Source organism: Caulobacter sp. AVps16, from assembly GCF_058681455.1.
This window is the reverse complement of record NZ_CM178739.1, coordinates 959,125-1,014,903: the sequence shown is the minus strand read 5'-3', so window position 1 is coordinate 1,014,903 and position 55,779 is coordinate 959,125. Positions and strand designations below refer to the sequence as shown.

51 protein-coding genes, 1 pseudogene and 1 riboswitch (1 of these 53 only partly in view) are annotated in these 55,779 nt (G+C 66.1%); of the genes and pseudogenes, 18 read left to right on the top strand and 34 right to left on the bottom strand.

Features of this window, described 5'->3' with window-relative positions:
- Positions 1-50: 50 nt before the first annotated feature.
- A complete protein-coding gene (locus ACW17U_RS04850; RefSeq protein ID WP_492055053.1) occupies positions 51-440 on the top strand; it encodes a VOC family protein in 390 nt (129 codons plus the stop codon).
- A 3-nt stretch (positions 441-443) separates the two neighbouring features.
- Here ACW17U_RS04850 and ACW17U_RS04845 read toward each other — a convergent pair whose 3' ends face one another.
- The 8 genes from ACW17U_RS04845 to ACW17U_RS04810 form a co-directional block, all read right to left on the bottom strand.
- Positions 444-1,001: a lipocalin family protein gene (locus ACW17U_RS04845; RefSeq protein WP_492055052.1), complete on the bottom strand. Its 558-nt coding sequence runs from the start codon at positions 999-1,001 to the stop codon at positions 444-446.
- A 70-nt stretch (positions 1,002-1,071) separates the two neighbouring features.
- Complete coding sequence (locus ACW17U_RS04840) at positions 1,072-1,638, bottom strand: DUF2239 family protein (protein WP_492055051.1); 567 nt, start codon at positions 1,636-1,638, stop codon at positions 1,072-1,074.
- Positions 1,635-1,973, bottom strand: coding sequence for a GIY-YIG nuclease family protein (locus ACW17U_RS04835; RefSeq protein WP_492055050.1), 339 nt, complete (start codon positions 1,971-1,973; stop codon positions 1,635-1,637). The genes ACW17U_RS04840 and ACW17U_RS04835 overlap by 4 nt, the downstream gene beginning before the upstream one ends.
- A gap of 75 nt (positions 1,974-2,048) precedes the next feature.
- The gene (locus ACW17U_RS04830) at positions 2,049-2,447 is read right to left on the bottom strand and encodes a hypothetical protein (protein ID WP_492055049.1); all 399 of its coding nucleotides are present in this window, start codon (positions 2,445-2,447) and stop codon (positions 2,049-2,051) included.
- A gap of 265 nt (positions 2,448-2,712) precedes the next feature.
- Positions 2,713-4,554: a phosphomethylpyrimidine synthase ThiC gene (gene thiC, locus ACW17U_RS04825; protein ID WP_492055048.1), complete on the bottom strand. Its 1,842-nt coding sequence runs from the start codon at positions 4,552-4,554 to the stop codon at positions 2,713-2,715.
- Positions 4,555-4,626: 72 nt separating this feature from the next.
- Positions 4,627-4,733, bottom strand: a riboswitch (TPP riboswitch).
- A gap of 76 nt (positions 4,734-4,809) precedes the next feature.
- Positions 4,810-5,658, bottom strand: coding sequence for a KPN_02809 family neutral zinc metallopeptidase (gene ypfJ / locus ACW17U_RS04820; protein WP_062147476.1), 849 nt, complete (start codon positions 5,656-5,658; stop codon positions 4,810-4,812).
- A 33-nt stretch (positions 5,659-5,691) separates the two neighbouring features.
- Positions 5,692-6,084, bottom strand: a complete 393-nt coding sequence (locus tag ACW17U_RS04815; RefSeq protein WP_492055047.1) for a hypothetical protein — start codon at positions 6,082-6,084, stop codon at positions 5,692-5,694.
- Between the two features lie 57 nt (positions 6,085-6,141).
- Positions 6,142-6,702: a tetratricopeptide repeat protein gene (locus ACW17U_RS04810; RefSeq protein ID WP_492055046.1), complete on the bottom strand. Its 561-nt coding sequence runs from the start codon at positions 6,700-6,702 to the stop codon at positions 6,142-6,144.
- Between the two features lie 234 nt (positions 6,703-6,936).
- On the opposite strand from ACW17U_RS04810, the gene ACW17U_RS04805 reads away from it, so the two are divergent.
- From ACW17U_RS04805 to cuyB, 3 genes are all read left to right on the top strand, one after another.
- Positions 6,937-7,368 carry a hypothetical protein gene (locus tag ACW17U_RS04805; protein ID WP_492055045.1) on the top strand — a complete coding sequence of 144 codons (432 nt, stop codon included), beginning with the start codon at positions 6,937-6,939 and terminating at the stop codon, positions 7,366-7,368.
- A 90-nt stretch (positions 7,369-7,458) separates the two neighbouring features.
- Positions 7,459-8,466 (top strand): D-cysteate sulfo-lyase, encoded by a 1,008-nt coding sequence (gene cuyA / locus ACW17U_RS04800; RefSeq protein ID WP_492055044.1) that lies wholly within the window; start codon positions 7,459-7,461, stop codon positions 8,464-8,466.
- Complete coding sequence (gene cuyB, locus ACW17U_RS04795; protein ID WP_492055043.1) at positions 8,463-9,131, top strand: cysteate racemase; 669 nt, start codon at positions 8,463-8,465, stop codon at positions 9,129-9,131. The genes cuyA and cuyB overlap by 4 nt, the downstream gene beginning before the upstream one ends.
- Before the next feature lie 46 nt (positions 9,132-9,177).
- Here the strand turns inward: cuyB and ACW17U_RS04790 are convergent, their stop codons facing one another.
- Positions 9,178-9,357 (bottom strand): hypothetical protein, encoded by a 180-nt coding sequence (locus tag ACW17U_RS04790; protein WP_492055042.1) that lies wholly within the window; start codon positions 9,355-9,357, stop codon positions 9,178-9,180.
- Between the two features lie 292 nt (positions 9,358-9,649).
- Here ACW17U_RS04790 and ACW17U_RS04785 point away from each other — a divergent pair, with 292 nt between their 5' ends.
- Positions 9,650-11,290, top strand: coding sequence for a pectate lyase (locus tag ACW17U_RS04785; protein WP_492055041.1), 1,641 nt, complete (start codon positions 9,650-9,652; stop codon positions 11,288-11,290).
- On the opposite strand, the gene ACW17U_RS04780 is transcribed toward ACW17U_RS04785, so the two are convergent.
- Positions 11,287-11,877, bottom strand: a complete 591-nt coding sequence (locus ACW17U_RS04780; RefSeq protein ID WP_492055040.1) for an SRPBCC family protein — start codon at positions 11,875-11,877, stop codon at positions 11,287-11,289. The two genes, ACW17U_RS04785 and ACW17U_RS04780, sit on opposite strands and share 4 nt — an antisense overlap.
- Positions 11,878-12,050: 173 nt before the next feature.
- On the opposite strand from ACW17U_RS04780, the pseudogene ACW17U_RS04775 reads away from it, so the two are divergent.
- Positions 12,051-12,425, top strand: a pseudogene (locus ACW17U_RS04775) (VOC family protein).
- A gap of 1 nt (position 12,426) precedes the next feature.
- Here ACW17U_RS04775 and ACW17U_RS04770 read toward each other — a convergent pair.
- The 3 genes from ACW17U_RS04770 to ACW17U_RS04760 all read right to left on the bottom strand — a co-directional run bounded on the left by ACW17U_RS04770 (position 12,427) and on the right by ACW17U_RS04760 (position 16,778).
- Positions 12,427-12,861: a hypothetical protein gene (locus ACW17U_RS04770; protein ID WP_062147505.1), complete on the bottom strand. Its 435-nt coding sequence runs from the start codon at positions 12,859-12,861 to the stop codon at positions 12,427-12,429.
- A 61-nt stretch (positions 12,862-12,922) separates the two neighbouring features.
- Complete coding sequence (locus ACW17U_RS04765) at positions 12,923-15,742, bottom strand: ATP-dependent DNA helicase (RefSeq protein ID WP_492055039.1); 2,820 nt, start codon at positions 15,740-15,742, stop codon at positions 12,923-12,925.
- 46 nt (positions 15,743-15,788) lie between these two features.
- Positions 15,789-16,778 carry an SEL1-like repeat protein gene (locus ACW17U_RS04760; protein WP_492055038.1) on the bottom strand — a complete coding sequence of 330 codons (990 nt, stop codon included), beginning with the start codon at positions 16,776-16,778 and terminating at the stop codon, positions 15,789-15,791.
- Positions 16,779-16,912: 134 nt separating this feature from the next.
- Here ACW17U_RS04760 and ACW17U_RS04755 point away from each other — a divergent pair, with 134 nt between their 5' ends.
- Complete coding sequence (locus ACW17U_RS04755; protein WP_492055037.1) at positions 16,913-19,363, top strand: ligase-associated DNA damage response DEXH box helicase; 2,451 nt, start codon at positions 16,913-16,915, stop codon at positions 19,361-19,363.
- Positions 19,360-20,067: a ligase-associated DNA damage response endonuclease PdeM gene (gene pdeM / locus ACW17U_RS04750; RefSeq protein ID WP_492055036.1), complete on the top strand. Its 708-nt coding sequence runs from the start codon at positions 19,360-19,362 to the stop codon at positions 20,065-20,067. The genes ACW17U_RS04755 and pdeM overlap by 4 nt, the downstream gene beginning before the upstream one ends.
- A gap of 2 nt (positions 20,068-20,069) precedes the next feature.
- Here pdeM and ACW17U_RS04745 read toward each other — a convergent pair whose 3' ends face one another.
- Both ACW17U_RS04745 and ACW17U_RS04740 read right to left on the bottom strand, forming a co-directional pair.
- Positions 20,070-20,531 carry a DUF3429 domain-containing protein gene (locus tag ACW17U_RS04745; RefSeq protein WP_062147519.1) on the bottom strand — a complete coding sequence of 154 codons (462 nt, stop codon included), beginning with the start codon at positions 20,529-20,531 and terminating at the stop codon, positions 20,070-20,072.
- A gap of 121 nt (positions 20,532-20,652) precedes the next feature.
- Positions 20,653-23,655, bottom strand: a complete 3,003-nt coding sequence (locus tag ACW17U_RS04740; protein WP_492055035.1) for a peptidoglycan-binding protein — start codon at positions 23,653-23,655, stop codon at positions 20,653-20,655.
- A 210-nt stretch (positions 23,656-23,865) separates the two neighbouring features.
- Between ACW17U_RS04740 and ACW17U_RS04735 the strand changes: the two genes are divergently transcribed.
- A complete protein-coding gene (locus ACW17U_RS04735; RefSeq protein ID WP_492055034.1) occupies positions 23,866-24,081 on the top strand; it encodes a hypothetical protein in 216 nt (71 codons plus the stop codon).
- Here the strand turns inward: ACW17U_RS04735 and ACW17U_RS04730 are convergent.
- Positions 24,078-25,718 carry a phosphatidylglycerol lysyltransferase domain-containing protein gene (locus tag ACW17U_RS04730; protein ID WP_492055033.1) on the bottom strand — a complete coding sequence of 547 codons (1,641 nt, stop codon included), beginning with the start codon at positions 25,716-25,718 and terminating at the stop codon, positions 24,078-24,080. The genes ACW17U_RS04735 and ACW17U_RS04730 overlap by 4 nt on opposite strands.
- 193 nt (positions 25,719-25,911) lie before the next feature.
- On the opposite strand from ACW17U_RS04730, the gene ACW17U_RS04725 reads away from it, so the two are divergent.
- Entirely contained in the window at positions 25,912-27,117 is a 1,206-nt protein-coding gene (locus ACW17U_RS04725) for an acyl-CoA dehydrogenase family protein (RefSeq protein ID WP_492055032.1), read from the top strand.
- Positions 27,118-27,186: 69 nt separating this feature from the next.
- On the top strand, positions 27,187-28,320 hold the full coding sequence (locus ACW17U_RS04720; RefSeq protein ID WP_492055031.1) for an acyl-CoA dehydrogenase family protein: 1,134 nt from the start codon (positions 27,187-27,189) through the stop codon (positions 28,318-28,320).
- A 56-nt stretch (positions 28,321-28,376) separates the two neighbouring features.
- On the opposite strand, the gene pyk is transcribed toward ACW17U_RS04720, so the two are convergent.
- The 12 genes from pyk to fliL form a co-directional block, all read right to left on the bottom strand.
- Entirely contained in the window at positions 28,377-29,807 is a 1,431-nt protein-coding gene (pyk, locus tag ACW17U_RS04715) for a pyruvate kinase (protein ID WP_062147537.1), read from the bottom strand.
- 37 nt (positions 29,808-29,844) lie between these two features.
- On the bottom strand, positions 29,845-32,307 hold the full coding sequence (locus tag ACW17U_RS04710; protein WP_062147539.1) for a glycoside hydrolase family 3 protein: 2,463 nt from the start codon (positions 32,305-32,307) through the stop codon (positions 29,845-29,847).
- A 272-nt stretch (positions 32,308-32,579) separates the two neighbouring features.
- The gene (locus ACW17U_RS04705) at positions 32,580-33,602 is read right to left on the bottom strand and encodes a LacI family DNA-binding transcriptional regulator (protein ID WP_492055030.1); all 1,023 of its coding nucleotides are present in this window, start codon (positions 33,600-33,602) and stop codon (positions 32,580-32,582) included.
- A gap of 100 nt (positions 33,603-33,702) precedes the next feature.
- Complete coding sequence (glk, locus tag ACW17U_RS04700; RefSeq protein WP_492055029.1) at positions 33,703-34,692, bottom strand: glucokinase; 990 nt, start codon at positions 34,690-34,692, stop codon at positions 33,703-33,705.
- A 13-nt stretch (positions 34,693-34,705) separates the two neighbouring features.
- Entirely contained in the window at positions 34,706-36,517 is a 1,812-nt protein-coding gene (gene edd / locus ACW17U_RS04695) for a phosphogluconate dehydratase (RefSeq protein WP_492055028.1), read from the bottom strand.
- A gap of 5 nt (positions 36,518-36,522) precedes the next feature.
- Positions 36,523-37,215, bottom strand: coding sequence for a 6-phosphogluconolactonase (pgl, locus tag ACW17U_RS04690; RefSeq protein WP_492055027.1), 693 nt, complete (start codon positions 37,213-37,215; stop codon positions 36,523-36,525).
- Between the two features lie 2 nt (positions 37,216-37,217).
- Entirely contained in the window at positions 37,218-38,672 is a 1,455-nt protein-coding gene (gene zwf / locus ACW17U_RS04685) for a glucose-6-phosphate dehydrogenase (RefSeq protein ID WP_062147551.1), read from the bottom strand.
- 242 nt (positions 38,673-38,914) lie between these two features.
- Positions 38,915-41,785 carry a tetratricopeptide repeat protein gene (locus ACW17U_RS04680; protein ID WP_492055026.1) on the bottom strand — a complete coding sequence of 957 codons (2,871 nt, stop codon included), beginning with the start codon at positions 41,783-41,785 and terminating at the stop codon, positions 38,915-38,917.
- Positions 41,786-41,792: 7 nt separating this feature from the next.
- Positions 41,793-42,596, bottom strand: coding sequence for a MotE family protein (locus ACW17U_RS04675; RefSeq protein WP_492055025.1), 804 nt, complete (start codon positions 42,594-42,596; stop codon positions 41,793-41,795).
- On the bottom strand, positions 42,596-43,150 hold the full coding sequence (locus ACW17U_RS04670) for a DUF6468 domain-containing protein (RefSeq protein ID WP_492055024.1): 555 nt from the start codon (positions 43,148-43,150) through the stop codon (positions 42,596-42,598). The genes ACW17U_RS04675 and ACW17U_RS04670 overlap by 1 nt, the downstream gene beginning before the upstream one ends.
- On the bottom strand, positions 43,147-44,286 hold the full coding sequence (fliM, locus tag ACW17U_RS04665; RefSeq protein ID WP_062147565.1) for a flagellar motor switch protein FliM: 1,140 nt from the start codon (positions 44,284-44,286) through the stop codon (positions 43,147-43,149). Before fliM ends, ACW17U_RS04670 begins: the two co-directional genes overlap by 4 nt.
- A 30-nt stretch (positions 44,287-44,316) precedes the next feature.
- Positions 44,317-44,940 (bottom strand): flagellar basal body-associated protein FliL, encoded by a 624-nt coding sequence (gene fliL, locus ACW17U_RS04660; protein WP_062147568.1) that lies wholly within the window; start codon positions 44,938-44,940, stop codon positions 44,317-44,319.
- Positions 44,941-45,165: 225 nt separating this feature from the next.
- On the opposite strand from fliL, the gene flgF reads away from it, so the two are divergent.
- Genes flgF through flgH form a run of 4 tightly spaced genes read left to right on the top strand, consistent with a single transcriptional unit; the run spans position 45,166 to position 48,205 of the window.
- On the top strand, positions 45,166-45,903 hold the full coding sequence (flgF, locus tag ACW17U_RS04655) for a flagellar basal-body rod protein FlgF (RefSeq protein WP_492055023.1): 738 nt from the start codon (positions 45,166-45,168) through the stop codon (positions 45,901-45,903).
- Between the two features lie 13 nt (positions 45,904-45,916).
- Positions 45,917-46,705: a flagellar basal-body rod protein FlgG gene (gene flgG / locus ACW17U_RS04650; protein ID WP_062147574.1), complete on the top strand. Its 789-nt coding sequence runs from the start codon at positions 45,917-45,919 to the stop codon at positions 46,703-46,705.
- A gap of 4 nt (positions 46,706-46,709) precedes the next feature.
- Positions 46,710-47,459, top strand: a complete 750-nt coding sequence (gene flgA / locus ACW17U_RS04645; RefSeq protein WP_492055022.1) for a flagellar basal body P-ring formation chaperone FlgA — start codon at positions 46,710-46,712, stop codon at positions 47,457-47,459.
- Positions 47,460-47,470: 11 nt separating this feature from the next.
- A complete protein-coding gene (flgH, locus tag ACW17U_RS04640) occupies positions 47,471-48,205 on the top strand; it encodes a flagellar basal body L-ring protein FlgH (protein ID WP_062147580.1) in 735 nt (244 codons plus the stop codon).
- An 83-nt stretch (positions 48,206-48,288) separates the two neighbouring features.
- On the opposite strand, the gene dxs is transcribed toward flgH, so the two are convergent.
- The 6 genes from dxs to ACW17U_RS04610 all read right to left on the bottom strand — a co-directional run bounded on the left by dxs (position 48,289) and on the right by ACW17U_RS04610 (position 53,393).
- The gene (gene dxs, locus ACW17U_RS04635) at positions 48,289-50,208 is read right to left on the bottom strand and encodes a 1-deoxy-D-xylulose-5-phosphate synthase (RefSeq protein ID WP_492055021.1); all 1,920 of its coding nucleotides are present in this window, start codon (positions 50,206-50,208) and stop codon (positions 48,289-48,291) included.
- 17 nt (positions 50,209-50,225) lie between these two features.
- The gene (locus ACW17U_RS04630) at positions 50,226-51,110 is read right to left on the bottom strand and encodes a polyprenyl synthetase family protein (protein WP_062147587.1); all 885 of its coding nucleotides are present in this window, start codon (positions 51,108-51,110) and stop codon (positions 50,226-50,228) included.
- Positions 51,107-51,451 carry a tRNA-binding protein gene (locus tag ACW17U_RS04625; RefSeq protein WP_062147590.1) on the bottom strand — a complete coding sequence of 115 codons (345 nt, stop codon included), beginning with the start codon at positions 51,449-51,451 and terminating at the stop codon, positions 51,107-51,109. The genes ACW17U_RS04630 and ACW17U_RS04625 overlap by 4 nt, the downstream gene beginning before the upstream one ends.
- Positions 51,451-51,708 (bottom strand): exodeoxyribonuclease VII small subunit, encoded by a 258-nt coding sequence (locus ACW17U_RS04620; protein ID WP_062147594.1) that lies wholly within the window; start codon positions 51,706-51,708, stop codon positions 51,451-51,453. The genes ACW17U_RS04625 and ACW17U_RS04620 overlap by 1 nt, the downstream gene beginning before the upstream one ends.
- A 105-nt stretch (positions 51,709-51,813) precedes the next feature.
- The gene (locus ACW17U_RS04615; RefSeq protein WP_492055020.1) at positions 51,814-52,437 is read right to left on the bottom strand and encodes a histidine phosphatase family protein; all 624 of its coding nucleotides are present in this window, start codon (positions 52,435-52,437) and stop codon (positions 51,814-51,816) included.
- A gap of 35 nt (positions 52,438-52,472) precedes the next feature.
- On the bottom strand, positions 52,473-53,393 hold the full coding sequence (locus ACW17U_RS04610) for a histone deacetylase family protein (RefSeq protein WP_492055019.1): 921 nt from the start codon (positions 53,391-53,393) through the stop codon (positions 52,473-52,475).
- 63 nt (positions 53,394-53,456) lie between these two features.
- On the opposite strand from ACW17U_RS04610, the gene ACW17U_RS04605 reads away from it, so the two are divergent.
- The 3 genes from ACW17U_RS04605 to ACW17U_RS04595 all read left to right on the top strand — a co-directional run.
- Complete coding sequence (locus ACW17U_RS04605) at positions 53,457-53,969, top strand: GNAT family N-acetyltransferase (protein WP_062147603.1); 513 nt, start codon at positions 53,457-53,459, stop codon at positions 53,967-53,969.
- A gap of 115 nt (positions 53,970-54,084) precedes the next feature.
- Positions 54,085-55,263 (top strand): vWA domain-containing protein, encoded by a 1,179-nt coding sequence (locus ACW17U_RS04600; RefSeq protein WP_062147605.1) that lies wholly within the window; start codon positions 54,085-54,087, stop codon positions 55,261-55,263.
- A gap of 234 nt (positions 55,264-55,497) precedes the next feature.
- On the top strand, positions 55,498-55,779 hold the start of the coding sequence (locus ACW17U_RS04595; protein ID WP_062147607.1) for a TetR/AcrR family transcriptional regulator. It continues 402 nt past the right edge of the window; only the first 282 of its 684 coding nucleotides appear in the window; its start codon is at positions 55,498-55,500; its stop codon lies beyond the right edge, outside the window.

The window sequence follows — 55,779 nt, the reverse complement described above, 5'->3', positions numbered from 1 at the left end:
CGGGGATTGCCCCGCCGGTGCTAGCAAGGTGACGCGCAAAGGAATCGCCCATGGCCCGCCATCTCGCCCAGATCTCGCTGCTGGTCTCCGACTATGCCGAGGCCATCGACTTCTATGTCGGCCGATTGGGCTTTGAGCTGCTGGAGGACACCGACCTGGGCGGCGGCAAGCGCTGGGTCGTGATCTCACCTGGCCCCGGCGGCAGCCGGATCCTGCTGGCCCGAGCGACAAGCGAGGCGCAGGCCGCTCGAGTCGGCGATCAGGGCGGCGGCCGGGTCTGGCTGTTTCTGAACACGGACGACTTTGCCGCCGATCATGCCCGGATGAGCGCCGCCGGCGTGCGGTTTCTCGAAGCCCCCCGCCATGAATCCTATGGCAGGGTTGCCGTCTTCGAAGATCTCTATGGCAACCGCTGGGACCTGATTGAACCCAAGGCCTGAGCCTCAGGGCCTGAGGCTGGGCGGCGCGGCCGCCCTGACCGGGGGCTGCTGCGGAAACTCGATCCGGGACATGTCATAGCCGAGGGCCCGGACGCGCCTGACCAGGTCTTCGCGCAGGACCGGCGACGGCACCTCTCGCGTGAAGATGAAGATGCGCTTCAGCCGGGGTTCGCCGGCGATGAACCACGTGTAGTCATCGTCATGGTCGAAGATCCAGTAGTCCCAGGTGATCAGGAACGGATAGCGCACCCGTAGCTTGGCATTGACGCCCGGATCGAGGATCTGTCCCCGCCCCTGGATCACCTTCTCCTTGCCGCCCGGCGCGCCGGTCTCGCACGTATCGCGCACCAGAACCTTATCGCCGCCGGCAAACAGATAGTTGGTGGCCCCGGCCACACAGCCGTCGGTAATGCCCATTGGCGTGCGGGCGATTTCCAGCCAGCGCCCCGAATAGAGCCGCTCAACCTCCACGGGCCTGGCCGGTTGCGGGGACTGGGCCCAAGCACCGGTGGCTCCGGCCAGGCCGGCGATGGCGGCGATCATCAGGGTTCTCAGGGTCATGCCAGGGTCTCTTGCGCGGCGGGTCACCGGAAGAAACGTTTGCGGACCCCGGCCGGATGCAACGCCCCCGCTAGCCCGGCGGTGCCGTCTCGAAGGCCTCGGCTGCAAACTGCCGCACTTGACGCAGAATGTCGTCCGGCCAGGCTGAAATCCGGGCCTCGAACCCCGTGGGATCACCGGCAAACAGGGCGCGCATCGCCGCTTCGAAACCCTCTCGGTCACCGGCCATGACCGTGGCGAAGCGATAGGTCGCCTCGCGCGCCTGTCGCATCCGGTCCGGTCCGGCACTATCGCGGCTCGCCGCCTCGACCAGCTTGCGCAGGGTCACCGAGGCACCGCCCGGCTGGGTGGCTAACCAGGCCCAGTGGCGCGGCAGAAGAGTCACCTCACGCGCCGCGACGCCGAGTTTCGGACGTCCCCGCCCGCGCGCGACCACCGGTTCTTCCACCGTGGCGAAGCGAGCGGCGAGATCGCCGGGCCCTCCCCGCAGATCGAAGTCCACCTGCCGGCCCTCGGCATCAAAGATCAGCACCGGCGGACCGGAATCCTCTCCAGACAGGCGCTGGGCGGCCAGGGCGGCCTCAAGCGCCGTACCGGCGGCGATCTGCTCGTCACCGCGGAAAACAACATGGCTCATCGGTTCAGTCCCCGGGCACCCAGGCGCTCGATCCAGACAGCCTTGCGATCCTGCAGCCAGGACGAGCGGCCAAGCACCCCCAGGGTTTCGTCTGACAGGACATCCAGCGGCTCATAGGCAAAGGCCGCCTCGCCATGGGCTGTCCAGGCCGCCTGCAGGGCCTGATCCCTATGGGTGCCATGTCGCAAGGTGAACCAGAGGCCGCCCTGGCGGGTCGACAGATCCGGCGTGGCCCCGACCCAGGCCTGACCGCTGGCGATGCAGCGTACGGCATAGATTCCGGCCTCGACCTTGCGGTCGCGATAGTCGCGCAGCAGCGCCTTGCGTCCGTTCATGGGACCCTCCTGAGGCACCTTTATACCCGGATAAAATCAGGAGTCTATATTATCCGGGCGAAAATTCCGAGACCTCTAGCTTGAGGCGGGTGCAGCCTTGAAACTCACATAGCCTCGCTCGACCATCCGGCGCATGGCCTCATAGGCTTCAGCCAGTTCCTCATAGGCCGTTCGCATCTGGGCCAGCTTGTGAATCTGGTCCGGTGGGGGGGTGTGCGACGTCTCGGTCATGGCGACAGCGGCCGCCACCCATTGGGCACGGGCCTGGGCGGCGGCGACGGCCATATGCTGGAAATGGGAGGCGTCGATGTGGCCGAGGGCCTGGCCGATCAGGGCCTTGTTCGAAGCAAAGGCCGTGTAGTCGATCTGCTCCAGTGTGCCGCGCAGGCGGCGCTGAACATGGGGATCGACATCCTCGGGCTCGAAATGGTCAAGGCCGCGGCGGCGGAAACTCGAAGTTACGGTCGACGACATGGCGTCCTCCCGCCCGGCGATGATGTCCCATGAAAGCCGAGCCTGTGGACAAGTTTGCGCCCGAGTCCTTAAGAGGTCCTTGCACCTGTTCCGCCTGCCCGCTGGGTCCCCGCAGGGTTCAGACGGCGATCACCGCAACTGGCGACGCCGACCAGGGGAAGCGCGGACAGCAGGGTACGGCGCGTTGTCATCACAGGTCTCCTTCAGAGGTCCTGTAATGACAACGCTTCAGATCGGCATGGCGATCGCCCGGCCAAATCGCAGCCTATTCGGTCTTCAGATAGATCTCCGAGCCCTGCTGGCGGAACTTCTCGCTCATTTCCGCCATCCCAAGCGCCGCCGCTTCGTTCGGGGCCTGAGCGGCGGCGAATTCCCGCACCTCGTGGCTGATCTTCATCGAGCAGAACTTGGGCCCGCACATCGAGCAGAAGTGCGCGGTCTTGTGCGCCTCCTTGGGCAGGGTCTCGTCGTGGAACTTGCGGGCGGTTTCGGGGTCCAGCGCCAGGTTGAACTGGTCTTCCCAGCGGAACTCGAACCGCGCCCGGCTGATGGCATCGTCCCACATGGCTGCGCCGGGGTGACCCTTGGCTAGATCGGCGGCGTGGGCGGCCAGCTTGTAGGTGATGACGCCAGTCTTGACGTCGTCGCGGTCGGGCAGACCCAGGTGCTCCTTGGGCGTGACGTAGCAGAGCATGGCCGTGCCGAACCAGCCGATCATCGCCGCCCCGATCGCCGAGGTGATGTGGTCGTAGCCAGGCGCAATATCCGTGGTCAACGGGCCCAAGGTATAGAAGGGGGCCTCGTGGCAGTGCTTCAGCTGCTCATCCATGTTGGCCTTGATCTTGTGCATGGCCACGTGGCCCGGCCCTTCGATCATCACTTGCACGCCCTTGCTCCAGGCCACCTTGGTCAGCTCGCCCAGGGTACGCAGTTCGGAGAACTGGGCCTCGTCATTAGCGTCGGCGGTGGAGCCGGGACGCAGGCCGTCGCCCAGCGAGAACGACACGTCATAGGCGCGCATGATCTCGCAGATCTCGTCGAAGCGCTCGTAGAGGAAGTTCTCCTTGTGGTGCGCCAGGCACCACTTGGCCATGATCGAGCCGCCGCGTGAGACGATGCCGGTGACGCGCTTGGCGGTCATCGGAATGAACGGCAGGCGCACGCCGGCGTGGATGGTGAAATAGTCCACCCCCTGCTCGGCCTGCTCGATCAGGGTATCGCGGAAGACCTCCCAGTTCAGGTCCTCGGCCACGCCGTTGACCTTCTCCAGCGCCTGGTAGATCGGCACGGTGCCGATCGGGACGCTCGAGTTACGGATGATCCAGTCGCGGATGTTGTGGATGTTGCGGCCGGTCGACAGGTCCATGACCGTGTCGGCACCCCAGCGGGTGGCCCAGACCAGCTTGTCGACCTCGTCGGCGACGGTGGAGAGCACCGCCGAATTGCCGATATTGGCGTTGATCTTGACCAGGAAGTTGCGGCCGATCGCCATCGGCTCCAGCTCGCCGTGATTGATGTTGGCCGGGATGATGGCGCGGCCGCGGGCCACTTCCTGGCGCACGAATTCGGGGGTCACGAAGTCGGGGATCGAGGCGCCGAAATCGTCGCCGTCGCGCACGCACGGGCGGTCCTGCTCGCGGCGCAGGTTCTCGCGGATGGCGACATATTCCATCTCGGCGGTGATCTTGCCGGCATTGGCGTATTCGTACTGCGTGATCAGGTGGCCCGGCTTGCCGCGATAGATGGTGCGGCCCACGGCGGGGAACTGCGGAGCCAGATGCTTGCCCTGGGCAAAACCGTTGTCCTCGGGCTTCACGGCGCGGGGCTCGGCCACCACCTCGACATCGCCACGCGCCAGCACGAAGGCCTCGCGCGAGCGCTCCAGGCCCTTCTCGATGTCGATGGAAGCGGTCGGATCGCTATAGGGGCCCGACGGATCATAGACCGTCACCGGCGGCTCATTGGCCGAGGGGTGGACGGCGACCTCGCGGAACGGCACGCGGATGTCTGGGAACAGCTCGCCGGCCTTATAGACCTTGCGCGAGCCGGGAATGGGGCCGGTCGAGATGGTCTCGGCGACGGACTTGATGGTGGTCTGGACGTTCATTTTCGGGCGCTCCTCAAGCATCAAGGAGACCCGGACAAGCGCGCTAAGTCGGTTCTAACGGCCGGACAGTAAGCCCCGACCGCGTTCCCTCCCTTCGCCGGCATGACCCGGATCAGGTTCGACGGGTCAGGGCAGACGCCCAATCTCAGCCGCGCGAAGCGGCCCCCCGGTGAACAGGCGGACACTAGGCCGACTGACGTGTGGGTCAAGAGTCGTTGTCCCCTTCCTTCTCCCCTTGCGGGGAAGGAAGGGGGGTTACAGCCGCGACGCTGCAAACGTGTCGCACACCGCCGGGTCGCCGCGCTCATAGCCCCGGGTAAACCACCGCACGCGCTGGGCGCTGGTGCCGTGGGTGAAACTGTCGGGCACGACCTGTCCCTGGCTGCGAGACTGGATGGTGTCGTCGCCGACCGCCGCCGCAGCGCCCAGGCCGTCCTCGATGTCGGCCCTGTTGATCACGATCTGGCCGTTCGAGGTCTCAGCGGCCCGCGCGGCCCAGACGCCGGCATAGCAGTCGGCCTGCAGTTCCAGTCGCACCGAACCGCTTTCAGCGCCCTTCGCGCCCAGTCTGCGGGCAGCCTCCGAGGTCCCCAGCAGGGTCTGAACATGGTGGCCGATCTCATGGCTGATCACATAGGCCCGGGCAAACTCGCCCTTCGCACCGAAGCGGGACTCAAGTTCGTTCCAGAAGGTCAGGTCCAGATAAACCCGACGGTCCGCAGGGCAATAGAACGGCCCCATGGCCGACTGGCCGGTGCCGCAGCCGGTGGGGGTCGCATTGTCATAGAGGACCACCGACTCCGGCGGCCTGTAGACCGCGCCCTGGGCGGCAAAGATCGGGCCCCAGACCTCGGCATTGGAGGTCTCGATAGCGTCCACGAACTGGCCGTCCGCGTCACCGACCTGGCCCTTGGCGACCTGTTGCTGGGTCGGCCCCTGCAGATCCTGCGCGACCTGCATCGTGGTCTGCGGATCGATACCGAACACGAAATAGCCGATCGCCGCCAGCACCAGGGCCCCGATCCCGCCCCCGGCGACACCGACCCCGCCCAGACCACGCCGATCCTCGATATTGCCCGAGCGGCGCGCGCCTCTCCATTCCATGTCCCGGTCCTGTCTCTGTCAGTGATCCCGGCGTCAGGGACGATTGTCCGGACGCACACCCCGGACCTGCGCCTGGCTTCGTGCCAAGGCATCCTGCGTCAGACGCTCCATCCGGTCTATCTGCTGCTGCAGGGAATCCGGTTCGATCGCTGGCAGGGGTGCAGGCAAGGGCATGACCGGACCCGCCAGGGCCGGCGGCGACGCACGGGCCGCGCCGAGTTCGCGCAGCACCAGGGCCGTCTGAAGCTGATCCTGCCTCGCCACGATCTCCCTTTGGGTCGCGAGGGCGGCCTGGCGATCGATGTCAGCCTGCTGCTGGGCGGCATTGGCGGTCCGCAGATCGCGCAGGTCGTCCTGGCCATTCGCCCCGCCGGCCAGAACCAGCAAGGCCAAGCCGCCCAGTGTGCAGTTCAGCGCGAGACTCATGGTCGCTCCTGGTTTCCGGACGGGGTCGCTAGATCCGTCCCGGAGGGTTCAGGACGCTCAGGGTCTCTTGACGGAGAAACGCATCAGCTCCTTTTTCGGGGCATCCCAGGCCGGATCCAGTTCGGCGGCCTTGGAATAGTCCTGATAGGCCGACTTCAGATCGCCCAGTCCTTCATTGGCCAGGCCGCGATTGAACCAGGCCTTCTCGGGATCCTTGACGCCGAGCGCCAGACCCTTGTCGATCTCGCCGAGGGCGTCGCTGTAACGTTCCTCGCCGACAAAGGTGGCACCGCGATTGACCCAGGCTTCGCCAAGGTCCGGATCAATTTTGGACGCCGCGTCAAAGTCCTCGCGGGCCGTGGCGAAATCGCGTTGGCGCAGCTGCAGGACGCCGCGGTTCACATAGGTACGTGCCCGATCGCGGAAATTGAGAGTCTCGGTCTCGAGCGCGATCGTGCAGGTCAGGACCGATTTCTGATCCGCACGACCGTCAATGGCGGCGGTCGAGCAGTCCTTTGCGGCACCGCCGCCCAGAACCAGGGTCGAGGCGCTCGCCGGACCGCCTGCCAGGGTCGCGGTCACCAGCAGCGCTGCGCCGATAAGAATTCTTGGGCTCATGTCATCCTCCCTTGCCGGGCGAACCTTCGGACGCGGTGGGGTCTGAACCTGAGGCCAGACCAAGCGCGCCAGGGCCGCTTCCTCGCAGAGTCGACTATATCATGTTTAACGCCTGAACCCATGCCCCTGGTCATGCCAAGCCGACCAGGAACATTTCACAATTTTAAGATGAATTCTCGGTCGGCAGGTCGCACTATGACGACATGACTGTGCTGGTGCCATCGGGAACGAGACATGCAGAGCCTGATCTTCATAGCCGCCCTAATGCTGCAGCAGGCAGGCCCGACTGTGGTCGACTCGGTGACGGTCGAGGCCGGTGCCAAGCCGAAAGCGATTTCAGCCACCATTCCGGACAACGCCATTGAACAGCAGTTGAACGACTTGCTGGACAAGGAACCAAACAGGGTCATCTGCCTGACCAAGACTCCGACCGGCACGCGGATCCAGAAGCCGATCTGCCAGACCCTGCAGGGCTGGTATGATTTCGAGTCCCTTCGCGACACGAGCAGCCAGCGCGGCGGGGCCGGGGGCATTCGAACCCCGCCCTATGAACTGGTTGAACTGATCAAATCCCGCCTGCGTGATCCCGAGGCCCGCGCCAGGGCTGAGGCCCGTGCTGGTGCCCGTCTCGACGCTGAAGCTGAGGCCCGGGCCCATTACAACTGACCTGGGTTGGACGGCTAGCTTCCGCCAAGGCCGCGCCCGGAACGCACAAGGCATGATAACACAGGCGTCGACTCGACGAAGGATCGCCTGATGCATCTCGCCCGCTTCCCCCGCGCCCGCTTCGCCCACCTGCCGACGCCGCTCGAGCCCCTGCCCCGCCTGGGCGCAGAGCTGGGTATCGACCTCTGGGTCAAGCGCGACGACTGCACCGGCCTGGCCGGCGGCGGCAACAAGACCCGCAAGCTGGAATTCCTGCTCGGTGAGGCCCTGGCCCAGGGGGCAGATACCCTGGTCACCCAGGGTGCGGTGCAGTCCAACCATGTTCGCCAGACCATCGCCGCCGGTGCCCGCTTCGGCCTGGCCAGCGAGATCATCCTGGAGGAGCGTACCGGCTCGAAGGCCCTGGACTATGTGGGCAACGGCAATGTCCTGTTGGACCGGCTGATGGGTGCGGCGATCCGCTTCGTCCCAGGTGGAACCGACATGGTCGCCGAGCTGGAAGCCTCGGCCGAGGCCGTCCGGCAGAGGGGCGGCAAGCCCTATGTCATCCCCGGCGGTGGCTCCAATATCGTCGGGGCCCTGGGCTATGTCGACTGCGCCCGCGAACTGATCGTCCAGGCTGACGAGCGGGCTCTGAGGATCGACCGCCTCGTCACCGCCACCGGCAGTGCCGGCACCCATGCGGGCCTCGTCGCCGGCTTTGCAGCCCTGTCGGTGGATGTTCCGATCCTGGGCTTTGGGGTACGAGCCCCCAAGGCCAAGCAGGAAGAAAATGTCTTCAACCTGGCGGTCGCCACCGCCGAAACCCTCGGCGCGGCCGGCCGAGTGACGCGCGAGATGGTCGTGGCCGACTGCGACTATGTCGGCGAGGGCTATGGCCTGATCGATCAGGGCGTGATCGACGCCCTGACCCTGGCCGCACGAACCGAGGGCCTGCTTCTGGACCCCGTCTATTCGGGCAAGGCGATGAAGGGCCTGATCGACCAGGCCCGCAAGGGTGCCTTCAAGGGCGAGCGCGTTGTGTTCCTGCACACCGGCGGTGCCCAGGGCCTGTTTGGCTACCATAGCCAGCTTGACACCGCCTTGGCGCCGGCATGACCAAGACACTCGGCGTTCTGGGCGGTATGGGTCCGGCAGCGACCCTGGACTTTCTGGCCAAGCTGCAGGCTGCCACGCCCGTCCGCCGCGAGCAGGACCATCTGCGGGTCCTGGTCGACATCAATCCCAAGGTGCCCGACCGCAATGTCGGGGATGCCGATCCCGGTCCGGTCCTCGCCGCCATGGCCGCGGGACTGAGGGACGGCGGGGCCCAGGTTCTGGCCATTGCCTGCAACACCGCCCATGCCTTCGCCGATCAGGTCCGGGCCAGCGGCCTGCCGCTGATCGACATGCTGGAGGTCGCGGGCCAGGCTGCAAGGGCGGCTGGAGCCGTCAAGGTGGGGGTGCTGGGCACCGGTCTGGCCCTCGGGCTCTACCGCGACCGCCTTTCCACTCAGGGCCTGGAGGACATCACGCCGGATGATCACGAACAGATCGAGTTCATGGCCCTGCTCTACCGGATCAAGTCGGGTGACCTCGGGCCAGCGTCCCGCGAGGCCATGGCTGCCCTGGCCCACCGGCTGATCGGCAAGGGGGCTCAGGTCATTATTGCGGGCTGTACCGAAGTCCCTCTGGTGCTGAGCAGCGAAGATCTGGCCGTGCCGCTGATCGATGCGACCGACGCCCTGGCCGTCGCCTGCGTAGCGGCTTGTGTGGCCCCCTAGGGGCATTAGCCGTCTGCCAGGTCCGGCGCGACGCCGGCAACCAGCCTCAGAGGCGTGCTGTGGCCACTTTGTCTTCGCTGGCCTCGATCATGCCGACCAGGGCGGCCGCGCCGCGCGAAGCCTGGGCCATGCGACGCAAGGCGGCGCGCGCATGCGCGTTGTCGGCGATCTCCGCCTGACGCTCAAGTCGCTCGGCTTCAAAGATATGTTCCGTCCGGGTGGGCATGCGAAAACATTTACAGAATGTGAACAGACGCACCATGCGACCGCTGGACGCACGATGTTCGCCTGGCCCGTGACCTCGCCCTGCGCCGCTCCTGTCCGCTGAAAAGCCTAGCCAAGTCGTGACACCGGTGTCAGAAACGCGGTCAAGACTTTGCCACCAAAAGGTGGCGGGATCGGCCTGTCCGGTCCGGGAGGACGCCAGGAAGCGCCCGTCGCGCTCGGCCAAACGGCCGTCGCCCGGCACTCTGACGCACTGCCGGACGGTTCGACTTCAACGCCTTTCGGAGCGTCCCATGCCTCTTAGCCCCCTTTCGCGCCGTCACCTGCTGGCAAGCACCGCGGCAGCTTTTGCGACGGCAGGCTCCCTGGCACCGCTGAAGGCCCTGGCCGCCGAGGGCCCGCCCCGGGCCCAGGCGCTTGAGACGATGAAAAAGGCCACGCGCTTCATGGTCGAGAAGGCCGCCTATAACGGCGGCTATGTCTGGAGCTATCTGCCCGACTTCTCGCGTCGCTGGGGCGAAATGGAAGCGTTCCCGACCATGATCTGGGTGCAGCCGCCCGGCACCGCCACAATGGGCCACCTGTTCCTGGACGCCTATCACGCGACGGGCGATGCCTATTATTACGAAGCCGCCGTCAAGGCGGCCCAAGCCCTGATCGCCATCCAGCATCCGGCCGGCGGCTGGAACTATCTGGGCGACCTGGCCGGCGAGGCCTCGCTGAAAAAGTGGTACGACACGATCGGCAAGAACGGCTGGCGGCTCGAGGAATTCCAGCACTATTACGGCAATGCCACCTTCGACGACGCCGGTACGGCCGAGAGCTCGCAGTTCCTGCTACGCCTCTATGTCGAAAAGCAGGACCCCGCCTTCAAGCCGGCCCTGGACAAGGCCCTGGCCTTCGTTCTGGACAGCCAGTACCCGATCGGCGGCTGGCCCCAGCGCTTCCCTCTGAAGGACGAGTTCCACCACCACGGCAGGGCCGACTACACGGGTTACATCACCTTCAACGACGACGTGGCCGGGGAAAACCTCAAGTTCCTGATCATGGTCTGGCAGGCCCTGGGCGACGAACGCGTGCTGCCCGCGATCCGCAAGGCCATGGACTGTTTCCTCGCCTGCCAGCAGCCGATGCCGCAACCGGCCTGGGGCCTGCAGCACAGGGTTTCCGACCTGAAGCCGGCCGGGGCGCGCACCTATGAACCCGAAGCCTTCGCCACCCATACCACCGGCGGCAACATCGCCTCGTGCATGGACTTCTACGAACTGACCGGTGATCCCAAGTTCCTGGCCCGCCTGGGCGAGGCGCTGGACTGGCTGGACAGCGTCAAACTGCCGGCCGACCAGATCAAGGGCGGCCGCGCCTATCCCACCTTCATCTCGATCGGCGAAGGCAAGCCGCTGTTCATCCATCGGACCGGCAGCAATGTGGTCAACGGCCGATACTTCGCCGACCACAATCCCGAGAATACCGTGGTTCACTACTCCTCGACCCGGGCGGTCAATGTCGAGGGGCTGCGCAAACGTCTGGCGAAGCTGCAGGCCACCGCGCCCGAGATCGCCAGCAAGGACTCTCCGCTGAAGGGCGGTCGCAAGGCCCTGCCCCGCTATTTCACCACAGGCGACATCTCGGTGTCCGACCTGAACGTCGACACCCTGAAGGCCGACGCCGGTCAGACCTCGCCCGAGAAGGCCGCGGCCCTGATCGCTGCGCTCAACAGCGAAGGCTGGTGGCCGGCGGAACTGAAGGCGACCAGCAATCCCTATATCGGCGACGGCTCGCCAACCCCCGCGCCCGGCGACTTCAGCCGGACCCGGGTGGGCGACGCCACCGACACCTCGCCGTTCATCACCGATACGCCCAAGATCGGGATCTCGACCGGCGGTTATATCGAGAACATGACCGCCCTGATCAAGTTCATCGGGGCCGTCTAGGCTCCCTCGCAGGCCCTGCGCAGATTGCCCAGCACCTTGGGCGTATCCCTGCGCAGGGCGTCACGCATGAAGGCCCTGGGCACCGGCCAGTCGACCGCCAGCCGGTTGTCATAGAAGACCCGCGTGCGTGTGCCGCCGCTCAAGGGCATCAGCCGCCACTCACCCTGCTGGATTTTCAGATCGCCCTCGACCAATCGGAAGCGGATTCGCTTCTGCGGCTCATAGGCGGAGCGGAAGACAATCCGCATGGCCGGAAAGACCAGATTGCGGTGGGTTACATGCTCTCGCACGTCCCAGCCGCGAACCTGGTCACCGGACAGAACCCGGCAGCTGGCCAGATTGGCCATCAGCTTCCGGGCTATGGCGCAATCGGTCATCACGGCCCAGACCTTCTCGGGCGGCGCATCGATGTCCACGACCCCTCGAACGAGTCCGGAAACGCCATCAGGATCGGCAGACACATCGGCATAGGCTTCGCCCCGGGCCAGGGCCGCCTGGGCCCTGGATGACAGCTCGTAGCCGAGGGCCGGCCCCATCCAGACCAGCGCGGCTGCCAGTCCCGCCAGCATCATCAATTGTCGCCGCACCAAGACGCCCTTTCCGGCAGAGCGCCTGAGCGCATTCCGGTCCAGTTACGGTTGGCAGAGGGGCCTGGACGCAAGGCCCCCTGACGGATCCAGACCAGACCTCACCCTGCGTCAGCGTTGCGGGCCGGACGCTGCATGCTAGCTTCGCTGCAAACACAAACGGGAGAAAACACATGGCCAAGGTTGCTTACTTCACCGTGGGCTCGAACAGGCTGGACGAAGCCAAGACCTTCTATGACGCCCTGCTGGGCTCGATCGGCATGACCCCGGTGCACGAGCACGCCTCGGGCGGACGCCTATATCGCGGCAAGGGCACGGGCCTGTTCGGCGTGCTGGGTCCCTATGACGGCCAGCCGGCCTGTATCGGCAACGGCACCATGGGCGGATTCAGTTTCGACAGTGCCGAAGAGGTTGCGGCCCTCCACGCCTAGGCCCTGGAACTGGGGGCCACCGATGAGGGCGGGCCGGGCGAACGCATGCCGGGGGCCTATTTCGCCTATTTCCGCGACCTGGATGGCAACAAGCTGTGCGGGTACAAGTTCGGCTAGCTCAGCGCCTTGAGGCGATCATGGCGCGGGCCTGCAGTTCGACCTGCTCGACCCCGCGCAACGTATCGCCGGACGCTTCCAGGGTGCTGTAGAAGGTCCGCAGGTCGTCGGTCTTGATCCGCTTGATCCGCCGATCGCGTGCCCATTCCATGCCGACCAACTGACCCAGACGGCAGGCTTTCGGCAACAGGGCCACGCGCTCGGACGGACCACCCTTCACCAGAAGCCGCCCGACGACCTCATTCCAGTTGGGCGCGCCCGGTATGCACAGGCTGAGGTCCGAACAGGCTCCCGTCCAGAACCGCCGGTACCACAGGGCATGGACCGGATTCTCGAACTTCAGGCCGTCGGTCGCCTGCACGCTCGGCCGGCAGTCATGACGGACAAATTCTTCCGCCTCGGCGACGCCGGCCAGTGCCGTGATCGCCAAAGCCATCCCGCATCCCTGGATCACGCGCCGCTGCAAGATCTTTCCCCGAAAGCCAGAACTCAAACCGTCACCCCTGATCGGGCGCATCCTTCAGAAAGGCAGCCACGGCCTCGATGGCGTCGACCAGGCAAAGGCGCTCGACGGCGACCCCATCCGGCAGACCTGAAAACAGCCGCGTCGGAGCGGCCGCGTCAAGCATGACGAAAACCCCTCGGTCGTCCGCCCGGCGGATCAGACGGCCAAAGGCCTGACTGATGCGGGCCCGGGCCGTGGAGTCATCATAGCCCTTGCCCCCGAACCGGGCACGTCGGGCCTTGTGCAGGATGTCCGGCCGGGGCCACGGCACCCGATCGAAGACCAGCAGGCGCAGGGACCTGCCCGGCACGTCAATCCCGTCGCGGATCGCATCCGTGCCCAGCAGACAGGCGTCCTGCTCGGCCCGGAAGATATCGACCAGGGCCCCGGCCTCGAGGGGATCGACATGCTGGGCGTAGAGCGCCAGCCCCCGATCAGCCAGGGGCGCAGCGATCATGTCGTGCACGGCCTTCAGGCGGCGAATGGCGGTGAACAGACCAAGCCCACCGCCGCCGGCCGCGAGGAACAGCTCGCGCATGGCCGCCGAAACCTGGCGGGCGTCCTCCTTGTTGACATCCGTCACCACGATGGCCCGGGCATGGGCCTCGTAGTCAAAAGGCGAGATCAGCCGCAGCACCTTGGGCGACTGGGGCATCCGCGCCGCCCCCGTTCGCATTTCCGCGAGGGCAAAGGGATCTTCCAGCGCCGGGTCGGTCAGGGTCGCGCTGGTCACCAGTACCCCGTGCGCCGGGCTGAGCACCGCCGCCCGCAGGGGTTCGGTTGGATCCACCCAGTGCCGCCGACACGCAGCGTCGACAACCCGGCCATAGAGGAAGGTCGCCTCGAACCAGTCGACGAAATCCGGATCATCCTCGGCGTCTTCGTCGATCGCCTTCAGGATGGAACGCCAGGCCGGCAGGGTCATGCGCGCCCGGCGGTCCAGGCCCCGCAGGGCACCCTCGATACGGGCCCGCTCCGAGGAACCCAGATGCTCGGCATCCTCGTCGAGAACATCTTCCAGCTGCCGGGCCAGAGCCAGCAGCGGGGCCTCGACCCCGGCCAGGGCCTTGGCCGCCTCACCGGCCCGCTCGCGAACCAGATCAATGGCCGGACGGGCGGCGCATTGGAGGCCCTGCTCGATCCCGCCCCGCTCACTGCTGCGGGCCCGAAGTTGTTCGATCACCGCAACCAGATAGGTCTCGATTGGACCAATCGGATTGACCTGGCCGTCCGGCGGCGCAACCCGCCCGGACCATCCCTCGCCCGGCAGGGCGGCAGCGGCGTGCAGCACGGCCGTCAGGGCCTGACGCGCGCCCTCGCGATCGCCGAGAATATCGAGCAGGCGGGCCTCAAGCCCCCGGCCCCGCCGGCCCCGCCCTTCGGGGCCCCGGATCCAGCGCCGCAACTCCGCCGCCTCGGCCCCCGAAAGGGCCGCGGAAAAGGCGCTGTCGGCCGCATCGAACAGGTGATGGCCTTCGTCGAAGACCACGCGCTTGACCGCTGTGGTCTCATTGTCGCCCTTCAGACCCCGCGCCGCCCGCGCGCCGTCGAAGGCCGCCTGGGTCAGGACCAGGGCATGGTTGGCGATGACAATGTCCGCCCGCTTGGACGCCCGCACCGCCTTCTCGATGTAGCAGATGCGATAGTGCTGGCAGCCGGCATGAACGCACTCGCCACGCCGGTCGACCAGATTGGCCGGGCTGGCCTGCAGAGACGGGGCGATTGCGAACAGCGTCGGCAGCCAGGCCGGAAAATCACCGCCGGTCATGTCGCCGTCGCGGGTCGCCCGGGCCCAGCGCGCCGTCAGGGCCAGGCCGATCAGGTCGCCATTGCCTAGCTGGGCGCCGTTGACCTGCTCCTGGAAGTTCAGCAGGCAGACATAGTTCTCCCGCCCCTTGCGAACCACCGCCTTGCGGGCGCGGACGGCCGGGTCGGGATAGATCGACTGGCTCTCGCGTTCGATCTGACGCTGGAGGGCGCGGGTATAGGTGCTGATCCAGACGGAAGGCCCGTTGGTCTCGGCCCAGAGCGATGCGGGGGCCAGATAACCCAGGGTCTTGCCGACGCCGGTGCCGGCCTCGGCGAGCATCATGCGCGGCTCGCCCTCGCGTTCGCGCGGCTGGAACACAAAGGCGGCTTCGCGGGCAAAAGTCGCCTGGGCCTCGCGCACCTCATCCAGGCCGGAGCGTTGCAGCAGTTCGGTCAGGCGCTCCCCGGCCCGTTCGGGATCGATGGGTCGGGTTCCGGACTCCCCGAGCGGGGCCTGATCTTCCCATTCGACAATCCTGGCCCAGACATCGAGGCCGGAGCTGCGGAACTGATTGCCGACCGGGACGGATCGCAGGGCACCGATCACCGCCGGTCCCCAGGCCCAGCCGGCCTTGGCCAGGGTCTCGGCGACCGCCAGGGCTTCCTCGCGGGAAGGCTGGGGCGTCAGGCGAAGCTCGGACAGCAAGGCCTCGGCCGAAACCCTCAGACTGGCGGCCTGCTCGGCCGCCCCCTTGGGTTCGGGCAGGCCCAGGGCCATGGACAGACCGACCGCCGACGGCGCGCAGAAGGTGGCGGGCCGCGTAAAGGCGTACAGCTCCAGCACATCGAACAGTCGTCCGCTGCGCGCCGGCGCATGCAGGTTCAGACGTCTGGCTGTCATGGCCGCGTGGGCGACGAGAACCGGGCCATGTTCCAGCAGGTCGCGGGCGTCGGGCGCGCGCAGCATCCGGCCACTGCCGTCGCCATCGGCGTATCCCGCCCTCGGTCCGGGAAGAACGACAAGCGCAGGCGCAAGATCGAGAGTCATGGGCGAAGCGGTCACGCGAGTCTGTTAGCATCTTGCCGGCAGAAACAGAATGCGAACGGCGTCAGACGATACGCGGGTCTTCCTCATCGCCCCGTTCCAGCCGGTCAATGGCCTTCTGGGCATTCTGGCGAACGACCGGATCATCACTGTCAGCAGCGCGGCGGTACATGCTGAGCGCCGTCTCCAGATCAAACCGGACGCCCTCTCCCGCCTCGCACATCACGCCCAGACGGTAATAGGCCGGCAGGTAGCCATGATCCGCAGACAGCTGATACCAGCGGATCGCCTCGACATAGTCGACCGGCACGCCCTCGCCGTTGTGATGCACCACGGCGACATTGGCCATGGCGATGGCCGAGCCGTTGCGTGCGGCGGCCGTAAAGAGCTTCAGCGCCTCGGCATCGTCCTGGGGAACGCCGTTGCCGTTGGAATAGAGGGCACCCAGATCGTTCATCGCGGCCGCCGAGCCTGCCACCACGGCCTTGTTCAACCAGAGAACGGCTTTGCGCATGTCGACACCGACCCCGCGCCCCTGCTGATAGGCATTGGCCACCTGCACCATGCCGAGTTCCGAGCCGGCGTCCGCTGACCGACGGTACCAGCGCAGGGCTTCGACCAGGTCCGCCTCTATGTTGCCGCCGCCCTCAAAGACGATGCCGACATTGTACAGGGCATCCAGGTCGCCCAGTTCTGCCGCCTGACGGTAAAGACCCAGCGCCCTGCGCCGGTCTTCCGGAACGACCTCGCCATCGAAATAGAGATTGCCCAGCTCCAGCATGGCCTCGGCCACGCCGGCCGCCGCGCCCTTGGCCAGCCAATGTTGCGCAGCCTCGACGTCATACTGCGCCCCATCAGCGTCAAGATAGGCGAAGGCCAGGTCGACATAGGCCGTGGCGTCCCCGGCTTCGGCGCGTTTCAGCAGGCCAGTAAAGACCGGATCAGCCAGGGACGTGACCACGGGGGACGACGCAGGCTGCTGGCGCGCCTGGGCCGTCGGGGCTGCCCCCAACGCAGCCAGTCCCAACAGGACCACGAGCGCCTTTGAAATCATGACCACCCCAGACAACCGCCCGATTGTTGCCGCCGGACGACGAGCGTCAAGCCTTGCTGCCTGAGAGGCGAGTTGGGCCGGAACTGCCCGGCGGCGACTGGAAACGGAAGGGGAACATGCTATAGCCACAGGCAATGCCCGCGGCCGCTGTCCTTCCTCCCCGCTTCCAGGCCTGGTTCGCCGCGCGCGGCTGGAACGCGCGTCCACATCAGTTGGCCATGCTGGACAAGGCCCAGGCCGGACGGAGCGCCCTGCTGATCGCCCCGACCGGCGGGGGCAAGACCCTCGCCGGCTTTCTGCCCAGCCTGGTTGACCTGTCGCAGCGCTCGCCCCGCAACACGCCGGCCGGCGTGCACACGCTGTACATCTCGCCGCTCAAGGCCCTGGCAGTGGATGTCGAACGCAATCTGATGACCCCGATCCGGGAGATGGGGCTGACGATCGTCGCTGAAAGCCGCACCGGCGATACCGGCGAAAGCCGCAAGGCGCGCCAGAGGCTGAAGCCGCCGGACATCCTGCTGACCACGCCCGAGCAACTGGCCCTGTTCTGTGCCTGGGAAGGGGCCAGAGAGTACTTCGCCGACCTGGCCTGCGTGATCGTCGACGAGGCGCACGCGATCTGGCCGTCCAAGCGCGGCGACCTCCTGGCCCTGCACCTGGCGCGCCTTCAGCAGTTTGCCCCGAATATGCGGCGCGTCGGCCTGTCGGCGACCGTCGATGATCCCGATCTGGTGCGGCGCTGGCTGGGTGCCGGAGGCCAAGACAGTGTCGATCTCGTCCTCGGCTCCGGCGGCGCTCCGCCGGTCGTCGAGGTTCTGGTGTCCGGCGGCCGGGTGCCCTGGGCCGGCCACACCGCCGAACACGCCATGGCCGAGGTCTATGAGATCATCAAGGGATCGAAGACGGCCCTGGTCTTCGTCAATACGCGCTTCCAGGCCGAGTTCGCCTTCCAGAAGCTGTGGGAACTGAACGACGAAGGCCTGCCTATCGCCCTGCACCATGGCAGCCTGTCCGCCGAACAGCGGCGCAAGGTCGAATCCGCCATGGCCCGGGGCGCGCTGCGGGCCGTGGTCTGCACCTCGACCCTCGACATGGGCATCGACTGGGGCGACGTCGACCTGGTCATCCAGCTGGCCGCCCCCAAGGGGGCCTCCCGGATGGTGCAAAGGATCGGACGCGCCAATCACAGGCTGGATGAGCCCAGCCGCGCGATCTTCGTGCCCGCCAGCCGCTTTGAAATGCTGGAATGCCGCGCCGCCGCCGACGCCATCCTTGAAAACCACCTGGACGGAGATCCGGAGCGGATCGGAGCCCTGGATGTCCTGGCCCAGCATGTGATGGGCTGCGCCTGCTCCGAGCCCTTCGACCTCTTGTCGCTTTATGACGAGGTCCGCTCGGCGGGACCCTATTCGCCCCTGTCCTGGGAGGATTTCGAGGCGGTCGTCGACTTCGTCTCGACCGGTGGATACGCCCTCAAGACCTATGACAAGTTCCGCCGCATCGTGCCGGGGCCAGATGGTCTCTGGCGCGCCCGCAATGCCCAGACGGTTCAGCGGCACCGGATGAATGTCGGGGCCATCGTCTCACCGGCCACCGTCAATGTCCGGGTCGGCGGCGGCAAGCGCCCCGTGGGCGGGCGCAAGATCGGCGAGGCCGAGGAAGGCTATTTCGAGCAGCTGACCCCGGGCGACACCTTCGTCTTCGCCGGCCAGGTCTGGCGCTTCAACAGTATCGTCGGTGCTGACGCCTTCGTCAGCCCGGCGCCGGCGGATGATCCCAAAATGCCCAGCTGGGGCGGATCGAAGTTCCCGCTGTCGACCTATCTGGCCAGCCGCGTGCGGACCATGATGCACGACGAGACGGAATGGACCGCCCTGCCCCCGGACGTCCAGGAATGGCTGGCCTGGCAGAAACTGCGCTCAGCCCTGCCGGGCGAGGACGAGATGCTGCTTGAGACCTTTCCGCGCGGCAAACGCTTTTACCTCGTCTGCTACCCCTTCGACGGCCGTCTGGCCCACTCGACCCTGGCCATGTTGCTGACCCGGCGTCTGGACCGTCTCGGGGTCGGTCCCCTCGGCTTTGTCTGCAACGACTATGCGATCAGCCTCTGGTCGCTCAAGCCGATGAGCGACCTGGATCTTGAGGCCCTGTTCGACCAGGACATGCTGGGTGACGACCTCGAGGCCTGGCTGGAGGAGAGCTTCATGATGAAGCGGACCTTCAAGGCCTGCGCCCTGATCGCCGGCCTGATCGAGCGGCGCTATCCGGGAGAGGAGAAGTCCGGCCGGCAGGTGACCTTTTCGACCGACCTGATCTACGACGTCCTGCGCCGCCACCAGCCCGACCATCTTCTGCTCAGATGCGCCCGCGAAGACGCCGCCAGCGGCCTGCTGGACGTGGCGCGACTGGGCGACATGCTGGCACGCATCAAGGGCAGGATCCACCACGTCGCCCTGGACCGTGTCTCGCCTTTTGCCGTGCCGCTGATGCTGGAAATCGGCCGCGAGCGGGCCCCCGGCGACGCCGCCGGCGAGATGATCCTGGCGGAAGCCGAGGAAGACCTGATCGCCGAGGCCATGGCTTGACCCGGTTCGAACCCAGCCCCTGTGGCGGTCTTCAGATCACTCTTGCCGGAACCGGGGTCCTGTTGCGGGGCTCGGGGGCCCTGTGGCTGGAGACCGAGCGCACCCTGGTGGTGGCCGATCTGCACTTCGAGAAGGGCAGCAGCTACGCCGCCCGTTTCGGCCAGATGCTGCCGCCCTATGACACGCGCGAAACCCTGGATCGGCTGGATCGCGAGATCGCCGCCCTGTCGCCCGCCCGCCTGATCTTTCTCGGCGACAGCTTCCATGACGGCCAGGGCGAAAGCCGCCTGTCGGGCGAAGACGCCGACCGCCTGCGAGACCTGGCGCAGGGTCGGGACCTGGTCTGGGCCGTGGGCAATCATGACGAAGACGGTCCTCAGGACCTGCCTGGCGTGATTATCGACGAAGCCTCGATGCTTGGCCTCGTTCTGCGCCACGAACCCCGGAACGGTCATCAGCCTGGCGAGGTGGCCGGTCACCTGCATCCGGCGGCGCGGGTTTCGAGCGGACGCGGCAGCGTGCGACGGCGCTGTTTCGTCACCGACGGGTCGCGGCTGATCCTTCCCGCCTTCGGGGCCTTTACGGGCGGACTGAATGTTCTGGATGGAGCCTTTGCGGGCCTGTTCGAAAGCCCGATCCTGGCGGCGGCTCTGGGCAAGGACCGCATTCATGCGATCGGGCCACGCTCGTTGCGGCCCGACTAGACCTACATATGCAGGGCTTGCTCCAGGGCGAAGGCGAGCGAAATCGCGGCCCCCGAGGTGAGGAGGGTCCGCATCCTGGGTCGCCAGGCCGGACCATCATGATCCGAAACGTCCCAAACCCACTGCAGCAGGAAGACGAGCAGGAAACCTGACAATTGCCAGGCCGGCTCGAAGCGCAGTTCGCCGACCAGAAGGCCAAAGCCGGCCAGGGGGAAAAGAAGGGACAGGCCCAGGACCATCCAGCGTGGGCTGGGGTTTTCAATCTCAAGCCCCGTCCGCACGCCGCCGAAATAGGAGACCATGGCGGTCGAATAGGCGAGCAGTGACAGCAGGGCCCCGCTCTGGGACCCGGCCGGGCCGTAGCAGAACAGACCCGACGCCACGAAGAAGGGTATCAGGGTCGCAAGGCCGAACACCCAAACCGCCGGCGGAGCCGGTACGCGATCCGCAGATGGCTCGCTCATCAATCTACTCCTGCGGAGGGCCGCCCCCGCGACCTTCCCAACCCCGGCCGCGACTATACTCAGTCAGGCCGCGAGGTCCACGGAGGATATTTGCCGAGTGGATTCAAGCGTCCTGCGGCGGTCAGCGGGTATAGACCGACAGCCGGTTGAGGGTTTCGGTATCCAGAGCCCCCGAGGACGGCAGGCCCTGATCACGCTGATAGGCGGCGATCGCCATGCGCAGGGCCGGCGAGGCAACGCCGTCACGCGGCCCCTGATAATAGCCCAGTTGCGACAGCACGCGCTGCGCCGTTCCCAGACCGGCCGACGCCGAAGCGGTGGCGGTAGTCGGGATCACCGAAGCATTCACGGTCTGGGCGCGGAATCCCATGGCGGACCGGTCGGCCGTGCGCTGGGCCTCGGCCGTCAGCTGTGGCCGTAGCGCCGCCGCCCGCGCCTTGGAAGTCGCATCCCCCGCGCGGCCGGCGATCACGTACCACTTGTAGGCTTCAGCCGGATTCTGGCTGACGCCCCAGCCGCCTTCATAGAGCTGAGCCAGGTTGAACTGGCTGTCGACGAGGCCCTGGTCGGCGGCCTTGCGGAACCAGCTGGCCGCAGTGGTCGAGTTCTTGGAGCCGCCCTCACCCTTGAAATAGAACAGGGCCAGATTGTGCATCGCGCGCGGATCACCGGCGATGGCCGCCCGCTCGGTCCAGCGGCGGGCCTCGACGAGGTCCTTCTTCACGCCGCCTTCGCCCATCTCGTACATCTTGCCGAGATAGAACTGGGCGCGCGGCAGGCCGAGATTGGCGGCCTTGCGCAGGACATCGACGCCGGAACGATCCTTGGCCTCGATCTTGCGGACACCGTCATCGAACAGCGCCTGGGCATTTTCCTGGGGCGGCGCGGGCGGCGGCGGCGCCGTTTCGGGCGTGACCGGCGTGATCAACTGCGGTGACAGGGCCACGGCGGCACGCGGCGCGCCGGGGGTCGTGTCGGCTTCCGCCGTCTGGATCTCGACTTCGGACTTGCGGCCCGCGATGGACTGGGCCACGCGATCCGGCATCTCTCCCTGGCCATGGTCGGGTAGCAGCAGGCCCGCCACACCAGCGCCCATGGCCCCGGCGACGCCGAACACCATCAGGGCCGTGGCGACCGTCGAACCGACCCGGCGCTTGGCCGGCTTGATCGAGGCCTTGGATCCGAAACCCGCAAACAGCGAAGGACGAGCCGGCTTGTCCTTGGACTTGCTGTCTTTCTTGTCTTTCTTGGCCTTCACGTCAGCGACGGCCGCCGCACGCGCGGCGGCGCGGGCCTGTTCGATCACTTCGCGCGTCGACAGCGGGCGCGACGGCTCCATCGACTCCGGAACCTCCGGTGCCGAGAAAGAGCCGAAGTCGGAGGCCGGCGCGAAGCTTTCGACCGCTTCGGACGGTTCCTGGCCGACAAAGCCGTCTGCGGCCTCATAGTCGTCATCATCGAAGCCCGGAGGCTCGGGATCGACGGCCGGGAAAGCCGCGACCTCAAAGACGGGCGCGCGAGGTGCTTGTGCTGGTGCCGGTGCCGGCGCGCTGAAGACGTCCTCGTCGACAGCAGGCTCGCCGCCGAAGGAGTAGCTGCTGGTCTCAAACGGCGACACGGCTGGCGAACGGACCACCGGTGCCGGTGCCGCCGTCGCAATGGGCTGAGCCACGGCCTGTTCGGCCAGCTTGCGCTGAGCGTCGCCGAGGCGGCTGTCGATCTTCTCGCGGGCTTCGTCCAGCATCCGCGCGGTCCGCTCTTCGCTCTGGCGAATGCGGTCGATCAGTTCCTGGGACGAGCGCTCATGACGCTGGTTCAGGCGATCCGTGACGCGGGTGACCTGCTCGCCAACATCGTCGATGGCCAGGGCATTGCGCCGCTCGGCATTTCCGATCCGCTCAGCGAGCTTCTCGGTGATGCGGGCGATTTCATTGCCGAGCTTCTCCAGAGCCTGGGCCTGGACACTGTCCGCACGGTTGAGCTTGTGTTCGACCGTCGAAGCGATACGCGCCACTTCGCCGCCGACCTGCTCGATCGCGGCAGCATTGCGGCTTTCAGCGGCCTGGACCCGACGATTGAAGGCGTCAGCGACACCCACGACCTCACGCCCCATGCGCTCTATGGCCTGGGCCGAGCGTTGTTCGGCGGCCTGCACATGCGCAGCCATCTCGCCGAGTTTCTGCTCCATCCGGTCAAAACGGCCATCGGCGCTGTCGCGCAGCTTGGCCGCCATCTCAAGACGAGCAGCCTCCATGCGCCGGGTCAGGTCACCGGCCAGTTGGTCGAGGCGGTCCTGGACGCCGGCTGCGGGATTGCCACCCTCGACGGCCTGCAGTCGACCATCCAGGGCGGAGAATGAGGAGCCGAGTTCACGCAGGGCTTCGGCGGTGCGGGTCTCAGCCGCTTCAAGCCTTTGTCCCAGGCGAGCCACAACGTCTTCGACGAGGGCCGAAGTGTCCGTGGCGGGAGCTGGTTGGGAGTCCAGGCGGGCCTCAAGCGCGGCGATCGCTTCGCGAGTCCGCGCTTCGCCTTCGTAAAGATGCCCGGCAACCTTGCCCAGCGCGCCTTCAAGCGCCCTGAGGGCTTCAGCAGACCGCGGCCCAACGGCCTCGGCTTCCATGCGGCGCAGGCGTTCGGCCGAGCGCATCTGCTCGGTACGGATCTCGTCGACCGCGCCTTCAAACCGGGCAGCGACTGCGATTTGCTCGCGTTCGGACAGGGCCAGGCGGCTCAGTGCGCCGCGAACCGACTGGTCAATGCCCGTGATGGCGGCAGCGGACCGGCCCTCTGCCGCTTCGATCCGGTGGGTCAGACGGTCCAGCGCAATGGCGACCCGGCCGACTTCATCGGCCGGATGCTCGGCCATCTCGATACGGGAGGGCGCGTCCCCGTCCGAGGCGATATGCAGGTAGGCATTGGTGCCACGATCCTGGGCGGAACGATCCTGGCCAGAGGCACCGACGATGTCGGCCGACGGCGCATCGGCACCCGGCCCTTCACCCTCGATGATCATGCGGTTGAGCCACTCGCCCAACGTCATGCCGGAGCGACGCGCGAGGTCCTTGGCGACCTCCCGTGCCTTGGGGTCTATCCCCTTTACGCTCCATGGCGCTGCGGCCGTCATACGAATCGTTCTCCCCGTACTTGGGGACCAACGCTAGTCACCGATTCCTGGGGTGTAAACGCGACCAAAACGCTAAATCTAGTGGGTTCGCGATTCATAAGTGGAGGAATCAGGGCGCAGCTCCAACCCTGTTTACCTTGATTAAAAAGCAAGGGGGTTAACGCGGGTTAACCATTTGCCAGGCCGATTGTCGCAGGGCATGGATGACCCATGGACCTACCCGTTACGATCACGACCCTCGTCGTGCTGCTGATCCTCGCCACCGTCTGCGGCTGGCGCGGCGCACGTCCCGCCAATATTCTCAAGGGGCCGCGCATGATGCCGTGGCGTCCGCTGATGATGATCTGCGTCGTCGCCGCCATGCTGCTGCTGGTCCATCTTCTGAACCTTCTGGGCCTCGAGACAGGCCACCAGGCGCGTTATTAGGTCGCGGACCGTTTTGGCCGCTTGGTCAGCCCGCTGACCCCGCCCGAAGACAGAAGACCGATGTCAGCGAGCAGAAAAGGGATCGCCCACTTGCGCGGCGCGGCAATGTAGCGCGGCTGCCAGACGGGGTCATACTTGTCCTTGTACCGGCGCACGCCCTGGAAATTGTAGATCTCTTCTCCACGCTCATAGAGCAGGCGACCCACGCGCGACATGATCGGGGCCAGAGGGCGATCCTGCAGCCCCGCGAGCGGTGCCATGCCGAACTCAAAGGCCAGATAGCCTTCGTCTCGCCCCCACTGCAGAAGCTCGACGAACAGGTAGTCCATGACGTTCTTGGGCGCGTCGTCCGAATAGCGCATCAGGTCCATTGAGAAGGCGGACTTGTGGGCTGTGGTCCACAGTGTGGCAAAGGCCACGATCCGGCCTTCGAACCGAACAATGGCAACCGGAAACTCCGCCACATAGCGTGGGTCGAAGCCACCCATCGAGAAGCCCTTCTCGCCGCCGGCATGGTGACCGAGCCAGGCGTCGGAGATCTCCTTCAGGGCCTCCATCGGGGCCTGGCCGGCAGGAAGCACCTCAAATTCCGCGCCCCCCTCCCCGGCCTTGCGCCAGTTGCGACGCAGGACTTCGCGCCGCCGTCCGACCAGAGAAAAGGCGGCCAGGGGCACGGCAGCGCTCTCGCCGGTCTTCTGTATCGCCAGGCCCAGGTCGACGCTGTCGGGCAGGTCATCTGGGCCCAGGGCGTAGAAGCCGGCACGGGCGGCATGGGCATCGGCCAGTTCGCGAAACCGCCAGAACAGTTCCATCCGCTCGTCGCGGCGCCCGACGGGCGGTCCCAGGGCGATCCACGATCGCCGCCGGACCCCGAACATCAAAAAGCTTTCGCCCGAGGCCGAGAACAGGAAGCGCTTGTCGCCCAGCAGGGCGAGGTTGGCACCGGGCTCGGCATCCTCGGCCTTGGCCAGGATCGCCCGGACCCGATCGAATTCGGGATCGGTGTCGTCCACGACGGGCGGCATGGCCGGCGTGGAGATCATGCGCCAGACCCCGATCGCCAGAAGGACGATCGCGGCCGCAACCGACGAGCGCAGGGCTCGGGCCGCGTCCTGGTCGCCCATGAGCCGCATCCAGGATTTGTCGGCATATTCGGTGTGGTTGAAGATCCACCAGCCGCAGAAGGTCGCGCCGCCCAGCGCCGCCGCCGCCGACAGCAGCCAGGCCGGCGTGATCTCCATCCGAAACAGCGCCGCCTTGCGGGGGAAGGCCTCGTGGAACGGCAAGATCAGCAGGCAACAAAGGGACAGCAGGGCTGTCTCCTCCCAGTTCAGGCCCTTGAAGATGGCCAGAAGCGCCGCCGCAGCGAGGGTTATGACGGCCGCCCACCAGGCCCCGTCGAGGCGCGATCGAAGGCCAAAGGCCAGCAACAGCAGCACCAGGCCCAGAATGGACGACACGAAGTGGCTGATTTCGATCAGCAGGTCAGGTGCAAAGGCCAGCAGCAAGGCAAAGCGCGTCGGCTCGGACGGCGTTGCTCCGGAGGTCAGCAGCATGACGCCAGCCGACACCGCCAGGATCGCCGAAAGCGTCGGCGCCATTGCCAGTGCCGCCGGTCTGAATTCAGGCGCAGACATCAACAACCCGGATCGGCGAATCCCCCGCGGGATCCCTTTGAACGCCTGTATACGCCGGAACATGTGACGCGGTCGCCCGCGTCGCGATAAACGATTGTTTGAATCGACTTGCCCGACGCGTCCGGACGCGTAGTCTGAGGGCGAGCGGTGCCGCGAAGCACCGAACGACCACGACTCCAAGGGAGAGACGACCATGGCCGACTTCGGTGGAACCGAGCTCGACGCCTTCCGCGCCGATACCCGTGCCTGGCTGGAAGCCAACTATCCGCCGTCGCTGCATGCGCCGATGGGCGAGGACGATGCGCCCTGGGGCGGTCGCAAGATGGTCTGGAAGAAGCCCGACGCCAAGCTCTGGCTCGATCGCATGGCCGAGCGCGGCTGGACCGCCCCGATGTGGCCCACCGAATACGGCGGCGGCGGCCTCTCCAAGGCCCAGAACAAGGTCCTGGAACAGGAGCTGCGGCGCATCAAGGCGCGACCGGCCCTGATGAGCTTCGGCGTCTGGATGCTGGGCCCGGTGCTGCTGGAATATGCCACGGAGGAGCAGAAGAAGCAGTTCATCCCCGGCATCGTCCGGGGTGAGACCCGCTGGTGCCAGGGCTATTCGGAACCCGGCGCGGGCTCGGATCTCGCGGCCCTGCAGACCAAGTGCGAGGACAAGGGCGACCACTATCTGATCAATGGCCAGAAGGTCTGGACCAGCTATGCCGACCAGGCCGACTGGATCTTCTGTCTGGTGCGCACCGACACCAGCAAGAAGCACGAAGGCATTTCGTTCGTGCTGTTCGACATGACCACGCCAGGCGTTGATCCACGCCCGATCAAGCTGATCAGCGGCTCCTCGCCCTTCTGCGAGACCTTCTTCGACAATGTGAAGGTTCCCAAGGACCAGCTGGTCGGCAAGCTGAACGGCGGCTGGGACATCGCCAAGCGCCTGCTGCAGTACGAGCGCCAGAACATCTCCGCCAGCGGCTTCGGCGGCGGCGGCGGACTGGACCTCATTGATGTGGCGAAGAAAGAAGTCGGCGTCGACGAAGCCGGCCGTATTGCCGACGGCGACCTGCGCGCCCGCATCGCCGCCCATCGCATGGACGCCCATGCCTTCGCCCTGACGGTGCGTCGTGCCGAACAGGAGTCGAAGACCGGCAAGGGCCCCAGCGCCGCCGTCTCGATCATCAAGTATGCCGCCGCCAAGATGAACCAGGAGCGCTACGAACTGATGGTCGAGGCCATGGGCCTGCAGGGCCTGGGCTGGGAGGGCGAAGGCTTCAGCAAGGACGAGCTCAACGTCACGCGCGGCATGCTGCGCTCGAAGGGCAACTCGATCGAGGGCGGCACCAGCGAGGTCAATCTCAACGTCGTCGCCAAGCGCGTGCTCGGCCTGCTGGATCACCAGTGATCCTCATTCGTCCGTACCGATCGGGCCCGGATCTGGGCCGTCCAACATCATTTGAGGGAGCCGCCTGACATGGCCGTCCTGACCGAAGAACAGACCATGCTGCGCGACGCGGCCAAGGGCTGGACCACTGACAGCGCCCCCGTCGGGGCTTTGCGCAAGCTGCGCGACAGCAAGTCGGGCCAGAGCTTCGACCCCACCGCCTGGGCCGAGATGGGCCAGATGGGCTGGGCCGGCGTGGTCGTGGCCGAAGAGCACAATGGCTCGGCCTTCGGCTATCTGGGCCTGGGCCTGGTGCTGGAAGAGACCGGCCGCAACCTCGTGGCGTCTCCCCTGCTCTCCACCGCCCTGATCGCCGCCTCAGCCCTTGGCCTGGCCGGGACAGACGCCCAGAAGACGGCCTGGCTGGACAAGATTGCCCTTGGCGAAGCCGTCGCCACCCTGGCGGTCGATGAGGGCTCGCACCATGCGCCGGCACGAACCGCCCTGGCGGCGGTCAAGGCCGGCGACGGCTTCAAGCTCAATGGCTCCAAGACCTTTGTCATCGACGGGGACGCAGCCGACCTGTTGATCGTCGTCGCCCGCACTAGCGGCAAGCCCGGCGACACCGACGGCCTGACCCTGTTCCTGGTCCCCGGTGACACGGCCGGCGTCACGCGCACCCATCTGGCCCTGGCCGACTCGCGCGGTGCCGCCCAGATCACCTTCACGGACGTCTCGATTGGCTCGGACGCCGTGCTGGGTGAGGTCGACAAGGGCTGGACTGTGCTCGAGCCGACCCTGGACCGCGCCTATGCGGGACTGGCGGCAGAGATGCTGGGCACGGCCAGCGCCGCCTTCGACATCACCCTGGACTATCTGAAGACCCGCACCCAGTTCGGCCAGGTGATCGGTACGTTCCAGGCCCTGCAACATCGGGCGGCCAAGCTGTTCACCGATCTGGAAACCACACGGTCCTGCGTCGAGGCGGCCCTCGAAGCCCTCGACGCCGGTGGCGACAGCCGCACCCTGGCCTCCCTCGCCAAGGCCAAGGCCAGCGAGGTTCTGCACCTGGCAACCAATGAAATGGTCCAGATGCACGGTGGCATCGGCATGACCGACGCCCATGATTCCGGCCTCTACATGAAGCGCGCCCGGGTCGCGGAAGCCCTGTTTGGCGGCGCGGCCTTCCACCGGGATCGCTACGCGCGCCTGCAAGGCTTCTGATCCGCGCGGCCCACTGTCCCGATCGGGCGGTGGGCCGAGCTCAGAAGCTTGAGCGCCTAGCGCTTGCGGACCGGCAGAGGCGCATGGGCCAGGCGCAGCAGATTGGCGGCGCCTGGCGCGCCGAACGGCGTGCCGGCAACGATCAGGAGGCGCTCGCCGGGGGACACCAGGCCCAGTTCCAGCGCCCGGCTGGCGGCATCGGTCGTGACCACCTCGAGGCTGTCCGGCTGGGCGCTGACCCGGGGCTCCACACCCCAGACCAGGGTCATGCGGCGCACGGCCTCGATCCTGGGCGACAGGGCCAGCACCGGCTGCAGAGGGCGCTCGCGCGCCAGTCGACGGGCCGTCGCGCCCGTGGTGGTGAAGGCCACAAGGCACTTGGTCGAACCGGCCTTGGCAGCGCCCGCCGCAGCGACCACCAGCACGTCTGCGTCGTCATCGTCATGCGACTGCTCGGCCTGCATCAGCTCCGGCCAGCGCGGATCGCGCTCAACCCGCTCGATGATGCGGTTCATCATGGCCACCGATTCCTCGGGATATTCGCCCGCTGCGGACTCAGCCGACAGCATGACCGCGTCCGCGCCTTCATAGACGGCATTGGCCACGTCAGAAGCCTCGGCCCGGGTCGGGGTCGGTGAGCTGGTCATGGATTCCAGCATCTGGGTCGCGACGATCACGGGGATGCCGCGCTCACGCGCCGCACGCAGGATGGTCTTCTGGGCGACAGGCACCTCTTCCGGGGCCATCTCGACGCCGAGATCGCCACGGGCGACCATCACACCGTCGCAGAGGTCCATGATCGCGCCGAGGCATTCCAGCGCCTGGGGCTTCTCGATCTTGGCCAGTACTGCGGCACGCCCTTCGACGATCCGGCGCAACTCGGCCATGTCCTCGGGAGCCTGCACGAAGGACAGGGCGACCCAGTCGACACCAAGACGCAGGGCGAAGGCCAGGTCCTCGCGATCCTTGGGCGTCAGCGGCGACATCGGGATGACCACATCGGGCACGGCGACGCCCTTGCGTTCCGACAGTTTGCCGCCGTTGACCACGGTGGTGTTGGCATAGCCGGGGCCCGCATCGGTCACGGTCATCCGCAGCTTGCCGTCATCCAGCAGCAGGGTGGCTCCCGGGCGCATCGCGACAAGGATCTCAGGGTGCGGCAGGTGCACGCGGGTCTCGTCGCCCGGGGTCGGATCGTCGTCAAAGCGGAAGGCCTGGCCAGCCTTCAACTGAACCGGCCCATTGGCAAACTTGCCGACGCGCAGCTTTGGCCCCTGCAGGTCAGCCAGAATACCGAGCGGCCGGCCGACGATCGGCTCGGCGGCCCGGATGGCGGCATAGACCGCAGCATGGGTCTCGTGCGCGCCGTGGCTGAAGTTCAGACGGAAGACGTCAGCCCCGGCCTTGGCCAGGGTGACGATCATCTCCGGCGAACTGGATGCCGGGCCGATGGTGGCGACGATACGGGAACGACGCGCGCGGATCATGCGGCCGCTCCTTCTAGGAAAGCATGGGGTGCTGAGGTCAGGGGCAGACGGCGTCGCCCTCGTTGGAGGCCAGCCGGATTTCGGTGAAGGCCAGAGCGAACCGTCCCGTCGTCGACAGGGCAAACGGGGAGGAAACATGCTCCATGTCCGCCCCCTTTGCCTTGAAACAGGAAAGTTTGATCTTGGCCGTACGCCATTCGCCAATTTTCCCGCTGGAGAAGGTTGACGTTACGTCTAGCGCCGCGCCGCAGGATTCGCCACAGGCGATCGCTAGGGAAACCGGTTTCTCCGGCGCGACATCCACCCGGTAGCGGATCGACACGGCCATGTCGCCGGTGGTCTGGCGCGACAGGTCCACGGGCTGGCCCATGACCTGGAGCGAACCATTGCCCTCCCCGCTCCATTCGGCGAGACGCGCATTTTCCTGGGCACCGGCGTCGATCGGCTTTACCGCCAGGGCTCCGCCGATGTTCAGGGTCCAGGGCGCTGGTGCGCGGCCGGCAATGAAATAGCGGTCGACATTGATCGCCGCCGACACCACGCCGGGATCTTCCGACAAGGTCGCAACCTTGCCCGGCTTGGCGTAGCTCAGGCCGTAGCCATAAGCGAACTGCGGATCATAGCCGGCATCACCGCGATTGAGCGGCACCTGATTGGCCCGCTTGGGCCAGGAGAAGGACAGCTTGCCCTTGAAGTCATGGCGCGGCTTGCCCGCCTTGTTGCCGATCAGGACATCCGCGACCCCGCCGCCCTCGCTGCCCGGAAGCCAGGCGGCGACAAAGGCGTCAGAGGCATTGATCTCGGGATTGGTCCAGAGCGGACGACCGGTCAGGAACACGGCGACCACAGGAATGCCCTGGGCCTTGAGCGACTTGATCAGGGCAAGGTCCCTCTTGTCGCCGGGCTGATATTCCAGATTGGTCACATCGCCCTGGAACTCGGCATAGGGGTTCTCGCCGAACACCACCACGGCCACATCGGGCCGGGTCTTGAACGCACCGTCCGGGGCCAGCTCAGCCTGGCCACCGCCCGCCTTTACCGCCTCGGCAATACCGGCATAGATCGACTGTCCGCCCGGAAAGTCGCTGTTCTTGTTGCCTGTGCCCTGCCAGGTCAGGGTCCAGCCGCCGGACTGCTTGCCAATGTCGTCGGCACCGTCCCCGGCGACCAGCACCCTGGCGGCGCTCTTGATCGGCAGAACACCCTGGTTCTTCAGCAGCACCAGGGACTTGCGAACAGCTTCTCTCGCGACAGCCCTATGCTCGGGCGCACCCAGCAGTTCGAACTTGCCTTCCAGGGGACGCTTGCCATCGAACAGGCCCGCCTTGACCTTGACCCGCAGCACACGGCGCACGGCGTCGTCAATCCGGGCCATCGGGATCGTGCCGTCCCTCACCTGGGCCAGGGTGTTGTCGAACAGGCCCTTCCAGCTGTCGGGGGCCATGACCATGTCCATCCCGGCGATATAGGCCTGAGGGCAGTTGGTATTGGTGCAGCCCTCGACCTGTCCGTGGGCGTTCCAGTCACCGACGATGAAGCCTTCGAAGCCCATGCGCTCCTTCAGGACGCCGGTCTGCAGGCTCTTGTTGCCGGAATGCTTGACCCCGTTCCAGCTGGAGAACGAGACCATCACGGTCATGATCCCGGCGTCGATGGCGGGCGGATAGCCCTGGGCATGGAGCCGGATCAGGTCCTGCTCGGAGATCAGGGCGTCGCCCTGGTCCTTGCCACCCTCGGTGCCGCCGTCGGCAACGAAGTGCTTGGCCGAGCCGACCACATGGTTCGTGGCAAGGGCTTGTCCGGATTTAAGAACACCCTGCAGGCCCAGGGTCATGGGACCCGCATAGGCCTTCACCACCTCAGGGTCCTCGGCATAGCCCTCATAGGCTCGCCCCCAGCGCTCGTCGCGCGGCACGGCCACCGTGGGCCCGAACGTCCAGTCGGCGCCGGTCGCGGCGACCTCGGCGGCCGTGACCTCACCGATCCGGCGGATCAGGTCCGGGTCGCGCGCGGCACCGAGGCCGACATTGTGCGGGAATACCGTCGCGCCGACGATGTTGTTGTGACCATGCACGGCGTCGATGCCGAAGATGATCGGGATCGTGGTCTTGCCCTCACCCGTTTCCAGGGCGACGGCGCGATAGGCCCTGATCCATTCCAGCCAGCGCGCCGGCGTAGCACGGTCATTGCCGTCCGGGGCGGTATTGCCACCGGCCTCCACCGACCCGAGGGGATACTTGCGAAGGTCCTCCGGCGAGATGGCCGAGCCGTCAGCCATGATGGTCTGCCCCACCTTTTCTTCGAGGCTCATGCGCGACATCAGGTCGGTGATGAAGGCCTCGGTCCGGTCGTCGGTGATCGACCTGGGGCTCGCCGCCTTGGGCCAGAGTTCGGGATTTGCGACTGCTGATCCGGCCTGGGCGAAGGCCGCCTGACCAAGACTACCTGCCATCAGCAGGGCAAGAACCGAAGCCTGGGCGGTGCGGTGGCTAAAGGACATGAAACTTCCCGTGTCGTTCGGAGCCGGCACCCTAGGCGTCGGCAAACAGAAAAGGCCCGAGGCTGCGCGCAGGTGCGCCGCAACGGGAAGCTGGGGCCGGTGCATCCCCGAGCGGAGACCCCGAACGACGGTGCGCGCGGGCCGGCAAATTGAGCTGCGAGACCAGTGTCTCCTCCAGACGCCGCTTGGGGGCAGCGTTCTTGATTGCCTGAATGACAACGCAATCAGACAGCGCTGTCAAGGTCCGTTTCCTGCTGAAGCGGTACGGTGGCCTACAGAGGTGCCGGTCCGGTGGACTCGCGGACGATCAGCTCGAAATCCAGGAGTTTGGACGGTGGCGACTCGCCATCCTCCCAGGCCACGCCCTTCAGCAGCATGTCGGCCGCAGCACCCGCCATGGCAGCGATAGGCTGACGAACCGTGGTCAGTTGAGGCCAGACGACCTTGGCTCCAGGGGTATCGTCAAAGCCGGCGACGGACAGGGTTTCGGGCACATTCAGGCGCAGACGGTTGGCGACCGCCATGACGCCAAGCGCCATGTCGTCATTGCTGGCAAACACCGCCGTGGGACGATCATCCGAGGTCAGCAGTTGCTCTGCCGCCTCGAAGCCGGAGCGGAAAGAGAAATAGCCCTGCGCAACCCGATCGGGTCGCACCGAGAGGCCGCTATCGGCCATAGCCGCCAGGAAGCCCTCATGTCGCAGATGCGAGGCCCCATGGTCCGGATGGCCGACGATGAATCCGATATCGCGGTGGCCCAGGGCGATGAGGTGCCGGGTCATCTCATAGGCGGCCAGGCGGTCGTCCATGCCCACCCGGGCCGAGCGGTCCAGATCACTGCCCGGCGAAATCCGGACATAGGGGACCTGCTCCCGCTCAAGCGCGGCCAGGACCACCGGATGATCGCAAACCGGCGCGGTCAGAATGACGCCGTCCATCCGCAAGGTGGCGAGCATTGGCGCAACCTGCTCCTCGACATCGTCGGCCGTGGAATCGAGCGGCTCGACAATGAGGTGGTAGCCCTCCTCCCGGCAGCGCGCGATGGCTCCCAGCTGGACATCGGTGATGTAGCCCGGGCTCGGATTGTCGAAGAACACGCCGATGAGATAGGCCTTCGACCCGGCGAGGCTGCGGGCCGAAACATTGGGGCGATAGTGCAGGGCCGCAACGGCGGCCTGCACCCGGTCACGGGTATCGGCCTTGACGTTCGGTTCGCGATTGAGGACGCGCGAGACGGTCTTGATCGACACGCCCGACTGCCGGGCGACATCGTGGATCGTGATCTTCGAGCTCAAGTCCGCCCCTCGCAACGCTGATTCCTTCAGCTTGGCTGGCAATAAGCCATGACAGCCTTGTCATGGCGAGCCCCTCCGCGCGCGTAAGTGCACCCATGGGCTAGGAGATTGAGGCGTGTCCTTCCGGCGTCAGGGCCACGGCCGCCCCGATCAGGGCGGTATAGGGATGCATGACCACATGGGTCGGTATGGCTTTCATGTAGTCGACAAACCGGCCCTTGGCCTCGAAACGGGCGCGGAAAGGTCCGGTCTCGAGCAATTCGACGATCTTGGCCCCGATGCCGCCGGCGATGAAGACACCGCCGCGGGCCCCCAGGGCCAGGGCCAGATCCCCCGCCGTCGACCCGAGAATGGCGCAGAACCGGTTCACGGTGGCCAGACTGTCGGCGCAGCCTTCCAGAGCCCGCTCGCTGATTTGCTTGGCCGGTAGTGCCGTGACCTTGCGGCCCTCGGCCGCCGCCAGGATCGTATGCAGGTCTTCCATGCCGGGGCCCGACAGGATGCGCTCGATCGACACCCGGCCGAACTGCTTGGTCAGAGCCCGCAGGATCTCGATTTCAATCTCGTCGGTCGGCGCGAAGGCGATGTGGCCGCCTTCGGTGGTCAGGGGCGTATCGACCCCATGGCGGCGGGCCATGCCGGCGACGCCAAACCCTGTGCCGGGGCCGAGGATCGCCAGATCCCCTTCACCCGAGGTCGGCAAGGTACCGATCTGGCGCAGGTCCTTGGGCGACAGGCGCGGCGCAGCCAGGGCCTGGGCCGTGAAGTCATTGATCAGGGTCGCTTTTCGAAAGCCCCCTGCCCGGCGCAGACTGTCTTCCGAGATCCGCCAGTCCAGATTGGTCATATGGACCGTGCCGTGCTCGATGGGCCCCGCCACGGCGACCACGGCCTGATCAGGATGCTTGACCCCAACCTTGTGCAGATAGTCCTCGATGGCCTCTTCGGCCGTCGCATAGTCCTCGCCCTTATAGGCCGTCGGTTCGATCAGGCGAGGATCAGGCCCGTCGAATTCCACCAGGGCGAAACGCGCATTGGTTCCGCCGATGTCGCCGACCAGGCCAAGCCCGCCGTCCTTCAAGCCGTTCATCCAGACCACTTCCTCAAGCAAACAGCACGGAGGCGCCGTGGTCGGCAGGGCCGACTCCCGCACGCATCCAGCCGAACATTTCCCGCCCAAAGCCCGGCTTGGACGCCGGGACATTCGCTGGGGTCCGGTCGCGCAGAGTCGCCTCGTCCACCAGCACTTTCAGATCGCCATTCGTCGCGTCGACCGTAATCAGATCGCCGTCCTGGACATAGGCCAGCAGACCGCCCTTGGCGGCCTCCGGGGTCACGTGGATCGCTGCCGGGGTCTTGCCGGACGCACCCGACATCCGACCGTCCGTCACCAGGGCCACCTTGAAGCCCCGGTCCAGCAGGACCGAAATCGACGGCGACAGGTTATGCAGTTCCGGCATGCCGTTGGCGGCCGGGCCCTGGAAGCGCATCACGACCACGACGTCGCGATCGAGCTCGCCACGCTTGAAGGCGGCGATGAAGTCTTCCTGCTCCTGGAACACGGCAGCCGGCGCTGTGATGGCGTGATGCTCGGCCTTCACGGCCGAAATCTTCATGACGCCGCGACCGATATTGCCGCCCAGCATCCGCAGCCCGCCCTCGGGGCTGAAGGCGTCGGAAACGGGACGGACGATGGCGGGATCCAGAGACTCTGCCGCGCCGTCGCGCCAGGTCAGCTGGCCGTCGACCAGGGCAGGCTCCTGGGTGTAGCGCGACAGGCCCGGCCCGGCGATGGTCAGGACGTCTTCATGCGCCAGGCCCGCCTTCAGCAGTTCGCGGATCACAAAGGCCATGCCGCCGGCGGCCTGGAAGTGGTTCACATCGGCCGAACCGTTGGGATAGACGCGGGCCAGCAGCGGCGTGGCCCGCGAGATCTCGTCCAGGTCCTCCAGGGTCAGGATCACGCCGGCGGCATGGGCCATGGCCACCAGATGCAGAGCCAGATTGGTCGAGCCGCCGGTGGCCATCAGGCCGACCACACCATTGACGACCGACTTCTCGTCGATCATCCGACCGACCGGAATGTACTCATTGCCCTTGGCGGTCACGGCCGCAGCACGGCGTGCGGCTTCCTTGACCAGGGCCTCGCGCAGCGGAGTATTGGGGTGGACGAAGGCCGAACCGGGCAGATGAAAGCCCATCAGCTCCATCAGCATCTGGTTGGTATTGGCGGTGCCGTAGAAGGTGCAGGTACCCGGACCGTGGTAGCTGGCGCTCTCGGCGGCCAGCAATTCCTCGCGCCCGACCTTGCCCTCGGCATAGAGGGCGCGGATGCGGGCCTTCTCGTTGTTGGGAAGGCCAGAGGTCATTGGCCCGGCCGGCACGAACAGCGCCGGCAGGTGGCTGAAGGTCAGGGCCCCGATCACCAGGCCCGGCACGATCTTGTCGCAGACGCCCAGATAGAGCGCCGAGTCGAAGGCATCGTGGGTCAGGGCGACGGCGGTGGCCATGGCGATCACGTCGCGCGAGAACAGCGACAGCTCCATGCCCGGACGCCCCTGGGTGACGCCGTCGCACATGGCCGGCACGCCACCGGCGAACTGGGCGGTGGCACCTGCCTCGCGTGCGGCCTCCTTGATCAGGGCCGGATAGGCTTCGAGCGGCTGGTGGGCCGAGAGCATGTCGTTATAGGCCGAGACGATGCCAATATTGGGCGCATTCGGGTCCAGGGCTCGCACCTTGTCGACGCTCGGCGAGGCGGCGAAGGCATGGGCCCAGTTGGCGCAGGACAGCTTGGCCCGCCCCGGGTTGCTGGCGATTGCCGCATCCATATGGGCCAGATAGGCGGAACGACTGTCCCGGCTGCGCGCGATGATCCGGTCGGTGACCCGGGCAATAACGGGATTGAGGCTCATCTCGATTACTCCGCCCACAGAATGCGGACCCTGGCGCGGTCCTGCTTGAGGATGGATGCCACAGGCAGGGCCGGATCAATCGGCCCTTCCAGGACAGCCCGCTTGGCCGCGCCGGTCACCAGCAGGACGATAAGATCGGTCCGGGTCAGGGCTGCGAAGGTCAGGCTGAGGCGTGGAATATCCGGGGCGGGTGATCCGGCCGGGGCGGCCAGAACCAGGCGCTCCGAGTCCGGGTCCAGCCCCTGGGCCAGGACCGGCGATCCCGGAAACAGCGAGGCAAAATGGCCGTCTGCACCGACGCCCAGCAACACGGCTCCAAACGGCGAGGCCGACGCCACGCCCGCCTCGGCCTTCAGGGCCGACTCTTCCTGGGTCACACCTTCGAAATAGAGCGGCGCAAACCCGGCCTGGGCCGCTTGGCCGACGAGCAGATGGCGACGAACCAGACCCTCGTTGCTGCCAGGATGGGACGGCGGCACGAAGCGGTCATCACTGAGCGTCACGATCACCTTGTCCCAGGGCACGGTCAGTTGCGACAGGCGATCATAGACCGGGGCGGGCGTGGTGCCGCCGGTGGCGGCGAACCCGGCCTGGCCACGCTGGGCAACGCCGGTGGTCAGGGCTGATGCCAGCACCGAGGCGGCACCCTCATAAAGCGTGTCCCGCGACGGGAAGACTTCGATCTGCGGCTGCGTCATGATCAGGCCTTCCACGAACGGCCGCCGGGCGAGATCAGCCCGTTCGACGATTGCGGCCCCCAGGTGCCGGCGGCATAGGGAGCCGGCTCGATATTGGCCAGGGCCCAGGCCGCCGAAACGCCGTCGATGAACTTCCAGGCCTGTTCGACCTCGTCGCGACGCACGAACAGGGTGCGGTCACCTCGGAAAACATCGAGGAACAGCTTCTCATAGGCAATCCGCCGGCGCCCGCCGCTCTGACCAAACGACAGGGACAGGGGCAGGGATTGCAGGCGCATGCCCTCTTCCGAAAGCCCCGGACGCTTGTTCATCAGGGTCAGGATGATGTTTTCATCCGGCTGCAGGTCGATGACCAGCCGGTTGGAGACCAGGTCGCCATCGGTGGCCTGGCCGAAGATATTGTGCGGCAACGGCTTGAACTGAACGACAATCTGGGTCCGGCGGTCAGGCAGGTTCTTGCCGGTACGCAGGAAGAAGGGCACCCCGTCCCAGCGCCAGTTGTCGATCGCCACCTTCATGGCCACGAAGGTCTCGGTACGGGTCGTCTTGCCGACTTCCTGCAGATAGCCCTCGCGGGCCCCACCCTCGACAACGCCGGCCACATACTGACCACGCACGGTATCATGGGCCACGGTGTCCTTGTTGAACGGCCGCAGGCTGCGCAGAACCTTGACCTTCTCGTCGCGGACGGCGTCGGGATCAAAGCCCGACGGGGCCTCCATCGCGACCAGGCAGAGGAGCTGCAGCATATGGTTCTGCACCATGTCCCGCAGAGCCCCGTACTCGTCATAATAGGGCCAACGGTCGCCGACCTTCTCGGTTTCGGCGATGGTGATCTGGACGTGGTCTATGGTGTTGCGGTCCCAGAGCGGCTCGAACAGCACATTGGCGAACCGCAGCGCTGTGAGATTCTGGACGGTTTCCTTGCCCAGATAGTGATCGATGCGGAAGATCTGCTCTTCGCCGACCACGGCCCCCACGGCCGCATTGGTCTTGCGCGAGCTTTCCAGGTCGCGACCGATCGGCTTCTCCAGCACCAGGCGGGACTTGGGTCCCGTCAGGCCGGCGGACTGCAGGGCATTGCAGACCGGACCATAGAGGCTAGGCGACAGGGCGAAATAGACGACCAGCGAGCCATGCTCTCCGATCAGTCCGGCCAGTTGCGCCGCACCCTCGTCCTTGGTGATGTCGACGGAAAGGTAGTCCAGGCGGGCCGCCAGGCGACTCCAGGCCGCCTCCTCGACCGTGGCGCGCTTGCCCAGCTGCTCCCGCACCAGGGCCTTATAGCTGGCGCCGTCACCCTCGCCGCGCGCGACGCCGATGATCCTCAAATCGTGCGGCAGGAGGCGGTCAACCTCCAGGAAATAAAGCGAAGGCAGCAGCATTCGCAGCGCCAGATCCCCGGCGCCGCCCAGCAGCACCAGAACCTCACGGCCATTTTCGCCGTCGTTGGTCATATTCACTAGATCTTCCACCCTATGACAACGTTGTCATGACATGACTACTCGCACTTGGCAAGTCGGGTCGATCAACGTTCCGCCCGGGAAGTCGGGCGGCGCTCTAACTAGGCCAAACGCACGCCGCTCGCCATAAGACCAATCCAGTTTTACGGGTTGTTTGTCGCGCAAGGGCCCGGCACCGCGCACACGCGTTGCGCGCCGGATCTGAAATGCCGGGTCATGCGGAAAATCTGTGCGGCCTAGCCGCGCGCGGGAGAGCCGGCCGGGCGTGCAGCCCGGAAACGGTCCTTCATCTTGGCCACCCAGCCGCCAAAGGCTTCATTGTCGGCTGTGACCCGTCCGAAGTCGGCACTCGACAACGACTCAACGTTCATACCCGAAAGCGCGACCCGCAGGCCTTCCGGATTGCGGGCCCCCTCGACGAAGCCCGAATAGCGTTGCCGCAACCGCCCAAGCGCGCCGTCATCGTCCGCGAGGCTATAAGCGACACTCGCCCGGAGCAGGCGCGCCTCTTCACCCGCCGACAAGGCGCCCTGCCCTTTCCAGCGATCGCCGAGCGATTTTTCATAAAGGCTGGCGGCGGCAGGCCAGGTGCGCTGCTTCCAGGCGATTTCGGCGCGGATGTCCTGGGAGTCGCGGCCGTTGTCGGTCTCGACCAGTTCGAGCGCCGCATCATAACGCCCCAGACCCATATAGGCCCTTGCGGTGGCAAGGCGGCGCTCGGCGTTCAGGGCCGGCGGCAGGATCGTGGTGCGGCTCTCATTGATGGCCTGCAGCGCACTCTCGGGCTGCTTGTTCATCAGGAAGATCCAGGCCAGATCGGTGGCCACCTGGGCTTTCGGCACACCATCCAGACGGTTGTCGACCTGGTATTTCAGCAGCTTGCCGGCTTCATCGAGCAGATCGACGTCGACCAGACGGCGGACCAGATTGCGAACCATCTGGTCGCCATCAGCGCCGAGCGGCGTGAGGTCCTGGAAATCGTAGAACAGGCCCACGGCCTGGATGGGCTGCATGCCATCCGCCAGGCCATCAAGAAACAGCGCCCGGAAGGCCGTGTTCAGATCGTTGCGCAGCGCGATGGCTTCGGGATGGTCGGGCTGATTGTTGCCGGCCGAGTGCAGGACCTCGAGCGCCTCGCGATAGCGGCCCTGATCGATAAACAGCTTGCCGAGCCCGCGAATGGTCTCGAGTTCAACGCCGTCGCCACGCCAGCGGAAGCGCAACTGATTGAGCTCGGCGGCCGCCGCGCCGGCGTCAATCTGGCCCTTGGCCAGGCGAATCTGGGTGGCGTGCAGGATGGCCGGTGCCGCGATCCGATCAATCGGCGCCTTGGCGATGGCCTGGAACATGCGCAGGGCCCGGGTCTTCTCGCCCTTGGCCTCGAAAATGCGCGCCTGGGTGAGACGGATGTCGAGCTGATCCTCAACCGGAACCTTGGGCTGGGCCAGGGCATCGGTGATCAGGCGCTGGGCCCCCACAAGGTCGCCGACGCCGAGCGCGGCTTCGGCCTGGGCATGCAGAAAGCGAGCGCGCCACAAAGCCGGGAACAGCTCGAGCGCGCGGCCGCCGAACGCGAACTTCTGGCGAGCATCGGACCACTCGCCCTGCTGTGCGGCGATATAGCCGCGCCACTGGGCGCTGGAGGCGTCATCGGCCAGGACCGGCGAGGCGAAATCGGTCTCGGCCTCCGTCAGACGGTTGGCCATGACCCGTGCCACGCCGCGAAGGCCGCGGAACTCGGCATCGCCCATCAGGGTCTGGTGCTTGCGCGCGGCGGCATTGAGCACGCCGATCGCTTCATAGGCCATGCCCGAGCCGACGAGAAAACGCGCCAGGGCCATGCGGGCACCGATATCGCCGCTTTTGTCCTCGCTTTCGCCGACGGCGGAAATGGCTCCCTGAAGCGCATTGTAACGAGCCAGGAAGCCGCCCGAACCTGTCTTGGGCCAGTTGTCCAGATCAACCAGAGCCGGCATGGCCATGGGCTGAGGTGCGCCGGCAGCGGCGATTTCCGGGGCCTTGGCGGCGGACAGCGGCGACAGGACCAGTCCCTTGGGCCGCCCTATGCGCAGCAGGTCGCCATCGACCGATACCATCAGGTCGCTGGCATAGGTCTCTGCCGCCAGGCCCTGGGCCGAGGGCAACATCGCCATCTCGACATATTCGCGACGCGACGGCAGCCCCTTGGAGGGGGCCAGGGCTGGAGCGACAAGCAGGCGATCGCCAACCGCCGGATCATTGACCCAGACCGCCTTTGTGACGCCCGCCAGGGCGGCCGTCAAAGTCGCCGGCGTGACGGTCTCATCCCGGGCCACGCGGACGGGATCAGGGGTGGCCTGGGAGCCGGCACCCAGGCTGATGGTCCAAAGCCCGCCCTGGCCTTCGGCATAGTAGGGCGTGCCGACCGGGGTCGAGATCCGCACGGCGCTGTAGTCAGCCCCCTTGAAGACCTGAACCTTGCTGAAATGCGGACCGCTGGCCGGGATCTTGGACAGGTCCAGGCGGGCCGGAGTGTCGAACACCACCCAAACCGCGTCCCCTCGTCGGAAAACGGCTGCGCCGGCGGGAGCCGCCCAGTTGAACACCAGGCGCGCCTGACCCTCGGCCTTCTCGAATCCGGCCCGAACGACACCCCCGGGCGGCATGGGATTGGGCCGACCAACCGGCGCGACAGGGACCGGCGCCTGGGCGGCTTCGGCCGAGGCCCCAGCCCGGGCAAAGATGTTGACGAAATCGGCGCCGTCGGCGTTGCCGATCCGGGCATCGGCGTCATCCGCCAGGGTGACGATGATCTCGAGCGCCCCCCCCGCACGCCGGGCCTCGGCCGACTTGATCCAGCGCGGCGGGTTCAATCTCAGGGTCGAAAGATCGGGATTGGCATCGCGATTAAAACGGAAGGTCAGGACCTGACCTTCGCGCCTGGAGGTCATGCGTGCGCCGCCCGCCCAATGGAACTCGAGCCGGCTAAACTCGGCGGCCTGGGCAACGCGAACATCCAGCGCCCCACGCGCAGCCACGACGGGACCGGCGGCATAGACCGACGGTGCCGCCACGCTGACGATGCAGGCCGCCGCGACGCCAGTCCGCAGGATCGCGCGAAGACTCATCGAGCGCCTAACCGGCCTTCCCGGGCGCGGGCGCACCGGCCAGGGGCGCAGCCGCCGCCTGCTTGCCCGGAGCGTTGGCACCCCCAGCAGGCGCGCCGTTTTCGGCGACAGCCGCCTTGCCCTTGGTAATCGCGTCATTGGCGAAACGATTGGCCAGACGCTCGGTCAGGACCTTGGCGTCGGACGGCAGCATGTTGGCAAGGATCAGGCTGAGCGTGCGCTCTTTCATCTTGGCGGCGATCGGCAGACGCACCGAATCCTCCAGGATGGTCATGCGCGCTGCGGCGTCCTTGGGCTTCATGCTGGAGAAGACCGTGACCATTCGGTCGACCTCAGCCGACTTCTGGGCGTCGGCCTGTCCCAGCAGGCCCTGGATGTCGCCCTTGAGGCCATTGAGCGCCTTGACCTTGGCATCCAGCTTGGCTTCGGCGGCGGCCAGAAGCTGCAGTTGCACATCGATGTCCTGCTCGCGCTGGTCCAACTGGCCGCGACGCGCGCCGAGGCTTTGCAGGATACGCAGCTCGGCGGGTGACAGGCCCGCCTCGCGCGCAAGGTCGGTCGTTGAAGGCGCGCAGACCCGCGGCGGAACAGCGGCGGCCGCCGTTGCAGCGACGTTCTGACCAGCGGATTCTGCTGACCTGGCCTCTTCGCCTTGCCCGGCCTTGGCGTCAGGCTTCACAACGCCTTCGGCGAAGGCCTTGGCACCCCCCAGCATGTCCGGGAGCGACTGGGCCCCGGCCAGGGCATTAACGGCCAAAACACCACCGACGGCGACGCCGACCAGCGGAAGGATGCGAGGAATGTTCTTCATCACCGGGCTCTGAAACTGGGTCCGGGACGCGGCGGATCGACCGGGCCCTCGAAGAGGTCATCATCTACCCGCGCTCGTGAACGCGGGGTTTCCTTGGGAAGATTTGGCCGCACAGCCGTCGGCCGGGTGGAAGCCTCACTGGGTCGGCCGACCTTGGCTTCGCGATCCAGCAGGCGCTCGAAGTCTTCGGCCTTGAGGCGGCGGTCCGCCGTGGATTCGGGTCGATCGGTCCGGGCAGGTGCCGGCGCAGCGGCCGGAGGCGCCGGCGTTACGAGGGGCCGGTTGAGGCGCTCGTCGAGCTTGGCGGCCAGGGCCGTGGCGCGTTCGATGCGATCAGCCAGAGCGTCCGAGGCTTCATCGGTGGCAGCCCGCAAGTCGGCCAGGCCCTGCTCGGCGCGGGCGGCCGCCAGATCCAGATCAGCGACGGCCTTGGCGAAGCCTGCATGACTGTCACGCAGGGCCTTGAGACGACGCTCCAGTCGCCAGCCAAAGCCGAGCGCCACGATCAGAAGGATCGCAAGCAGAGCATTCATGGCAACGGCGACGAGGCTCATTTCAGTTTCTGAACCGCCTTCTTGGCCGCCGGCGTCAGCGGCGCTTCCGCGCGAATGGCAATGGAATGGTTGCGCCGCCCCATGCGGCCACGGGTGAGCGGAATTGACCCTGCGCGGAGTTCCACCAGACTGTCAGGCGTGGCGTTCAGCATCATGGTGTCGCCGACCTGAAGGTTCAGCACCCGCGACAGCGGCAGCTGCTGCTCGTCCAGTACGGCGCGCACCTCCATCTGGGTCGTCCAGAGCTCGGTGGCCAAGTGGCCTTCCCAGATGTTGTCGCGACCGAACTTCTCGCCCATGAACTGCTGCAGCAGCATCTTGCGGATGGGCTCCAGGGTCGCATAGGGCAGGAGCAGCTCGATACGGCCGCCGCGGTCTTCCATGTCGATGCGCAGCTTGACCAGGATCGCGGCATTGGCCGGACGGGCGATGGCCGCGAAGCGCGGATTGGTCTCAAGCCGGTCCAGCGTGAACGAGACCGGATGCAGCGGCTCGAAGGCGGCCTTAAGGTCGTGCAGCACCACCTCGATCATGCGCTGGACCAGAACCCGCTCGATCGTGGTGTAGGGCCGGCCTTCAATGCGCATCGCCGCCGTGCCACGGCGCCCGCCGAGCAGAACGTCGACGATCGAATAGATCAGGTTGGAATCGACGGTCAGCAGACCGTAATTGTCCAGCTCTTCGGCCCGGAACACCGCCAGAATGGCCGGCAGGGGAATCGAGTTCAGATAGTCGCCGAACCGGATCGAACTGATGTTGTCGAGGCTGACCTCGACATTGTCGCTGGTGAAGTTGCGCAGGCTCGTGGTCATCAACCGCACCAGGCGGTCGAAGACGATTTCGAGCATCGGCAGACGTTCGTAGCTGACGAGGGCGGAATTGATGATCGCCCGGATGCCGGTGCGGTCATCATTGCCGTCGCCGGACAGGTCGAAGCCCAGCAGGCTGTCGATTTCGTCCTGGTTCAGGATCCGCTCGGACCCCGCCATGTCGCCGCCGCCGTCGTCCCAGCCGCCGCCCATGCCGCCGCTGAAATCGCCGAACTCGCCCGCAGCACCGCTCCCCTCGCCCCCACCGGGCGGGTTCTGCGAGGCCCATTGGGCCATCGCGGCCTGATCGTCGAGTTCGTCCGCCATGTTGGTTCGCCCAACCAGCGCCCGCAGGCGCTAGTTGATCAGCATCTCCTCGATCAGGACTGCATTCACCTTCGAGGGCGCAGCGACCAGATTGACCCGGCGCAGCAGCTCGACGCGAAGTTGGTAGGTGCCCTGGCTGCCGTTCAGATCTTCCGGACGCAGTTCGCGCAGGAAGGTCTGGAACATGTCCTGCAGCCTTGGCAGATTCGGTGTCAGGACCTCAGCCGTTTCCTCGTCAGGCAGCTCGAAGGTCAGTTTCAGCTTCAGGAAGGTCGACTTGCCGTCTGCCGTCTGCATGTTCACGACGATATCGGGCAGGGTGTAGAAGACGATCCCGTCGGGCCCTTCCTTGATCACAGGCGTACCCGCAGCGCCTTCCGCGCCGGCCGCTGCACCCTTTTCGCCCTCCTTCTTCTTGTCGTCCTTCTTCTTTTCCTTCTTTTCCTTGCCGTGCTCTTCAGCGCCCTTTTCACCGTGAGCTTCGGGCTTGGGCTTCATCAGGAAGAAGGCTGCAGCCCCGCCGCCGCCCAGCACGAGCACGCCAGCAGCCGCCGCGATCAGCACGATCGGTGGCTTCTTCTTGGCCGGCGCTTCACCGTCAGCACCCTCTTCGCCTTCTGGGGCGGGTGCTTCCTTGGGGGGTTTTTTGGCCACGCGCGCGGTTCCTTGGAATCTACCCGCCTACTCATGCGCGAGCATGGTTAACGATGTGTTTTGGCGGCCAATTCGTCGCAGGCAGAATCCACCCGGCAGACTCCGGCAGGCACCCCGCCGTTAACCCTACTATTGTTTGTTTTCACTAGCTTTTTCAGGTTGGCACAAGGGTTGCATCAAGGGTTGCGGCGCATTTGTCGCGTCAGCCGCTCGAGTTAACTCGCCATGGAAAACGCGCTGTACATCGGCCTATCGCGCCAGATGACACTCCGCCGCGAGCTGGACATCGTCGCCAACAACATCGCCAATGCCAATACGACGGGGTTCAAGACCGAAGATCTGATGGTCCGTACCGAGCCGGCAAAGCCGGCCCGCACCCTGGGCAGCACCAATCCCATCAAGTTCGTTCTCGATGACGGTGTGGCGCGCGATTTCACCCAAGGCGCGATGACCAAGACCGGCGGCGACTTCGATGTGGCTATCGAGGGTCAGGGCTTCTTCAAGGTCCAGACCGCAGGGGGCGAGCGCTATACCCGTGACGGCCGCTTTACGACCAATGCCGAGGGCAAGCTGGTCACCCAGACCGGCCATCCCGTCCTGGACGAGGGAGGCGGCGAAATCATCGTCGATCCCAAGCAGGGCAGCGTCACCATCGGCAAGGACGGCAACATCAGCCAGGGCCGGACGAGCGTCGGAAAGATCGCGGTGGTCGTCGCCGACGATCTGTCCACCCTCAGCAAGGATGGCGACAACCTCTATCGCAACACCGCCAACGCCACCCTTCAGCCCGCCGCGAGCGCCGTCGTGCACCAGGGCATGCTGGAAGCATCCAACGTCCAGTCCGTCGTCCAGATCACCAAGCTGATCGAGGTGCAACGCGCCTACGAGAGCATGGCCAAGATGATGGACAACACCGCCGAACTGACCCGATCCGCCGTCGAGCGGCTCGGCAAGGCCAATTAAGGGAACCTAGATCATGCAAGCCCTGCGCACCGCCGCGACCGGCATGTCGGCCCAGCAGCTGAATGTCGAGGTCATCTCGAACAACATCGCCAACATGAACACTGTTGGCTTCAAGCGTCAGCGGGCAGAGTTCCAGGATCTGCTCTATCAGACCATCGAGCGGGCCGGTGCCCAGTCCTCGAGCGACGGCAATGTCGTGCCGACCGGCGTTCAGATCGGCGGCGGCGTGAAGGCCGGCTCCGTCTACCGGATCACCGAACAGGGCACGCCCACCATGACCAGCAACGAGCTGGACGTGGCCATTCAGGGCAAGGGCTACCTGCAGATCCTGCTGCCTTCGGGCGAAACGGCCTATACGCGCGCCGGAAACTTCTCGACCAATGACCAAGGCCAGATCGTCACGGACGACGGCTATGCGGTGCAGCCCGGCCTGACCGTGCCGCAGAACGCCGTCGCCATCAGCATCGGCAAGACCGGCCTGGTTCAGGTGACCCTGCAGGGCCAGACCGCGCCCCAGACCATCGGCCAGATCGAATTGGCCAACTTCATGAACGAAGGGGGTCTGGAAGCCATCGGCGACAACCTGTTCATGGAAACCGGCGGCTCGGGCGCGGCCAATATCGCCGCCCCCGGCCAGCCTGGCTTTGGAACCCTGCTGCAGAACTATACCGAAGCGTCGAACGTCGACGCCGTCAGCGAGATCACCGCCCTGATTGTCGCCCAGCGCGCCTACGAGATGAACTCCAAGGTGATCACCACGGCCGACCAGATGCTGCAGGCTACCTCGCAGCTGAGGTCATAGACCCATGAAGCGCCTGCTGATCACCACCTGCTGCCTCTTGCTCGCCGGCCCCGCCCTCGCCGCCCAGACCGTATCGTTGCGGATGGACACCACCGATGCCGACGGTCGCGTCACCCTCGGCGACCTGTTCGAAGGTACCGGAGCGGCCTCGGAAACCCTGGTCGCCAACCGGGTCGGTGCCACGGCGGTGCTGGACGCGGGCCAGGTCCAGGCGGTCGCACGCCGGGCTGGCCTGGACTGGTCAAATGCCCAGGGCCTGCGGCGGATCATCGTCCGTCAGGGCGTCGAGAGCCCCGCGACCGCCCCCGGCGTGGTGCGCGCCCGGGCCAATGTGGAAGTTCTTGCCTATGCCCGCAGCCTGGCTGCCGGCGAAATTGTCCAGCCGCAGGATCTGATTTGGATCAAGGCTGCGGCTTCGCCGGCAGAAGCGCCTCAGGATGCCGACGCTCTGATCGGCATGACCGCCAAGCGGGCCCTGCGGGAAGGCGCGGCAGCCTCGCTGCGCGACGTCGCCGCCGCCCAGGTCATCAAGACGGGCGACATCATCACCGTGACCTACGAGAACGGCGGCATTTCCCTTGCCCTGCAAGCCAAGGCCATGACGGCCGCCGCCGCCGGCGAGGTCGTTTCGGTCCAGAACACCCAGTCCAAGAAGATCATCCAGGCGGTCGCGACCGGTCCTGGCTCCGCGCTGGTCGGTCCCCAGGCCCAGGCCATGCAGAACCGCCCATCCGTCCGTTACGCCGCTCGCTAGAGGTCCAGTCCATGCGCCCTGCCCTGTTTGCCGTCGCCGCCCTCGCCCTGGCCCCGCTCGCCGCCTGTTCGACCGTCACCGAAGCGGTGAAGGGACCTGAGCTGGCTCCGGTCGGCTATCCCGCCCAGCTGGCCCCCATGACCCAGCAGTATGTCTCGTCACGGGATCCTGCTCCCCAGGCCGCCTCGTCCAATTCGCTGTGGCGGGTAGGTGCCCGCGCCTTCTTCAACGATCAGCGCGCCAGCAAGATCGGCGATATCCTGACCGTCCAGATCGATATCGACGACAGCGCCAGCACCAAGAACAACTCGGCCAGCAATCGCGCCTCCACCACCAAGGCCGGGGTCAGCAACTTCCTGGGTCTGGAATCCAGCCTGGGCAAGATCCTGCCGGGCGGCTTTGACCCGGCCAATGCCATCGGCACCAATTCGACCTTCACCAATGCCGGCGGCGGCAGCGTCAGTCGCTCCGAGAAGATCAGCCTGACGATCGCAGCCGTGGTCAGCCAGGTCATGCCCAATGGCAACATGGTCATTCAGGGCACGCAGGAAGTCCGCACCAATGCCGAACTGCGTCAACTGACGGTGGCCGGCATCGTGCGCCCCGAGGACATCTCCTCGACCAACACCGTCAAGCACACCCAGATTGCCGAAGCCCGTATCAGCTACGGCGGCCGTGGCGACATCAGCCGGGTGCAGAAGACGCCGGGCGGCCAGGCCCTGGTCGAGCGCTTGTCGCCCTTCTAGGCCGTAGCCAGATCAAGCCCGACACATCCTTGAGGTCAGGCGCGGTGCCGAAAGGCTGCCGCGCCTGAACTTTCTCAGCCTGATCAGGCCCGGCGACCCGCCGCCGAGATATTGTCGATCCCGAGGGCGGACAGGGCTCCGTGCAGGATGCCTTCGGCGTCAAGGCCGGCCTGGGCGTACATCAGGTCCGGCTTGTCCTGGTCCTGGAAGACATCAGGCAGCACCAGGGTGCGGATCTTCAGGCCACGATCCAGCGCGCCGTGCTGGGCCAGGGCCTGCAGCACAAAGGCGCCGAAGCCACCCATGGCCCCCTCTTCCACGGTGATGATCGCCTCATGTTCGCGGGCCAGCCGCAGCAGCAGGTCGAGATCCAGCGGCTTGGCGAACCGGGCATCGCAGACCGTGGCCGACAGCCCGCGGGCGGCCAGCAGGTCGGCAGCTTTGAGGCTTTCGCCCAGGCGGGTGCCGAAGGAAACGATCGCGACACTGGTGCCTTCACGAACGATCCGGCCCTTGCCGATCTCCAGAGGCTCAGCGCATCCGACCGGCATCTCAAGGCCCAGGCCCTCGCCGCGCGGATAGCGGAAGGCGCTGGGGCGGTCATCGATCTCGACAGCGGTGGCGACCATCCGGGCCAGTTCCACCTCGTCGGCGGCGGCCATCAGAATCATGCCGGGCAAGGCCCCCATGAAGCCGATATCGAAGGTCCCGGCATGGGTCGGGCCGTCGGCGCCGACCAGGCCGGCCCGGTCCATGGCGAAACGCACCGGCAGCCGCTGAATGGCCACGTCGTGCACGACCTGGTCGTAGCCGCGCTGCAGGAAAGTCGAATAGATCGCCGCGAAGGGCTTCATGCCGTCGGCGGCGAGGCCGGCGGCAAAGGTCACCGCATGCTGCTCGGCGATACCCACGTCGAAGGTGCGTTGCGGGAAGGCCTTTTCGAACAGGTCGAGGCCGGTGCCTGAGGGCATGGCGGCGGTGATGGCGACAATCTTGGGGTCGCGCTCGGCCTGGCGCACCAGTTCCTGGGCAAAGACCTTGGTATAGCTGGGCGGGCCGGCGGCGGCCTTCTGCTGTTGACCGGTGACGACGTCGAACTTGACCACGGCGTGGAGCTTGTCGGCCGCGCCCTCGGCCGGCGCATAGCCCTTGCCCTTCTGGGTGACGACGTGGACCAACACCGGCTTGTCTTCAAACTCGCGGGCGTTCTTCAGCACACTGACCAGGGCATCCATGTCGTGGCCATCGATCGGGCCGACATAGTGGAAGCCCAGTTCCTCGAAGAACGTGCCGCCCGTGACCATGCCGCGGGCATATTCCTCGGCCTTGCGGGCCGCTTCGCGCATCGGCGTCGGCAGCTTCTCGACCACCGTCTTGCCCAGCTTGCGCACCTTGCGATAGGCGCCGCCCGACACGAGGTTGGCCAGATAGGCGCTCATCCCGCCGACCGGCGGGGCGATCGACATGTCGTTGTCGTTGAGGATGACCGTCAACTGCTTGGTGGTGTCGACCGCCGCGTTCATTGCCTCATAGGCCATGCCGGCGCTCATCGAGCCGTCGCCGATCACGGCCACGACCTTGTTGGTCTCGCCCTTGGCGTCGCGCGCGGCGCAGAAGCCGAGGGCTGCCGAAATCGAGGTGGCCGCGTGGGCGGCACCGAACGGGTCGTATTCGCTCTCGGCCCGCTTGGTGAAGCCCGACAGCCCACCGCCCTGGCGCAGGGTGCGGATGCGGTCGCGACGACCGGTCAGGATCTTGTGGGGATAGGCCTGGTGGCCGACATCCCAGATCACGATGTCCTTTGGCGTTTCGAACACGTGATGAAGGGCAACGGTCAGTTCGACCACGCCCAGGCCGGCACCCAGGTGCCCGCCGGTCACCGAGACCGCATCGATGGTCTCGGCGCGGACTTCGTTGGCCAGCTGTTTGAGTTCGGCCACGGAAAATCCGCGCGTATCGGCGGGCGAGGCGATCTTGTCGAGGAGAGGAGTCACGGTGGTCATGCCCGAAGAAAGCGCGCTCAGTTGCGCCGGTCCAGCACGAAATCAACGCTGTGACGCAGATGATTGGCGCGCTCGCCGAAAATATCGAGGTGCGACCGGGTCTGGGCCGCCAGGAGGTTCACTCTTTCCTTGGCAGCATCCAGGCCCAGAAGGGTGACATAGTTGGTCTTTCCCATGGCGGCATCCTTGCCGCCGGCCGCCTTGCCCAGAACGGCTTCGTCGCCTTCGGCGTCGAGAATGTCGTCGACGATCTGATAGGCCAGACCCAGGTCCTGGGCGAAGCCCATCAGGGCGGCGCGCTCGGAATCCTTGGCCCGGGCAATGATCAGCGGAATTTCAAAGGCGAAAGCGATTAATGCGCCGGTTTTCAGGCGCTGCATGCGGGCGACGGCCCCCAGGTCATCCCGAACGCCGAGAATATCGATCATCTGCCCGCCCACCATGCCCTTGGCGCCGGAGGCGATCGCCAGCTTTCGCACCAGCTCGGCGCGAATATGGCCGTCGTCATGGGTATCGGGATGGGCCATGATCTCGAAAGCCGAGGTCTGCAGGGCGTCGCCGACAAGAATCGCCGTGGCCTCGTCGTACTGCTTGTGGACGGTCGGACGCCCCCGTCGGACGTCGTCGTCATCCATGGCCGGCAGGTCGTCATGCACCAGGCTGTAGGCATGGATGCATTCCAGGGCGCAGGCCGCCCGCAGGACCGGCCGCTCGGGCAGGTCAAACATCTTGCCGGTTTCGAGGGCAAAGAAGGGCCGCAGGCGCTTGCCGGGCCCCAGGGCCGCATAGCGCATGGCCTCGGTCAGTCGGCTCTCGGGCCCATCGGCGCGCGGCAGCAGCTCGTCCAGCGCCACCGTAACGATGTCGGCCGACTGAATGATGCGTCGTTCCAGATCGATCAAAACAGCTTCCCTCCATCCGGCGCCGCGCGGTCCACGCTCAGAAGCACCACATCGCCCGCCGCGTCCGGAAAGCCCAGACAAAGCACTTCGGACATCAACGGACCGATCTGGCGTGGCGGAAAATTGACCACCGCCGCCACACGGCGTCCGACCAGTTCGCCGAGGGCATAATGCTTGGTGACCTGGGCTGACGAGCGCTTGACACCGATCAGCGGGCCAAAATCGATCGTCAGCCGGTAGGCCGGCTTGCGCGCCTCCGGAAACGGCTCGGCCTTGGTTACCGTCCCGATGCGGATGTCGACCTTTTCGAAGTCGTCATAGGTGATCGGGGTGGACGCCATCAGGCAAAGTCCGCCGGCTCTGCGCTCACGGCACCGCCCTGACCCAGAACGATTTTTTCGACCTTCAGGCGCGCGGCCTCAAGCTTCTTTTCGCAGTGCGCCTTCAGGGCCGCGCCACGCTCGTAGAGGTCGATCGACTGTTCCAGCGGAGCCTGGCCAGATTCCAGCTTGGAAACGATACCTTCCAGCTCGGCCAGGGCCTGCTCGAAGCTCAGTCCGCCGAGATCTCCGTCCGTGGCTTTGGTGGCGTCGTTCATTTCAACTCCGGGGAGAACCACCGCACCCTAGTGGGGCGGGAAGATGCGGGCAACGACCTAGAATGAGCTCAGGCTTATGGGAAGCGGCAATGCGACCTGACAGACTCAGGCGAGGGTGAACCGCTTCTGGCTCCAGTAGCCATGGCCTTCATCCAGCAACAGTCGCGCGCCCTTTTTCCGCAGCGAGCGGGCGATCATCCAGTTGAAGAAGCCGTGGGCCAGAACCAGCACGTCCTGGCCGCTCCCGGCCAGTTCAATCAGCAGATCAGCCGCCTGGTCGGCCCGGGCCTCCGCCTGGGCACGGGATTCCTGGCCGCTATGGTGGTTGAAGAACCACCACCAGAACCGGGCAAAAAAGCCCAGATGACTGGGCGACATGCTGATCCAGCCCGGCCAGGGCGGTGGCGGCAGGGGAGCCTCGACAAAAAGCGGGTCCGTCGCAAAGGCCCGGCTTCCACAGACGGCCTGTGCGGTTTCAATCGAGCGTCGGCGGGTGGAGGCGATGAGGGTGCCGGCCGTCCGACCGATCTCGATGAGGGACGATGGCGGCGTCTGGCCTGTCTTCAGCCCGCCCACCTCATAAAGCGCCCACCACTCCCCATAGGCCTTGGCATTCAGCCTAACGCTGCGCGACAGGGCCGGTTCGCCGTGGCGGGCCAGGGTGATGAGGCCCGAACGTGCGGGCTTGACCCCGGCGAGGCTTTGGTCGGCGTTGCTTGCGTCGGCCATGTTCCAGAGAGAGCGACGGCAGACCGTCGATCCCTTTACTCCTCCTGCAGAGCGCTGACATGCGCGGCGGCCGAGCGCCCCAGCGCCTGGAGGTCGTAGCCGCCCTCGAGCGAGGAAACAATACGGCCCCGCGAGCGGGCATTGGCGACCGATACAATGGCCCGGGTCGCCCAGGCGAAATCCTCGGCTTCCAGGTTCTGGGCCGAAAGCGGATCGCGGACATGGGCGTCGAATCCGGCCGAAACCAGGATCAGGTCCGGCGAAAAGCCGTCCACCAGATCCATCAAACCCTCGAATCGCCCTCGCCAGGTCTCGCGGGCGGCATTGGGCGCGACGACGGCATTGACGATATTGCCCAGGCCCGTTTCGGACGGATCGCCGGTGCCCGGATAGAGGGGCGACTGGTGGATCGACGCGAAAAAGACGGTCGGGTCGTGCTCAAACGCCGCCTGGGTGCCGTTGCCGTGGTGAACATCGAAGTCGATGATGGCCACCCGGCCCAGACCAGAGGCCTGGGCTACCCGCGCGGCGACGGCCACGTTCGAGAAGACGCAAAAGCCCATGGCCACGCCCGGCTCGGCATGATGGCCCGGCGGCCGCACGGCGCAGAAGGCTCTCCTCCCCTGGCCTGAGGCGACCTGGCGAACGGCCGAAACCGCCGCCCCGGCGGCGCGTCGTGCCGCGACCAGGCTCCCGGGGGTCAGGATGGTGTCCGGATCCAGGGCATGCCGACCAGCCTGGGGGGCCACGGCCAGCACCTTGTCGACAAAGGCCTGAGGATGCACCAGGGCCAGGTCCGCAAGGTCGACCAGCGGGGCATCGTGAGCTTCCAGGTCGAGGGTGGCGTCGTCGCCCAGGGCGTCGATCACGGCCTGCAGGCGCTCCGGACGCTCGGCGTGGCCGTCACCCGGCCGATGGTCGAGCATGTCAGGATGGGTGAACAGGGAGACGCTCATGCCCCATAGCTATCGCAGGCTGGTATTGGACGAAACAGGGCGATCGCGGTTATCAGGAGCGATATGAGCCTTTCCCTCCGACGCGCCACGATCGACGACGCCGACACGGTTTCCAGCCTGGGTGCCCGCACCTTCGCCGAAACCTTCGACTATCTCTATCCGCCCGAGGATCTGGAGACCTTCCTGGCCTATGCCTATGGCCTGGAGCGGACGCGCAACGACCTGGCTCACCCCGACAAGGCCACCTGGCTGCTGGAAGATGACGGCGAGGCGATTGGCTATGCGACCGCCGGTCCCTGCGATCTGCCCCATGGTGACGTCCGGCCGGACGATGGGGAACTGAAGCGGATCTATGTGCTCAAGGACCATCAGGGCGGCGGCAAGGGATCGATGCTGCTGAACGCCGCCCTCGACTGGCTGGAGAAAGACGGGCCCCGCCCTCTGTGGATCGGCGTTTGGTCCGAGAACTTCGGGGCCCAACGACTCTATGGGCGACTGGGATTTGACAAGGTCGGCGAGTACTTCTTCCCGGTCGGAGAGACCCGCGACCTGGAGTTCATTCTGCGGCGAGGCTGAGGCCCTGCGGCCTTTTGGCCGGACGGCTGCTCGTCCTTCTGAACGGATGCAGGGACGGTTGCGTCCCGTTTAAGAACGCTCCACACTCCGAACAACTGTTCGAAAGTGTGCGCCGATGTTCCTTCGCTTCTTCTCCGAACTGCGCCAGGCCAAGGTGCCGGTGAGCCTCCGCGAGTACCTGATGCTCATGGAGGCCCTCGACAAGGACGTGATCGACCGCTCGGTCGAGGATTTCTATTTCCTGTCCCGGGCCAGCCTGGTGAAGGACGAAAAGAACCTCGACAAGTTCGACCGCGTGTTCAGCCACGTGTTCAAGGGACTGGAATCGGTCAGCGACGGCATCGCTGCGGACATTCCAGAGGAATGGCTGAAAGCCCTGACCGAGAAGTTCCTGACCGATGAGGAGAAGGCGGCCATCGAGGCCATGGGCGGCTTCGAAAAGCTCATGGAGACCCTGCAGGAACGCCTGAAGGAACAGAAAAAGCGCCACGAGGGCGGCAACAAGATGATCGGCTCGGGCGGCACCAGCCCGTTCGGCAACAACGGCTACAATCCCGAGGGCGTCCGCATCGGCCAGGACAAGAGTCGTCATGGCCGGGCCGTGAAGGTCTGGGACAAGCGCGAATACAAGAACCTCGATGACAGCGTCGAACTGGGGACCCGCAACATCAAGGTCGCCCTGCGTCGTCTGCGCAAGTTTGCCCGCGAAGGCGCCGCCGAGGAACTGGACCTGAACGGCACCATCCGTGGGACGGCCGAAAAGGGCTATCTCGACATCCAGCTACGGCCCGAGCGGCGCAACAAGATCAAGGTGCTGCTATTTTTCGACATCGGCGGTTCGATGGACGGCCACATCAAGCTCTGCGAGGAGCTGTTCAGTGCCGCCAAGACCGAATTCAAGAACCTGGAGTTCTACTATTTCCACAACTGCCTCTATGAGGCCGTCTGGAAGGACAATCGCCGCCGGCAGGTCGAAAAGATCCCGACCTGGGATGTGCTCCACAAGTTCCCCAGCGACTACAAGGTCATCTTTGTCGGTGACGCCACGATGAGCCCCTATGAGATCACCTATCCGGGCGGCAGCGTCGAGCATTGGAACGAGGAGCCGGGTGCCATCTGGATGCAGCGCGTGGCCGACATCTATCAGAGCGCCATCTGGTTGAACCCGACCCCCGAACGGCACTGGGACTACACCCAGTCGATCGGGGTGATGAAGACCCTGATGAATGACCGCATGTACCCTTTGACCATCGAGGGCCTCGACAAGGCCATGCGCGAATTGGTCCGGGCCTGAAGACGTCCGCGAAACCAAGCCCCTATTCTCCCCCTCCCCAGCTTGGGAACCAAGCCACATGCAGACCGGCGGCCCGGCAGGTGCCGGTCGCCGGACCGCGCTGTCCAAGGCCTCCCGCAGCGTTGAGCCAAACTGTCAGACGCGCCAGCATTTCGTCAGGTCGCGGTCCATCTTGACGCTTGCGCCAATTTCGAACGCCCGTAAGACTTCCCCACGGGTAAAGGGGAAATCGTAGTGAGTCCGACCACCGACGCCGCCGTCTCGCCTCTTCTGACTGAAGGGGTAGCCGAGGCCGCCGAGACTGAAGCCGCCACCAAGAATCTGGTGTTTGTTGCCGCCGAGCGGCTCTTCGCCCTGCATGGCTTCCAGAACGTTTCGGTCCGCGACATTACGGCTGCGGCCGGCGTGAACCTGGCCTCAGTGAACTATCACTTCGGATCGAAGGACGCCCTGCTGCTGGAGATCTTCCGGCGGCGCACGGCGGAACTGAACCGCGAACGGGCCCGCATGCTGCAC

What these genes read in the sequence shown, in the direction of transcription:
- ACW17U_RS04680 (WP_492055026.1), bottom strand. Translation starts at nt 41,785, where the DNA reads ATGAGTCTTCGCGCGATCCTGCGGACTGGCGTCGCGGCGGCCTGCATC.
- glk (WP_492055029.1), bottom strand. Translation starts at nt 34,692, where the DNA reads ATGAACGGCTTGAAGGACGGCGGGCTTGGCCTGGTCGGCGACATCGGC.
- thiC (WP_492055048.1), bottom strand. Translation starts at nt 4,554, where the DNA reads ATGAACGTCCAGACCACCATCAAGTCCGTCGCCGAGACCATCTCGACC.
- ACW17U_RS04790 (WP_492055042.1), bottom strand. Translation starts at nt 9,357, where the DNA reads ATGCCCACCCGGACGGAACATATCTTTGAAGCCGAGCGACTTGAGCGT.
- cuyB (WP_492055043.1), top strand. Translation starts at nt 8,463, where the DNA reads ATGACCAAGACACTCGGCGTTCTGGGCGGTATGGGTCCGGCAGCGACC.
- ACW17U_RS04620 (WP_062147594.1), bottom strand. Translation starts at nt 51,708, where the DNA reads ATGAACGACGCCACCAAAGCCACGGACGGAGATCTCGGCGGACTGAGC.
- ACW17U_RS04725 (WP_492055032.1), top strand. Translation starts at nt 25,912, where the DNA reads ATGGCCGACTTCGGTGGAACCGAGCTCGACGCCTTCCGCGCCGATACC.
- ACW17U_RS04850 (WP_492055053.1), top strand. Translation starts at nt 51, where the DNA reads ATGGCCCGCCATCTCGCCCAGATCTCGCTGCTGGTCTCCGACTATGCC.
- flgF (WP_492055023.1), top strand. Translation starts at nt 45,166, where the DNA reads ATGGAAAACGCGCTGTACATCGGCCTATCGCGCCAGATGACACTCCGC.
- ACW17U_RS04735 (WP_492055034.1), top strand. Translation starts at nt 23,866, where the DNA reads ATGGACCTACCCGTTACGATCACGACCCTCGTCGTGCTGCTGATCCTC.
- ACW17U_RS04805 (WP_492055045.1), top strand. Translation starts at nt 6,937, where the DNA reads ATGCAGAGCCTGATCTTCATAGCCGCCCTAATGCTGCAGCAGGCAGGC.
- ACW17U_RS04810 (WP_492055046.1), bottom strand. Translation starts at nt 6,702, where the DNA reads ATGAGCCCAAGAATTCTTATCGGCGCAGCGCTGCTGGTGACCGCGACC.
- zwf (WP_062147551.1), bottom strand. Translation starts at nt 38,672, where the DNA reads ATGACCAACGACGGCGAAAATGGCCGTGAGGTTCTGGTGCTGCTGGGC.
- ACW17U_RS04670 (WP_492055024.1), bottom strand. Translation starts at nt 43,150, where the DNA reads ATGAGCCTCGTCGCCGTTGCCATGAATGCTCTGCTTGCGATCCTTCTG.
- ACW17U_RS04840 (WP_492055051.1), bottom strand. Translation starts at nt 1,638, where the DNA reads ATGAGCCATGTTGTTTTCCGCGGTGACGAGCAGATCGCCGCCGGTACG.
- fliM (WP_062147565.1), bottom strand. Translation starts at nt 44,286, where the DNA reads ATGGCGGACGAACTCGACGATCAGGCCGCGATGGCCCAATGGGCCTCG.
- ACW17U_RS04815 (WP_492055047.1), bottom strand. Translation starts at nt 6,084, where the DNA reads ATGAGTCTCGCGCTGAACTGCACACTGGGCGGCTTGGCCTTGCTGGTT.
- flgH (WP_062147580.1), top strand. Translation starts at nt 47,471, where the DNA reads ATGCGCCCTGCCCTGTTTGCCGTCGCCGCCCTCGCCCTGGCCCCGCTC.
- ACW17U_RS04625 (WP_062147590.1), bottom strand. Translation starts at nt 51,451, where the DNA reads ATGGCGTCCACCCCGATCACCTATGACGACTTCGAAAAGGTCGACATC.
- edd (WP_492055028.1), bottom strand. Translation starts at nt 36,517, where the DNA reads ATGAGCCTCAATCCCGTTATTGCCCGGGTCACCGACCGGATCATCGCG.
- ACW17U_RS04760 (WP_492055038.1), bottom strand. Translation starts at nt 16,778, where the DNA reads ATGATTTCAAAGGCGCTCGTGGTCCTGTTGGGACTGGCTGCGTTGGGG.
- ACW17U_RS04835 (WP_492055050.1), bottom strand. Translation starts at nt 1,973, where the DNA reads ATGAACGGACGCAAGGCGCTGCTGCGCGACTATCGCGACCGCAAGGTC.
- dxs (WP_492055021.1), bottom strand. Translation starts at nt 50,208, where the DNA reads ATGACCACCGTGACTCCTCTCCTCGACAAGATCGCCTCGCCCGCCGAT.
- ACW17U_RS04740 (WP_492055035.1), bottom strand. Translation starts at nt 23,655, where the DNA reads ATGACGGCCGCAGCGCCATGGAGCGTAAAGGGGATAGACCCCAAGGCA.
- ACW17U_RS04720 (WP_492055031.1), top strand. Translation starts at nt 27,187, where the DNA reads ATGGCCGTCCTGACCGAAGAACAGACCATGCTGCGCGACGCGGCCAAG.
- ACW17U_RS04605 (WP_062147603.1), top strand. Translation starts at nt 53,457, where the DNA reads ATGAGCCTTTCCCTCCGACGCGCCACGATCGACGACGCCGACACGGTT.
- ACW17U_RS04710 (WP_062147539.1), bottom strand. Translation starts at nt 32,307, where the DNA reads ATGTCCTTTAGCCACCGCACCGCCCAGGCTTCGGTTCTTGCCCTGCTG.
- ACW17U_RS04600 (WP_062147605.1), top strand. Translation starts at nt 54,085, where the DNA reads ATGTTCCTTCGCTTCTTCTCCGAACTGCGCCAGGCCAAGGTGCCGGTG.
- ACW17U_RS04745 (WP_062147519.1), bottom strand. Translation starts at nt 20,531, where the DNA reads ATGAGCGAGCCATCTGCGGATCGCGTACCGGCTCCGCCGGCGGTTTGG.
- pgl (WP_492055027.1), bottom strand. Translation starts at nt 37,215, where the DNA reads ATGACGCAGCCGCAGATCGAAGTCTTCCCGTCGCGGGACACGCTTTAT.
- ACW17U_RS04675 (WP_492055025.1), bottom strand. Translation starts at nt 42,596, where the DNA reads ATGAAGAACATTCCTCGCATCCTTCCGCTGGTCGGCGTCGCCGTCGGT.
- ACW17U_RS04730 (WP_492055033.1), bottom strand. Translation starts at nt 25,718, where the DNA reads ATGTCTGCGCCTGAATTCAGACCGGCGGCACTGGCAATGGCGCCGACG.
- ACW17U_RS04770 (WP_062147505.1), bottom strand. Translation starts at nt 12,861, where the DNA reads ATGGCTTTGGCGATCACGGCACTGGCCGGCGTCGCCGAGGCGGAAGAA.
- flgG (WP_062147574.1), top strand. Translation starts at nt 45,917, where the DNA reads ATGCAAGCCCTGCGCACCGCCGCGACCGGCATGTCGGCCCAGCAGCTG.
- ACW17U_RS04845 (WP_492055052.1), bottom strand. Translation starts at nt 1,001, where the DNA reads ATGACCCTGAGAACCCTGATGATCGCCGCCATCGCCGGCCTGGCCGGA.
- ypfJ (WP_062147476.1), bottom strand. Translation starts at nt 5,658, where the DNA reads ATGGAATGGAGAGGCGCGCGCCGCTCGGGCAATATCGAGGATCGGCGT.
- ACW17U_RS04755 (WP_492055037.1), top strand. Translation starts at nt 16,913, where the DNA reads ATGCCCGCGGCCGCTGTCCTTCCTCCCCGCTTCCAGGCCTGGTTCGCC.
- ACW17U_RS04785 (WP_492055041.1), top strand. Translation starts at nt 9,650, where the DNA reads ATGCCTCTTAGCCCCCTTTCGCGCCGTCACCTGCTGGCAAGCACCGCG.
- pyk (WP_062147537.1), bottom strand. Translation starts at nt 29,807, where the DNA reads ATGATCCGCGCGCGTCGTTCCCGTATCGTCGCCACCATCGGCCCGGCA.
- cuyA (WP_492055044.1), top strand. Translation starts at nt 7,459, where the DNA reads ATGCATCTCGCCCGCTTCCCCCGCGCCCGCTTCGCCCACCTGCCGACG.
- ACW17U_RS04615 (WP_492055020.1), bottom strand. Translation starts at nt 52,437, where the DNA reads ATGGCCGACGCAAGCAACGCCGACCAAAGCCTCGCCGGGGTCAAGCCC.
- ACW17U_RS04610 (WP_492055019.1), bottom strand. Translation starts at nt 53,393, where the DNA reads ATGAGCGTCTCCCTGTTCACCCATCCTGACATGCTCGACCATCGGCCG.
- ACW17U_RS04830 (WP_492055049.1), bottom strand. Translation starts at nt 2,447, where the DNA reads ATGTCGTCGACCGTAACTTCGAGTTTCCGCCGCCGCGGCCTTGACCAT.
- flgA (WP_492055022.1), top strand. Translation starts at nt 46,710, where the DNA reads ATGAAGCGCCTGCTGATCACCACCTGCTGCCTCTTGCTCGCCGGCCCC.